We start from the raw sequence: 56650 nt of genomic DNA on the forward strand, positions 1-56650 counted from the left end.
CGAGCGGGAGTCAGCCCGTACCTACTTACCGGGGTGCTGCCGAACATGCCGTCGGCCCGGATCGCGATCCGGCACGGCATCCGAGGATACAGCTCCTCGGTCGGCACCGCCTGCGCCTCCGGTGTCCAGGCGGTCGCCGACGCGGTGCGGCTGATCCAGGCCGGCGAGGCCGACGTGGTGCTCTGCGGAGCCAGCGAGGCACCGCTCTTCCCCACCTTCGCCGACACCTTCGGTAACGCCCGGGCTCTTGCCCGCGGGTGGGCCGACCCGACCGCGGCCAGCCGACCGTTCGACCTCCGCCGGAACGGTTTCGTGCTCGCCGAAGGAGCGGTGTTGTTGGTGCTGGAGAGCGCCGCACACGCCGCGGCCCGGGGCGCTACCGGGTACGCGGAGATCGCCGGGTACGGCGTAACGACCGATGCCTACCATCCGACCGCACCCCGGCCCGACGGTAGCGGCGCGGCGGAGTCTATCCGGCGGGCGCTCACCGGCCGCCGCATGCCGGTGCCGGTGGCCGAAGTCGGCTACGTCAACGCGCACGGCACCGGGACCAAACTCGGCGACATCGCCGAGACCACGGCACTCACCGAGGTCTTCGGCGCGAATGGGGTACCGGTCAGCTCCACCAAGGCGCTCACCGGCCACCTGCTCGGGGCCTCCGGAGTGCTGGAGACGGCGGCGACCGCCCTGGCACTCGGGCGGGGCCTGCTTCCACCGACCTGGAACCTCGACGACCCGGACCCGGCATGCCCGGCTGATCACATCCGGAAGGAGCCCCGGGCGACCGAGACCGGCTATGCGCTGACCAACTCCTTTGGTTTCGGGGGGCAGAACGTGAGCCTGCTGCTCGCGCGAGCCACCCGGCCGCGGACTTGACGGTGCCACCTTTCGCGGGCGGAGCGCCCGCGCGACCAGCACGGGGGATCTGTGGGAAGGGCTGAGACATGGACATCCGTGGAATAGATCACATCGAACTCTATGTAGACGATGCCCACCAGGCCGCCGCGTACTTCGGCAACGCGGTGGGGCTGCGGCCGTGCAGCCAGGGTGGCCCGGAGACCGGGCTGACCGGGCAGCGGTCGCTGCTGCTCCGGCACGCCGACATCCGGTTGCTGCTCACCTCCGGGCTGACCGCCGAGCATCCGGCGGCGGAGTATGTGCGGCGGCACGGCGACGGTATCGCCGTGGTCGCGCTGGCGGTTGACGACGCCGCCGAGGCGTACGCCGAACTGCTGGCCCGGGGCGCGGTTGGTGAGCTGCCGCCGACCACCATCACCAGCGCGGACGCCGAGGTCGTCATCGCCGAGGTGGCGGGTTTCGCCGATGTGCGGCACCGGTTGGTCGAGCGCCGTCGAGGCGGCGGTGACTTCCTGCCGGGCCTGGCGGAGCTACCGCCGGTCGGTGCCGCCGAGAACCTGCTCGTCGAGATCGACCATCTGGCGGTGTGCGTGCCGCCCGGGCAGCTCGCCGAGACGGTCCGCGGCTACCGAGAGGTCTTCGGCTTCGACGAAATCTTCCACGAGTACGTGGAGGTAGACGGCCAGGCGGTGAACTCCACCGTGGTGCAGAGCCGGTCTGGTCGCGCGACGTTGGTGCTGCTCGAACCGGACACCCGCCGGCGGGCTGGGCAGATCGACGCCTTTCTCGCCGAGCACTCCGGTGCGGGCGTGCAACACATCGGGTTGCGGACCGACGACATCATTGCGGCGATCCGCGCGCTGCGCCAGCGCGGGGTGCGATTCGCGCACACCCCGGCGGCCTACTACGACGACCTGGAGAGCCGGGTCGGCCAGATCAACGGGTCTGTGGACCAGTTGCGGGAATTCGAGGTGCTGGTTGACCGGGACCACGACGGTCAACTGCTGCAGATCTTCACGGAGTCGATGCACGTACGCCGCACGTTCTTCCTGGAGCTGATCGAGCGGCGTGGGGCGCGGACCTTCGGTAGCGGCAACATCAAGGCGCTCTATGAGGCCAAGGAGCGGGAATTGGCGGTGGCCTCCCCCGGAGGTTTTGCCGTCACTCAGGAGGTGACAGGATGACCATTACTGATTTCGACGCAGGTTTGACCGACGAGGAGAAGGCGCTGCTCCCGTCCGACGAGGACGTGGCGTTCTATGCCGAGCACGGCTGGTATCTGTCGAAGAAGTTGCTCACCGACGACGAGGTGGATGCCCTCGCCGCGGCTACCGACCGGTACTACGCCGGTGAACGGCACCGCCAGCTACCGGTACGGCCCCCGAAGCTCGCCTACTGGGAGCCGGCCAAGGGCGCGGTGCAGCGGCACAACGACTACGTCCACCACGAGCACGACGGGCTCGGGGCGATCCTGCGCAAGCGGCTGATCGGGGCGGTCGCCGCCCGGCTCGCACAGGCCGACGAGATTCGGATCTTCCAGTCCACGCTGATCCTCAAGCCACCGATCGACGGGGAGCCGTCGAACATCGTGCCCTGGCACTTCGACAAGCACTACTGGGCCTCCTCCTCGTCGGAGCGGATGCTGACCGCCTTCATCCCGTTCCATGACTGCGGGGAGGAGTTGGGCACCATTGTCATGGTCGACGGCTCACACCGGTGGGCCGAGGTCGGTTCCGACGACACCGTGGTGCGGCACTTCGCCGACCGCGACCGCGACCAACTCGACGACATGCTGGCCCGCAACGCGGGACACAACAACGCCGAAATTCGGAAGATCCCGATGGTGATCCCGAAGGGGCACATGAGCTTCCACCACTGCCGGACCTACCACGGCAGCGGTGCGAACGTCAGCACACGGCCCCGCCAGGCGATCTCACTGCACCTGCAGGACGGCGACAACAGCTGGCGGGCGTATCCGCTCTCCACCGGCGACAACGCCGCGTACAACCACGACGTGCTGGTTCGCCGTACCGACGACGGACGGCCGGACTACGCGGACCCCGAATATTGCCCGGTCATCTGGCGTCACCACGCCAAGCAGGGAGGCTGAGTCATGTCACGGTACGACTGGGGAAAGACGCACCCTGGGATCGAGCGGCTGGAAAAGGCGGTGACGGCCAGCCGGGACCGGGTGGTCCAGCACCCGCTGTACGCCAGCCTCGACAACCACGCGGCGCTGGTCACCTTCATGGAGCACCACGTCTTCGCGGTCTGGGACTTCATGTCCCTGCTCAAGTCGCTGCAACGGCAGCTCACCTGCGTGACGGTGCCCTGGATCCCGACCGGGCCGACCGGCAGCCGCCGCCTGATCAACGACATCGTGATGGTGGAGGAGAGTGACGAGCTGGGCGCCGGCTACCTCAGCCACTTCGAGCTGTACGTGCAGGGCATGACCGAGGCCGGCGCCGACACCAAGCCGGTGGAGACGTTGATCGAGTCGCTCCGTGCCGGCCACCCGGTAACCGAGTCGTTGGCTGCGGCCGGGGTGCCCGCCCCGTCCGCGGCGTTCGCCGGCACCACCTGGCGGATCATCGAAGACACCCCGGTGCACTGCCAGGCGGCCGCGTTCGCGTTCGGTCGGGAGGATCTGATCCCGGAGATGTTCACCCAGGTTGTCGCCGTCAACCACCAGTCCGGACGACTGACCCGGTTCGTTGACTACCTGGAGCGACACATCGAGGTCGATGGCGAGCAGCACACGCCCATGGCCATGCAGATGCTCGCCGACCTCTGTGGCGACGACGACACCAAGTGGCAGGAGTGCGCGGATGTCGTCAACACCGCGCTCACCGCCCGCGCCCGGTTGTGGGACGACATCCTCGCCGCGGTCAAGGGGGCCCCGGCAACGGCATCGGGGCGCGGGTGAGCGGAGCCGACCCGATCCGGCTCTACCGGACGGTGCGGCTGATCCGCCGGTTCGAGGAGCGGGCGATCGAACTCGTCCGCTCCGGCCACATCGTCGGCGGCATTCATCCGTACCTGGGCCAGGAGGGGATCGCGGCCGGGGTGTGCGCGGCGCTGCGCCCCGACGACGTGGTCGCCGGCACCCACCGGGGGCACGGGCACGTGCTCGCGAAGGGCGCTGACCCGGGCCAGATGATGGCGGAGCTGTGCGGTCGGGTGACGGGTCTGAACCGAGGCCGGGGTGGGTCGATGCACGCCGCGGACTTCGCCGTCGGAGTTCTCGGCGCCAACGCCATCGTCGGCGCCGGTGGCGCGATTGTCACCGGCGCCGTCTGGGCTCGGCGTCGGCGCGGCGAGGACCTGGTGGGGGTCAGCTTCCTTGGCGACGGCGCGGTCAACGAGGGGATGCTGCTGGAGGCGTTCAACCTGGCCGCGCTCTGGCGGGTGCCGGTGCTGTTCGTCTGTGAGAACAACGGCTACGCCACCACCATGCCGGTGGCCGACGCGGTGGCGGGCAGCATCGTGGCGCGAGCGGAGGCGTTCGGCATCCGGGCGAGCACGGTGGACGGTCAGGACCCGGCCGCCGTGCACGCCGCCACCGCTGCCGCCCTCGCCCGGATGCGCGCCGATGGTGCGCCCGAGTTCCTGGAGGCCCGCACGTTCCGGTTTGACGCCCACCACACCTTCGAACACGCGGTCCGTCTCGACTATCGCTCACCGGAGGAGGTCGCGCGGGGGCGTTCCCGGGACCCGGTGCGAATCGCCGGCTCCCGGCTGTCGGCCGTCGAGCGGACGGCGGTCGACGCCGACGTGGAGGCGGTGCTCGAGGCGGCGGTGGCGCAGGCGCTCGCCGCCGCCGAGCCCGACCCCGCCACCGCGCTGGACTACCTGTACGCCAGTGGGCTGACCGCCCGCACCGGAGGTGGATAGATGCCGCGGCTGTCGTACCGCAAGGCGCTCAACCGGGCGCTCGCCGACGAGTTGGCCCGCGACGAGGAGGTGTTCCTGCTCGGAGAGGACATCCGGGTTGCCGCGTCGGCGGTCACCGCTGGGCTACTGAAGCGGTTCGGCCCCGAGCGGGTACGCGACACCCCGCTCTCGGAGCAGGCGTTCACCAGCTTCGCCACCGGTGCGGCGCTGGTCGGGGCTCGGCCGGTGGTGGAGTTTCAGATCCCCGCACTGCTGTTCCTGGTCTTCGAACAGATCGTCAACCACGCGCACAAGTTTCCGTTGATGACCGGCGGCCAGTGCGCGGTCCCGGTCACCTACCTGGTGCCCGGCTCCGGCTCGCGTACCGGGTGGGCGGGGCAGCACTCCGACCATCCGTACAGCCTCTTCGCCCATGCCGGGGTGACCACTGTGGTGCCGGCCACCCCGGCGGACGCGTACGGACTGCTGGTGTCGGCGATCCGCTGCGACGACCCGGTGGTGGTGTTCGCCCCGGCCGCGGCGATGGAGCTCCGCGCCGAGGTCAGTGACCCGGTGCCGGTGCCGTTGGGGCGGGGGCGGGTGCATCGATCCGGAGATGATGTGACGGTGGTCGCCGTTGGGCATCTGGTGCACGACGCGCTTGCCGTGGCCGACGAGCTGGCCGGCGAGGTCTCGGTGGAGGTCTTCGACCCACGCACCCTGTACCCGTTCGACTGGGAGGGCCTGCTCAGCTCGGTGGCCCGGACCGGGCGGCTGGTGGTGGTGGACGACTCCAACCGTTCCTGCGGCATCGCCGGCGAGGTCATCGCCACCGTGGTCGAACAGGTACGACTGCATGCTCCGCCGCGTCGGGTTACCCGCCCGGACGGCGCGGTGCTGCCGTTCGCCCCGGCCCTGGACCGAGCCGTACAACCGGGCCGTGAGCTGCTGCGGCAGGCCATCGCCCACGTCAGCAAGGATGGATGAGCACATGACCGACGTTGACTACCGCTGGCCGTCCGCCGCACAGGCCTGGCTGGATCTGCCCGCTGACCTCCGTGCCGACCTGGTCGCCGCCGGGGTGGAGTCCTGGCGCGAGATCTTCGACGAACGGGCTTCGTACAACCAGCAGTGGCGGTTGGCTCGACCACCGGTGATGGACAGAACTTCGCTGCGGGTGCTCAACTCCGTCTGTGACCGGCTCGCCCAGCTGATCTTCGAGTCGTGCCGGCGGCGGGCCAGGACGGCGGGGGAGCTACGCCACCTGCTCGGGATGCCGGCGGGGCAGAACCGGCTGCTCGACGAGGCCGAGCCGCTCACGGAGGCGTTGCTCGCCGGGTTCCGCCCGGACGTGCTGCTGAGTGACGGAGTACCGCGGGTGGTGGAGTACAACATCGACAGTAGTCTCGGTGGGGCGCTCGACTCGGACACGACAATACGACGTTTTGTTGATCTCTATCGGCGGCGTGGCCTCGATCGGGTCCGGATGGAACCGGCGCCTTCGGCGGTGGACATGCGGTTCGCGGCGATTCGGGACGGCCTTGGCTTGGCGGCCGGGGCGCGGCTCGCACTGTTGATCGACTTTGCGGCCGAGTACCCGGGGCTGGACGACCCGGAGCGCTTCTACCGGAAGCTGGCACCGGTGGTTGACCGCGCCGCCGTTGCCGGCCTGGATCTGGTCGTCGCACCGGTTGCGGAGGCCACCCAGGACACCGAGGGGCGGCTGGTCATCCGGGGTGCCCCGGTTGACGGGCTGTTCCGGCTCTTCGTGCCGAACCGGGTCACGCCGAGCGCCGGGGTGGACGCCCTGGAAGCGGCGGTACGGGCAGGATCCGTGCCGATGTGGGTGTCGGCGGCCGCGTGGCTACTCGGGAACAAGCAGGTGTTCGCCTGGCTCTGGGCGGACGCTGACACGTTGCCGACGGCCGACCGGGATCTGATTCACCGGTATGTGCCGCAGACCTGGCTGTTCACTCCGGACCTGGTCGAGCAGGCGGTGGCTGACCGGCACGACCTGGTGGTCAAGCCGTCTGGTGGATCCGCCGGGGTGGACGTGCTGATCGGCCGGGAAACCGACGCGGACGTCTGGCGGGAGGCGGTGGGCCGGTTCGCCCGGCAGGGCGGCTTCATCCTGCAACGCTACGTGCACGCCGACAGCGTGCCGGTGGAGTTCGTGCACATGGAAACCGGGGACATGACCACCGCGGAGGTGCCGTACAGCGTCGCTCCGTATCTCTTCGGCCGCCAGCCGGCGGGCGCCTGTGTTCGCATCGGCTTCCCCGGTAGCGAGGGAGTGCTCAACCTGGCCCGTGGGGTGCTCATCTCCGGCCTGCTGGTGACGGACCCGCCGCCGTCCTGACCGGTCGTGCGGGGCCGTTCCCACCGTGATCCGACCCGTCGGCCCCGTCAGCGGAGGACGCTCCGGTCAGCGCTCGTCGCGTCGAGATGGTGCGCGAGGCGACGGAGCGTCTCCGCCGCGGCGATGGCGTCGCTGCGGGCACTTCCGTGGCGGCCGTCGCTGCTGTAGATCGAAGGGTCGGCGGTCAGCGGGTGGTCGGTCAGGTGTACGTGGACCGTGCCCAGACGGTTGGCCACCGCACGGGTGTGTTCGGCCAGCCGGCGCAGGCGCAGACCGAGCCCGGCGCGCCGCGCCTCGGGCACGGCGGGGCTGTGCGACACGTCGAACATTCCCACCGTGATGACCGTTGCCCCGGCCTGTTGCAGCGCCTCGATCATCCGGGCGATCTCGGCGTCCACCGCGGCGGCGTCGAAACTGGGCCGGAACGCGTCGTTGCCGCCGCAGACGACCAGGGCAAGATCCGGCTTGAACTCCAGTGCCGGGCCGAGCTGGCTGGCCCGGACCTGGTACGCCCGCAGCCCACGCAACCCGAGATTGCGGTAGGCGAGTTCTGGCGCCCGGGCGCGCAGCTCGGCGGCGATCCGGTCGGCCAACTGCACATCCGGGTAGCCGTCAACCGGCTCACAGAGCCCTTCCGCGACGCTGTCGCCCAGCACCACGAAGCGTCGCCACGGATGCCCCTGGAGCAGGGCGTGGCTCTCCTGCTCCCGCAGGCAGTAGGGGTCGGTGGCTTCACTCCGCGTCGCTGCCATGCTCGGACGTTAGCGCAGGAGACGCCGGGGCGCTAAGCGGAAATCCGTCCTTGGTCCGCGGTATCGACCAACGGTGTCTCCGTCCGCGTCCGGCGTAGGACGGCGGCCAGGGGAACAGCGGTGGCGGTGAAGATGAACAGGGCCGCGGCCAGTAGTGCGGACTTGAGGCCGAGCGTGGTGACGGACGCGCCACCGAGCAGGGCACCCAGGGGTAGGCCGGCGAAGGCAAGCGCACCGGCCAGCCCAATCACCCGGGCCTGAAGTTCGACCGGGGGACGCTCGTAGAGCGCGACCCCGAGCAGTGGGTTGACCACGGCGATGCCGATTCCAGAAACGAAGGTAACCACGAGCACCACCGTGAGGTTGTCGGTGAGGGCCAGGACCAGAAGTCGGGGTGGGCCACTGACCGCGGCGCCGATCGCGAAGGTCAGGTCCCGGCGAAGCCGCGAGCCGAAGCTGGTGAACAGCACGTTGCCCAGCAGGGACCCGGCGGTGAAGGCACCGAGCACCAGCCCCAGCCCGGCCGGGTTACCGAACACGTCGGCCACCCAGAGTGGGATGTAGACCGCGATACTCGCGTTTACCACCATGTTCAGTGCGGAGATCACCAGCAGCATGGTGAGCACCGTCCGGTCCTGCCGGAGATACCGGAGGCCGCCGGCGAGTGCCCGCGAATAGCGTTCCGGCGTCGAACTGGTCGGCCTACCGGTGCTACGACGCACCAGAGTGGAAATCAGTAGCGCGCAGACCGCGAAGGTCGCCGCGTCAACGAGAATCGCCAGGGTAGCTCCGAGCCACCAGATGAGCAGGCCGCCAACGCTCGCCCCGAGTAGGGTTGTCAGCCGGGACAGCCCGTCGTAGATCGAGGTGAGCCGGATCAACCGGACCCCGGCAGCTTCCGCGGCCGGGCGGAACATCACGTGCTTGACCCGGTCGCCGACTCCGCGCAGCGTGCCCACCAGGGCCACCAGGATCAGCAGCGCGCCGAAGCCGAGCCACGGGGTGAGCGCCACCGCCACCATCAGCGCGGCGCTACCCAGGTCGCCGAGGATCGAGGTGCGGCGTAGCCCGATCCGGTCGGCCAGCGGGGGGCCGAGCCCGCTGGAGAGCAGGTAAGGCAGGGTCTCGGCGGCGGCGACCAGCCCCATCTTCGCCGGGCTGCCGGTGGTCTCCAGCACCAGCCAGGGAATGGCGAGGATCGAGATTCGGCTACCGAGGTTGGACAGCAGGTCGGCGCCGACGAGTGCGACCAGTTCTCGCCGTGGGGTCACGCGCGACGGCCGATCGATGCCTCCGGGTACTCCGCGGCCGACGGGTGGCTCGTCGCGTACCGTGCCCGCAGGGCACGTTTGTCGACCTTGTTGGCGCGGTTCAGGGGCAGTGCGGCGACGAACTCCACCCCGCCGGGTGCCCAGGTGTCGCTGAGCGCGGCGGTCACCACGTCGATCAGCTCCGCGCTGGTCACCGCCGCACCGGGCCTCGGCACCACGTAGGCGTACGGCAGTTCGCCCGCCACCTCGTCAGGCACGCCGATCACCGCCGCCGCCCGGACGTCGGGATGCCCCGCCAGCGCGTCCTCAATCGGCCGGGAGTAGATCGGCCAGCTACGCCGGCGGGTGAGGATCCGGTCCTGCAACCGGTCGACCAGGTACAGGTAGCCATCCACGTCGAGGTGGCCAACATCTCGGGTGCGGACCCAACCATCCGCCAGGGTCTCTGCCGTCAGATCAGGGTTGCCGTAGTAGCCGGCGAAGCGCAGCGCCGTCTGTACCCAGACCTCACCGTCCACATCCGGCGGAAGGACAGCCCCGTCCGCTCCGCGGATCTCGATTCGCACGTCGCCGTACGGCTGTCCACAGGAGCGCAGACGCTCCGGGTGCGCCGGGTCCTCGGTCAGGCCCGGTTGCGCGGTGACCACCACCGCCTCACTGAGCCCGTACACGATGCGCAGCACCGGACCGAACCGAGTGATCGCCTGGCGCAGCCGGGCGGGTGCGGCGGGCCCGGCGCCCACGTTGAACATGAACATCGAGGAGAAGTCGACCCCGGGTAGGGCGGGGTGATCGAGCACCTCGTAGAGCATCGGCGGGGTCAGAAAGGTGGAGGTGATCCGCTCGGCCGGCACGGTCTGGATGAACTCCGTCGCGTCCCAGCCCTCTCGGGGAAAGAGCACGCCGCCGGTGAAGAGATTGAACAGGGTGGTGATCTGACCACTGGCCAGCCACATGGGGGAGTAGGACAGGTGCCGCAGCAGCGGCATCCCGGCGGCGCGGAAGCCGGTGGCCAGGGCGAGAACCTGGGCATAGAAGCTCTCCTGGTGCCGCACCAGCTTCGGGGTGCCGGTGGTGCCGGAGGTCTGCAGGAGGGAGTCCGCTGCCGGCACCGGGGTGGGTAGGTCAACAGCGGCCGGCGCGGGGACCAGGTCCACGCCGAGGCGGAGCACCGGCCGGTCACCCATCCCCGCCGCCAGCTCTGCACCGACGTTGGCCGGGTCGCGAGCGTCGTAGAGCAGGGCGTCCGGCTGGGCGAGTGCGACGAATTCCGTGATCTCCCGGCGGGAGGTCACCGGAGCGATCCACATAGTTCGGCAGCCAAGCAGGTGCAGTGCGAGCTGTAGCAGCGGGCCCTCCACCGGATTTCCGAGCGACAACAGCACCGCGGCACCGGGTCGAACCCCGTGGCGGAGCAGCGTCGTGGCGAATCCGCATACCTGGGCGCGCACGTCGGTATAGGTCAGCCGTCGTGCGCCGTCGACGATTGCCTCGCGGTCACCGAACTCGGCGAAGAGTGCCAATGCCTGGTGCACGTAGCCCGGCTGCGGTCGGTCGGCCATCCGGACGCCCCCATCCATGGCAGCGGTGTACCCGGGGTTGCCCGGGCACGGTGCGGGCCGCGGGCGACCGCGCCACCACCTGTGAGCCTAGGGCAGACAACGGAAATGAACACGAGCCGAAGGTGGCCCTCGGCCAGGCCAGCAGGACAGTTGATCACGTCGATCAGGTTGATTGACGCCCCCGCACGGCGACGGTTACGTTCCGCAGCACGCCCAGGTGAGCGCCGGCAGTGGCCGGGACGGAGGCTGGGCTGCCTACAATGGAGGTTCAATGTCGACCCCGAAGAGATGGCATATCGTGGCGGGTGCCGCAGCGCTACTCATGCTGGGTACTCCCAGCGTGGTGGCGACCGCGGATCCGTCGGCCGAGGTGTCAAGGCATCGCAAGACAACCTGGGCCGCGAGTTGGGCGACCGCGGTGGCCGGGGGCAATGCGAGCGGCCCGACCAACGCGGGCTTTGAGAACCAGACGATCCGGAACATCGTGCACACCACCGTGGGTGGGTCGGTGCTGCGGGTCCGACTCAGCAACATGTACGGCGAGCAGGACATCCAGGTCGGTCGGGCGACGATCGCCCGACCGGACGAGACGACCCCCGACGATCTGTCCGACATTGACCCGAGTACGCTGCGGAAGCTGACGTTCGGTGGGTCAACCTCGGCGACGATGAACCAGGGCGCCGAGCTGATCAGCGACCCGGTCGATTTCCCGATCGGTGACCAGCAGGACCTGGTGGTCACGGTCTACTACCCGGCCCCGACCGGCCTGGTGACCTTCCACGGCATGTCCCGCCAGACGAGCTTCATCGGCGATGGTGATCTCGCCTCGGATGCCGGTGCCGGCCTGGGAAGGCTCTCGGACTGCTGCTGGTTGTTCCTGTCCGGCATCGATGTGCAGCGCCATAAGAGCCCCGGCTCGGTGGTGGTGTTCGGTGACTCGATCGCCGAGGGTAGCGGCAGCACGCTCAACGCCAACAAGCGCTGGCCGGATCTGCTGGCCGACCGGTACATCGATGCCCGTCCGGATTCTCGGACCCCGGCCGTGCTCAACATGAGTCTCGCCGGGAACCGGCTCAACCACGAGGGTACGGAGCCGGGGGCAGGCGGCTTTCCCGGCTACAACGAGTTGGGGCCGAACGCGCTCGCCCGGCTCGACGAGGACATCTTCGCCCAGAACGGTGCCCGGGCCGTGATCACACACCTGGGTATCAACGACATCTGGATGTCCGACGACTCCGCCGAGGCGATCATTACCTCGCTCCGGCAGGTCAACCAGCAGGTCAAGGCACGTGGTCTGCGCAGCCTGGTGGGCACGTTGACGCCGTACGAGGGTCACGGCGAGCCGGGTGTGTGGACGCCGGAGAAGGAGGCGACCCGGCAGGCGGTGAACGAGTATCTGCGCACCAGTAAGGAGTTCGACGGAGTCGTCGACTTCGATCGGGTGCTGCGCGACCCGGAGCAGCCCAGCCGCTTGTTGCCGGCATACGACTCGGGGGATCACCTTCACCCGAACGACGCCGGCAGCGAGGCAATGGCCGGCGCGGTGTCGTTGCGCCTGCTCGGTCTGTGACATCGGTTCGGGCGGCGGAGGATCCCGCCGCCCGAACCGCCCTATCGTGGGAGGTACCGTGCTGGACGTCGAAGGGCTGCTAGCCCGTCTCTACAGTGCGCAGGGCCGGCAGGAGCCCTATCCCGTCTACGCCGACCTTCATGCGCAGGGAGCGATCGCTGCCCTGGCGTCGCGGCCGGAGCGTCAGCGGGTCGCCGCGGTGGCGGTCGGCTATGACCTGGTCGCTTCGGTGCTGCGGGACCCGGAGTGGTTCAAGCAGCCGCCGCCGGACTGGACGGAGCAGGAGATCCTCCGGACCCTCCAGTCGTCGATGATGTTTATCAATCCTCCCGATCATGGTCGAATGCGGCACGTGTTCGCCGGCACCTTCACACCGCGTCGGCTCGGCGCCCTGGAACCGGTGATCAGCCGCGTGACCGACGAACTGCTGGACCGAATGGCCGACGCTGGGCCGGGTGAGGTGGACTTCGTCGCCGAATTCGCGTATCCGCTGCCAGCTCGGGTGATGGCCGAGTTCATTGGTATCCCCGCGGCGGAGCTGGCCTGGTATCGGGAGCGGGTGGATCGGATCGACGCGTTCCTGGATGTGGCCGGCAAGACACCAGAGCGGCTGGCAGCGGCGAACGTCGCCGGGGCCGAACTGCGAGCCTTCTACGGGGAACTGCTCGCGCATCGCCGCCGGACTCCGGGCGAGGACCTGATCAGTGGGCTGGTGCAGGCGGTCGACTCGGGCGGTGTCGAGTTGACCGAGGACGAGTTGATCAGCAACCTGATCGTGCTCTTCAACGCCAGCTTCGTCACCACCGTCTACCTGCTCAGCAACGGCTTACCGGTGCTGCTGGCGCATCCGGAGGTGGCCGCTGCGATGGCCGACGACCCGGAGTTGGCCGCTGGTGCCGTTGACGAGATTCTGCGGCTGCAGACGCCGGTGCACCTGCTGGCCCGCGCCGCGCCCCGGGACACGGTGCTCGGCGGGGTGTCGATCCCGCAGGGCCAGAGTGTTCTGCTGCTGATCGCCGCCGCCAACCGGGATCCGGCCCACTTTCCAGACCCGGACCGGTTCGACCCCCGGCGGTCGGGTCCGCCGTCGCTGGCGTTCGGCCTCGGCCTGCACTACTGCCTCGGCGCCGCGGTCTCCCGGTTGGAGGGCCGGCTGGCGCTGCCCCGGCTGCTGTCCCGTTTCCCGCGGCTGCGCATCCTGGAGCAGCCGGTGTACAGCGGCAGCCTCTTCCTACGTGGAATCGACAAACTCTCGGTCAGCCCGGGGGGAAGGGAGCATCCGTGAGTAAGCGACCAATCGGCACGGGGTGGTGGCGTGACCCTGCATCCTGAGGCTGAGGCGTACCGGGCGAGCCGTGCGGCGGCCGGCACCCCACCGCTGTACACGCAGACCCTCGCCGAGGCCCGTGCGGCCGACCTCGCCGCGATCCTGGCCGGCTCCGGCCCGGTCGAGCCGGTCCACGAGGTACGCGACACCTGTGTCCCCGGCCCAGCCGGTGACATTCCGGTCCGGGTGTACCGTCCGGCCGCAACCGGGCCGCTGCCGACACTGCTCTACTTCTTCGGCGGTGGGTGGACGCTGGGTAGCATCGACACCGCGGACGGGGTCTGCCGGCGACTGGCCAATGCGGTGCCCTGCCAGGTGATCACTGTCGGCTATCGGCTTGCTCCCGAGCACCCGTTCCCCGCGGCCGTGCACGACTGCCACGCTGCCCTGCGCCATGTCGCGGTGCATCCAGCGGAGTTCGGCGCAGATCCGGAGCGGCTCGCGGTGGCCGGGGACAGCGCGGGTGGCAACCTGGCCGCAGCGGTCACGTTGCTGGCGCAGCAGGACGGTCCCCGGCTGGCTGCGCAGCTGTTGGTCTATCCGAACACCGACCAGACGATCGAGCCGCCCGGTGACGAGGACCCGCTGCTGTTCAACCGCCGCTCGGTCGCCTGGTACCGGTCCCACTACCTGGCCGACCCGACCGACGCCCAACACCCACTCGCGTCGCCGCTACTCGCCGACGACCTGACCGGTCTGCCGCCGGCGTTCGTGGTTACCGCCGAGTTCGACCCGCTCTGTGCCGAGGGCGAACGATACGCCGACCGGCTTCGCCTCGCCGGCGTACAGACGATCCTCACCCGGTACGCGGGCATGGTCCACGGCTTCTTCACCATGCCCGGCATCTTCGATGCGGGCCGGCAGGCTCAGGCAGCGGCCGCGACCTTCCTGCGCCGCCGCCTCCGTCGGACCGCGGCCGACGATGACTGAGCCCCCGGTCGCGCTGCCCGGCGGGCCGCCGGTGGCACTGGCCGACTTCGCCGACCTCGCCCGCGCGGTACTACCGCCGGAGGTGTGGGACTTCGTGGCCGGTGGCAGCGGCGCCGAGACGACGCTGGCAGAGAATCGGCGGGCCCTGGACCGGACCGGCGTGCTGCCCCGCGTGCTGTGCGGTTCGCCGACGCCGCCGACCGACGCCCGGCTGTTGGGGGCCGCCCATGCGCTGCCGGTGGCGGTCGCGCCGATGGCGTATCAGCGGCTGTTGCACCCCGACGGGGAGGTGGCCCTCGCCGCGGCGGCGGGCGCGGCCGGCATCCCGTATGTGGCCAGCACGCTCGGCAGCATCCCGATCGAACAGGTCGCGCGAGCCGGCGGCGACGTGTGGTTCCAGCTCTACTGGCTGCGGGACCGAGGGCTCGTCGCCGATCTGCTGGACCGAGCCGAAGCGGCGGGCTGCACCGCGTTGATGCTCACCGTGGACGTGCCAATTCTCGGCCGTCGGCTGCGGGACGTGCGCAACTCGTTCGCCATTCCCGCGGATGTGGTCGCCGCGAACCTACCCACCGGCCGGGACAGTCTCGCCCATAGGGCGACCCCGGGCGTGTCCGCGGTCGCCGCACACACCGGTGCGGTCTTCGCGCCGGCCGTGAGCTGGGACGACCTGGAGTGGCTGCGGGAGCGGACAGCGGTCCCGCTGGTCGTCAAAGGGGTGCTCGATCCGGATGATGCCGCCCGCGCGGTGGCGGTCGGAGCAGACGCGGTGGTGGTCTCCAACCACGGGGGACGCCAGCTTGACGGCGCACCGGCCACCGCGACCGCGCTGCCCGCGGTCGTTGACGCGGTGGGTGACAACGGTGAGGTGTTGTTGGACAGCGGTGTCCGCGGTGGAGTGGACGTGCTGCGGGCCCTTGCCCTCGGCGCGCAGGGCGTCCTGGTGGGCCGCCCGCTGCTCTGGGCGTTGGCGGCCGGTGGCCGGGCCGGTGCCGAGACAGCCCTGTCGCTGCTGGCCGCAGAGTTTCAGGACGCGCTCACGTTGGCGGGGTGCGCCGACGTGGCGGCGGCACGGCACCTGCGGACGACGACGGTGCAGTGATCGTGAAAATACAGCTTGCCGACCTGCATCCGGCGCTCGAGGATCCGGCCCTGAACTCGATGAACTTCCTCAACGAAGTGGCGCAGGAATACCCGGACGCGGTGTCGCTCGCCGCCGGCCGGCCGTACGAGGAGTTCTTCGAGTTCTCCGCGCTGCACCGATACCTGGACATCTTTCGGCAGCACCTGGTCGATGATCTCGGGCAGGACCCGGTGCAGGTGAATCGCACCCTGTTCCAGTACGGGCGGACCAAGGGGATCGTGCACCACCTGGTCGCCCGGAACCTCGAGGTGGACGAGGGGATAGCGGTCGACCCGGAGGCGATCGTGGTGACCGTCGGGTGCCAGGAGGCGATGTTCCTGGTGCTGCGGGCGCTGCGCGCCGGTCCCCGGGATGTCCTGCTCGCGGCGGCGCCGACCTATGTGGGGCTCACCGGCGCAGCACGGCTGCTGGACTTCCCGGTCCGCCCGGTGGCGACGACGGACTCCGGGGTGGACCTGGCGGACCTGCGTGATCAGGTGCATCGGGCTCGGGCCGAGGGGCTGCGCCCGCGTGCCTGCTATCTGATGCCGGACTTTGCCAATCCGTCGGGTACCAGCATGTCGTTGGCCGACCGGCGGACCCTGCTGGACCTGGCCGCCGAGGAGGAGTTGCTGCTGATCGAGGACAACCCGTACGGACTCTTCCCGGCCACGGAGAGTCGGCGGCTGCCCACGTTGAAGGCCTTGGACACCAACAGTCACGTGGTCTACCTGGGGTCGTTCGCGAAGACGGTGCTGCCCGGCGCACGGGTTGGCTATGTGGTGGCCGACCAGTCGGTGGCGGATGCCGGTGGGGGGAGAGGTCTCCTCGCCGACCAGCTGGCCAAGGTCAAGAGCATGGTCTCGGTGAACACCTCGCCGGTGGCCCAGGCGGTGGTCGGCGGTGTGTTACTCGCCCACGACTGCAGCCTGGTGGCGGCCACGGTCCGACAGCGCACCGTCTACGCCGACAACCTGCGTTACCTGGTGCACGGCTTGGCTCGTCGGTTCCCGGCCGGCTCGTCGGTACGGTGGACGGTGCCCGCCGGCGGGTTCTTCGTGGTGGTCACCCTGCCGTTTCCGGTGGACGACGCGCTGCTGCACCGCTCCGCCCGGGAATACGGGGTGCTGTGGACCCCGATGGCGCATTTCTACGGCGACGGTGTGCCGGTGCACGCGCTGCGGTTGTCGGTCAGCGCGGTCACCCGGGACGACATCGACCGCGGGCTGGGTCGGCTCGCCGCGTTCGTCGCCGGCGAGGTGGCGCGGCGGGAACCGGGACCGGGGGTGCGCTGACTCTTCGCGTTCAGTGAATGGCAAAGAGCGACCACCCCCTTATGTGTGGTCCTCGATGGACGCCCATAATGGAGACTATGGTCGCTTGGGAATACGCACTGTTGGTCCGCCGCTACCAAGGGCAGGGTCGCAACTTTCACGTCAGCTTCGTCTGGTATGGCCCAGACGGATCCCGCCGAGATGTCACCACCTACGGCGACACCGCGATCGCCCACCTCAACCGGGTCGGGCGCGAGGGGTGGGAGCTGGTCGCCGCGGCCGAGGACGTGAACAACGTCCAGGGCAGCACCGAGGTGCACCGCTATCACCTCAAGCGGCCGTTGACCTGAGACCAGGCACGGGCAGTGCGCCCCGCCTTTCGACGGCGGTCGTGGTGTCCGTGTCCGGTTTGCTGATCTTTGTTGGCTAGGATCCCGGACGTGAGAAATCGGCTACTGGCCGCTGCCTCCAGCGTCCTGCTGCTCCCCGTCGTGGTGCCCGGGTCGGCCGCCGTCGCCGCACCCACGCCGACGGCGGTGCCGTGCCCGCAGGCCAGCGTGCCGGCGTCGACGCCGTCCCGGCCGCCCCGCCCCTCCCCGCCACCGGCGGTGGCGCGGGACCAGGTGGTCGGCGGGGCGGCGCTGGCCACCCCCGGCCTGGTGGTCCCGGCGCGGGGAGCCCAGCCGCCCGAGGTGACCGCGACCTCGTGGCTGGTCGCGGACCTTGACACCGGTGAGGTGCTGGGTGCGTGTGGCCCGCACGAGTACGCCACCCCGGCGAGCGTGCAGAAGTTGCTGCTGACCGCCGCCCTGCTGCCGGACCTCGACCCGCAGCAGGTGGTCACGGTGACGAAGGAGGATCTGGACATCGAGCCCGGCTCGTCGGCGGTCGGCCTGCTCGTCGGCGGGCAGTATCCGGTGGAGACACTCTGGCTTGGTCTGCTGCTGCAATCCGGCAACGACGCGGCGAATGTCCTCGCCCGACTCGGCGGCGGCGCCGAGGGTCGGGCCGGGGGCGTCCGCGCGATGAACGAACTCGCCGAGCAGCTAGGAGCTCGGCAGACGCACGCGGTCACACCATCCGGGTTGGATGGGCCGGGCCAGTTCACGAGTGCGTACGACCTCGCGCTGATCGCCCGGGCCTGCTTCGCCGAGCCGGACTTCCAGCGGTACGCGCTGACCGAAACCCACCAGATCCCCGACCAGCCGGCGCTCGGCAGGAAGGGGTTCCAGATCCAGAACGGCAACTCCCTCATCGACCGCTATCCGGGGGCTCTCGGTGGCAAGACCGGCTTCACCACGGTGGCCCGGCACACGTACGTCGGCGCAGCCGAGCGTGAGGGCCGGCGCCTGGTGGCCACGTTGCTGGGCGCCGAGGCACGGCCGTTGCGTGGCTGGGAGCAGGGCGCCGCTCTGCTCGACTGGGGCTTCGCGCTGCCTCGGGACGCGTCGGTCGGCCGACTCGTCGAGCCGGGTGAGCTGACCGCCTCGCCGTCCGCCCCGCCCACGGCCGCCGATGCCCGGCCCGCCGCCGACGATTCACTCCCGGACGGCCTGACCGGCCCCGGGCCGCTGCTGGTCGCGGCCGTGGTCGGGGTCGGTGGGCTGCTGGTGCTGATCGTGCGCCTGGCTCGTCGCCCCCGTCGTGAGCCGGGGCGGCGGCGTCGTGGCCAGGGGCGGCGCCGGGCCTGACCAGGCCCGACGCATGGCCGGGGCGGTCGCCGCCCCGGCTCGCTTGAGGTGCTCGTATTCTTTCGGGCGACACGTCGTCGGGGGCGTCGCCGTCCGCCGACGATCCGGGCATGCGACGAAAGGACACGGCGTGAGTAGCGAGACGTTGGAGTTCCAGGCTGAGGCACGCCAGCTGCTTCAGCTGATGGTTCACTCGATCTACTCGAACAAGGATGTCTTCCTGCGCGAGTTGATCTCGAACGCCTCCGACGCGTTGGACAAGCTGCGCCTGGCGTCGCTGCGGGACAAGGACCTCGACGTCGACACCGCCGACCTGCACATCGCGATCGAGGTCGACCCGGAGGCGCGGACGCTGACCGTCCGGGACAACGGGATCGGGATGTCCCGGGACGAGGTCGTTCAGGTGATCGGCACGATCGCCAAGTCCGGCACCGCCGAGCTGCTCCGGAAGCTGCGCGAGTCAGCCGACGCGGAGGCGTCGCAGGAGCTGATCGGCCAGTTCGGTGTGGGTTTCTACGCGGCGTTCATGGTCGCCGACCGGGTTGTCCTGGTCACCCGGGAGGCGGGGGCGACCGACGGCACCCGCTGGGAGTCGAGCGGGGAGGGCACGTACACGATCGCCTCGGCCACGGACGTTCCGCAGGGAACGGCGGTCACGCTGCACCTGAAGCCGGCCGACTCCGAGGACAACCTGCACGACTACGCCGCCGAGTGGACAGTTCGGCAGATCGTCAAGCGGTACTCCGACTTCATCGCCCACCCGATCCGGATGGCGGTTGAGCGGCCCGGCACCGACGGGGGTGAGCCGACCACCGAGGTGCAGACGCTCAACTCGATGAAGGCGCTCTGGGCGCGGTCCCGCGACGAGGTGGAGCCGGCCGAGTACCACGAGTTCTACAAGCACGTCAGCCATGACTGGGCCGACCCACTCGAGGTCGTGCACATGCGGGGGGAGGGCACCTTCGAGTACGAGGCGCTGCTCTTCCTGCCCACGCACGCACCGCTGGACCTCTTCTCCCCGCAGGGGCGACGTGGTGTGCAGCTCTACGTCAAGCGCGTCTTCATCATGGATGACTGCGAGGCGCTGATGCCGGGGTATCTGCGCTTCGTCAAGGGCGTGGTGGACGCGCACGACCTGTCGCTCAACATCTCCCGCGAGCTACTCCAGCAGGACCGGCAGATTCAGGTGGTCCGCCGCCGTCTGGTCAAGAAGATCCTCGCCACCGTCAAGGACCTCAAGGCCAACCAGCCGGAGAAGTACCGCACGTTCTGGACCGAGTTCGGCGCGGTCGTCAAGGAGGGGCTGATCGACGACACCGAGAACCGGGACTCGCTCCTGGAACTCCTCTCCGTCGCCTCCACCCACGATCCGGCCGAGTCGACCGACCTCGCCGGCTACGTCACGCGGATGAAGGACGGCCAGACCGACATCTACTACGCCACCGGCGAGAACCGCAGCACCATCGAGAACTCGCCGCACATGGAGGCGTTCCGGGCCAAGGGCCTCGAGGTGCTGTTGCTCACCGACCCGGTTGACGAGGTGTGGGTGGAGCGGGTCGGCGAGTACGAGGGCAAGACGCTGCGTTCGGTCGCCAAGGGCCAGGTTGACCTGGACACCGAGGAGGAGCGCTCGGCGGCCGAGGCCGAGCGGGAGCGCCAGCGCACCGAGTACGCCGACCTGCTTACCTGGCTGGGCGGTACCCTCGCCGACCAGGTCCGGGAGGTCCGCCTCTCCGCCCGGCTGACCACCTCACCGGCCTGCGTGGTCGGTGACGCGCAGGACATCACGCCGACGCTGGAGAAGATGTACCGGGCCATGGGGCACGAGGTGCCGCAGGTCAAGCGGATTCTCGAGCTGAACCCGACGCACCCGCTGGTCAGCGGGTTGCGTAAGGCCCGCGAACAGGGTGTTGCCGAAGAGTCACTGAAAGAAACCGCCGAACTGCTGTACGGAATGGCGTTGCTCGCCGAGGGGGGCGAACTGGCCGACCCGTCCCGCTTCACTCGGATCCTCGCCGAGCGTCTCGCTCGTACCCTCTGATCCGCTTGGGGGCGTCGGCGTTGCCGGCGCCCCCGGTGGCGGTGATCGAGGTGGCGGCCGCCGCGTCGGGCGACCGGTGCTCAGGCGGCGACGTCGCGGTGGCGCTGCTGCTCCGGCGTGGCGGGACGCGGCGGGCCGGCGGGGGAGGTGCTCCGCTCGTCCGTCCGCCCTCGCGACGGTTCGGCGAGCCGCTGCCCGGGTGGTGTCTGGGCCAACCGAAGTGCGCGTTGGGCGGACTGCCAGGCGGTGCAGGGCCAGACCTGGCCGGCGCAGAGCAGGTTCCCACATCCGGATCCGGCAGCGTCCGGCTGGTGTGCGTCCGCCACGTTGAGGGCCAGCCCCCACAGCAGTGGGTCGCTCACCTGGTCCGGACGGCCGACGCCGGGTGCGGGCCGATGGTGGGTAGTGTCGGACATGTCGGGCCCCCCTTCTGAGCTGCTGCGATACTACCTCCACCCGGTGTCGCTTTGGCTGAACGGGCACGTCAGGGCGGGGGTGGTGGGAACTGGCGCGACCACAACCACGATGATGGTCGGGTGCGAATCCTGTCTATCCAGTCGTCGGTCGCCTACGGCCACGTCGGTAACTCAGCCGCCGTCTTTCCGCTGCAACGCCTCGGGCACGAGGTGTGGCCGGTACTGACGGTCCACTTCTCCAACCACACCGGCTACGGCGCATGGCGCGGGCCGCTGCTGGCACCTGCGGATGTGGCCGAGGTCATCGCGGGCATCGCCGACCGTGGAGTGCTTGCCCAGGCCGATGCGGTGCTCTCCGGATATCAGGGCGACCCGGCGATGGGCGAAGTGATCATCGACGCGGTCCGCCGGGTGAAAGCGGCAAACCCGGCCGCCGTCTACTGCTGCGATCCGGTGATGGGGGACGTGGGGCGGGGAATGTTCGCTCGTCCCGGCATCCCGGAGTACCTGCGGGACGCGGTCGTACCGAACGCGGACATCATCACCCCCAACCAGTTCGAGCTGGAGTATCTCGCCGGCGGTCGGACCGAGACGCTGGCGGAGCTACTCGCGGCGGTCGACAAGGTGCGGGCGACCGGGCCACGACACGTACTGGTCACCAGCGTCCTCCACCGGGACCTGCCGGCGGAGCAGCTGGAGCTGGTAGCTGTTTCCGAGGAGGGTGCCTGGGCGGTGACCACACCGATGCTGCCGATCAGCCCGAACGGTGGCGGTGACGTCACGGCCGCGCTCTACCTCGCGCACCTGTGGAGCACTGACTCGCCCGCGACCGCGCTGGAGCGCACCAGCGCAAGTATCTTCCGGATCTTCGAGGCCACGTTGGCGGCGGGTACCCGGGAGCTCCAGTTGGTCGCGGCCCAGGAGTCGATCGCCAGCCCGCCGCCGGGCTTCACCGCCCGCCGGCTGCGCTGATCCGGAGCTGTTCGACACGTCTGGCGATGCCTGTGCCGTTCCCGGCACATGCCCGCCCTGCTTCGACCAGAGTTGGTGGTGTCCGGACCGCCCAGCGTCGGACGGTCCGGACACCCGTGGAGGAGGCGACATGACCGGTCTCCACACCGATCTCTACGAGCTTCGGATGGCCGTCAGCTACCTGCGCCAGGACCTGACCGCACCAGCCACCTTCAGCCTCTTCTCCCGCCGGCTGCCGGATCGCCGTGGCTTTCTGGTGGCCGCCGGACTCGACGAGGCGTTGACGTTTCTGGAGACCTTCTCGTTCGCTGACGACGAGCTGGCGTACCTGCGGGATGTCCATGGATTCGACGAGTCGGCCCTGGCGGCGCTGGCCCCGCTCCGGTTCACCGGAGACGTGCGGGCGGTGCCGGAGGGCCGGGTCGTCTTCGCCGACGAGCCGCTGCTCGAGGTCACGGCGCCGCTCGCCGAGGCGCAGCTGGTCGAGACCGGTCTGCTGAACCTGATCACGTTCCAGACCACGATCGCCAGCAAGGCGGCCCGGTGTCGGCTGGCCGCCGGAGGTGCGGAACTGATCGACTTTTCGTTCCGCCGTACCCATGGGCTGGCGGCAGGTGCCGGCGTGGCCCGGGCATCCGCGATCGTCGGGTTCGCCGCGACCAGTCACGTGGAGGCAGCTCGACGGTACGGGCTGCAACCGTCCGGCACGATGGCCCACTCGTACGTGGAGGCGTTCCCGGATGAGCGGGCCGCCTTCCGCGCCTTCGCGAGCGACTTCCCGGACAACCCGATCTTCCTGGTGGACACCTACGACACGCCCACCGGCGTACGGGCCGCTGTTGATGTCCTCACCGAGCTGGGCCGGAGCGGCCCGGCGGGGGTCCGGCTGGACTCCGGGGACCTGGTCGCGCTGGCCCGGCAGGCCCGCGAGATCCTCGACACGGCGGGCCTGACCGAGGTCAAGATCATGGCCAGCGGGGGCCTCGATGAGGAGGTCATCGCAGGGCTGGTCGCGGCCGGTGCCCCGATCGACGGGTACGGCATCGGTACCAGGATGGGGGTCTCGGCGGACGCGCCGTCCCTGGACAGCGCGTACAAACTGGTCAGCTACGGCGACCGACCAGTGGTGAAGCTGTCGGCGGGCAAGGTCACCCTGCCCGGCGCGAAGCAGGTCTTCCGGGACCCCACCGGCGCCGACGGCGACCTCCTCGGGCTGCACACCGAAGCGTCGCCACCAGGCCGGGAGTCGCTGCTCGTGCCGGTCATGCGCGCCGGACGGCGGCTCGACACCGTTGCTACGGCCGAGGCGGTACGGGCCGCGCGGGACCGGTTCGAGGCGGACCTGGCATGGCTGCCCGAGCCAGCCCGACGGCTGACCGAGCCGGTGTCGCCCGCCGTCACGGTCAGCCCCGAGCTGGCCGGTCTGCACGAGCGGGTGGCAGCGGCTGCCCGCTCGGGTCGTGCGGGCGGCTACTAGGCTCGGCCCATGGCGAGGTACTACGACGTGCACCCGGACAACCCCCAGCCCCGGACCCTGCGGCAGGTCGTCGGGCTGGTCCGGAACGGTGGCCTGGTCGCCTACCCCACGGATTCCTGCTTCGCGCTCGGCTGTCAGCTGGGCGACCGCCACGGGCTGGAGCGAATCCGTGACATTCGCCAGCTCAACGATCGGCACCACTTCACGTTGGTCTGTCGGGACTTCGCGCAGCTGGGACAGTTCGTGCAGATCAGCAACGCGGTGTTCCGGTTGGTCAAGTCCTGCATCCCGGGTGGCTACACCTTCATTCTGCCGGCCACCCGCGAGGTGCCGCGCCGGATGCTGCACCCGCGGAAGCGCACCGTTGGGGTGCGGGTGCCCGACCACGCCGTCGCCCAGGCGTTGCTGGCCGAGCTTGGTGAGCCGTTGGTCTCCAGCACCCTGATCCTGCCCGGGGAGGAGGATCCGTTGACCCAGGGGTGGGAGATCAAGGAACGGTTGGACCACGTGCTCGACGGCGTGGTGGACGCAGGCGACTGTGGCAAGGACCCAACGACCGTGGTTGACCTGTCGGGCGATGAGCCGGAGGTGCTACGTCATGGCGCGGGGGACCCGTCCCGCTTCGAGTAGCGGGGTTGCCGGATGGGCGGGTCTCATCTGGCCATGAGCAGCCCTGTTGCGACCTCGCCCTAACATCGCACCCGTGACTCGGAGGGGAGCGCACCGTGGACGTGCCCCTGATCGGATCGCTCGTCGTCCTGGCCCTGGTCGACAGCACCAGCTTCGGAACGCTGCTCATCCCGATCTGGATGATGCTGGCGCCGGGTCGGCTACGCCCGACCCGGCTGCTGGTCTTCCTTGCCACGGTCGCCGCCTGCTATCTCGTGCTCGGCGTGGCGTTGCTCGTCGGTGCGGCGGCGTTGCTCGACGAGGTGCGTCCCGTGCTGGAAACCACGCCGTTCCGGGTGGCGCAACTCGTGGTGGGGATCGGCCTGCTCGGCGTCGGCCTGGTCATCGGCCGGAAGCGCGCGTCGGGTGACCCCCAGCCGGGCCGCCTGCTGCGCTGGCGCGAGCGGGCCATGACCGGAGGCGAATCCACCTCGGCGTTGGTCGGGCTGGCCCTGGCCGCCGTGACGTTGGAAGCCACCACCATGCTTCCCTACCTGGCGGCTATCGGGCTGCTCGGTGCCTCCGCGCTGACGCTTCCCGCGAGCGTCGCCGTGCTCGCCGGCTACTGCGTCGTCATGGTGCTGCCCGCGCTCGTGTTGCTCGTGGCGCGACTGGTCGCGGCTGGGCTGGTGCAGCCGGTGCTTGCCGGGGTCAACCGGTGGATGGTCCGCAACGCAGCCGAGACCACCGGCTGGATCGTGGGCATCATCGGCTTTCTCTGTGCGCGGGATGCCGCCGTTCACCTGGAGCTCTTCGAAGCGCTGTCGAGGGTGACCTGAGCCTCGCCCCGCCTGCCGCACGGCTATCCGAGGCGAGCCGTGCTCCTGTCGTTGATCACGGGGCGCTCCTGCTGGCCGTTGGCGGGGACGGTTCGGCGCCCCACGTTCGTGGGTATCCGGCCCCCAGCGGCGCGGCGTGGCTGGCGCGGTCTCCTGCCCAGCGCCCACTCCACCACGGCAACGTTGATCAGCCAGCCAGCGAGCATCAGCAAGGCCCGGGGGTTCCCGGTCGATTCGCCGGTCAGCAGAATCCAGGGCGCGTTGGTCAGGGCCTGGGTGCCCGCCCCGAGGCCGATCGCGTAGGCGCGTGCCATCCAGGCGCGGTGACGGGTGATCTTCCGCTGTCGGATACTGGTGACACCGAGGATGAGGCACCCGATCATGGTTGCCCCGGCGACGAGTCGGATGCCGGTGAGGAGCTCGTTGTCCTGGGCCGGGCGGTCATAGAAGATCGTCATCCATAGGCCGGACAGTGCCGAGGTGAGCCCGAGCGGGACAAGTAGGCGCCCGGCCGAGCGGTGCCAGTCGGGCCTGCGGCGGCGGAAGCCACGGGCGAACTGAAGCGCGCCGAACAGACAGTAGAGGGTGGAGCTGACGATGTGGACCAGCACCGGCGTTGGTGCGGCGAAGAATCGGGCGTTGTCTGGTGTTACTGCGGTATCGCTGGTCAGCTCGGTGACTCGGAAGGCACCGGCGATCGCCGGGATGGCGCTGAGCGCGATCAGCCCGGCCGGTACGAGCCACTCTCGCTTGGGTGATGCAGGCACGGCATGCCCCTGTTCGTTCTGGACGTTGTGATCCGCCCGGCTCAGACGGATTCACGTGTACGGCGTACACCTTGATCTCGAAGATAAGGTGTACGCCGTACACTGTCAAGCGGGGTGAGTTGTCGCCGCCGCTCAGCCGACCATGCGTCGACTGGCCCGCCGCCATCCGGCGAACACGCCAACCAGGACGGTCCCCAGGGCGGCCACGGTGCCGACCACGACCGACACCACCGACGGGGAGTGGGTGCCCGTCTCGGTGCCCTTGTCACCGGCGACGACTACCCGCTCGTCCTTCTCCTGTTTCGGCTGAACCGGGGTGACCAGGTGGCCAACCGCTTCGTCGGGGGCGAGGGTGAAGCCCCAGTCGAGCAACGCCGTCGCCTCGCCCAGGCTGCCCAGTGGCGCGTTCTCCGCACCGAGCAGGGTCACCGCGAGCGTGCGGCCGTCGCGTTCGGCCACGCCGACGTAGGTCTGCCGGGCCAGGTCGGTGAAACCCGTCTTGCCGCCGAGCATTCCCGGGTAGCTGCCCAGCAGGGTGTTGTCACCGGTGAGGGCGAGTGCGGAGCGGCCCGGTGCGGACGGCAGGCTCGCCGTACGGGTGGCAACATACCGGCGGAAGTCGTCGCGTGCGAAGGCGGCCCGCGCGATCAGCGCCAGGTCATAGGCGCTGGTGTACTGGTCGGTGCCGTCCAGACCGGATGGTGTCACCGCGTGGGTTTGGTGGGCCCGCAGCCGCGCTGCCTCCTCGTTCATCACCTGCACCCCGCCGGGTCGGCCGGCGGCACCGCCACCGAGCCGCGCCAGTACGTTGGCCGCGTCGTTACCGGACTCCAGGAGCAGCCCCAGCCACAGCTCCTCCACCGTGTACCGGCCGCCCGCGACCACCCCCATCAGCGAGCTCGCCGGGTCGAGGTCGTGCAGGTCGTCGCGGGTCACCTCGACGACCGTCGTCGGGTCGAGCCGGGGTAGCAGGGCCGCGGCTAGCAGGAGCTTCTGCACACTCGCGGGGGTACGGTGCTCGTGTGGCCCGCAGCCCCCCAGGACCTGGCCGCTACCCAGGTCGGCGACGATCCAGGAGGTCGCGGTGACCGCCGGTGCCGTCGGGGCTCCGGCCGGCACGGTCAGCCCGGTGGTGGCCAGCGCGGCACCGCCGACGGCCGCTTCGGCGGGGCCGACCGGAGGCGGCGAGGGCGTGCCGGCCGGTCGGGTGCGCACCTCCACAGTGGGGCATGGCTGTGCTCCCGTGCCGGCTGCCCTGTTCTGGGCCGTCCTGTTCTGGGCCGTGACTGGTGCGGCGGGCGACACAACGATGGCGCCCACCGCCACGACGACGGCTGGCACCGTGATTCGACGGATAGTCACATCAGGCACGGTAGTGGGGACACGGCGGGCCCGCGGTGGTTGGGAGAAGCGCGGCGTATCGGCGCCGGGGAGAACGGTGTGTGCCGGGGCACCCGCCTGTTCAGCATTCACGTCGGACGTGCCGTTTCTCCACTCCGGGAGCGTCGGGGCAGCATTTCGACCGGAACCAGACCTGTTGCCTGTCCGATTTGCGGCCCGATTTGCGGTACCCCACCCGCTCCACGTCTGATCGACTCATCCGGACGACCTGTGAAGGAGAGCTCCCGAATGGCCGATTTCGTTGCCGCGGTGGATCAGGGCACTACCAGCACCCGTTTCATGATTTTTGACCACGGTGGTAACGACATGGGTCGCCACCAGCTCGAACACCAGCAGATCCTGCCGCGGCCCGGCTGGGTCGAACACAACCCGGTGGAGATTTGGGAGCGCACCCAGACGGTCATCCGGACCGTGCTGTACGAGCACCGCCTCACCGTCACCGACCTCGCCGCACTCGGGATCACCAACCAACGGGAGACCACCGTGGTGTGGAATCGCCGGACCGGTCGGCCCTACTACAACGCCATCGTGTGGCAGGACACCCGGACCGACCGGATCGCCTCCGCACTGGAACGTTCGGGTAAGGGGGAGGTGATCCGTCGTAAGGCCGGCCTGCCCCCGGCGACCTACTTCTCCGGCGGAAAGATCCAGTGGATTCTGGAGAACGTGGACGGGGTTCGGGAGGCGGCCGAGCGCGGGGAGGCCGTCTTCGGCAACACCGACACCTGGCTGTTGTGGAATCTGACCGGCGGCACCGCGGGCGGCGTGCATGTTACCGATCCGACCAACGCCAGTCGCACCATGCTGATGAACCTGGCGACGCTGGACTGGGACGACGAGCTGTTGTCCTTCTTCGGCATCCCGCGGGCGATGCTGCCGCGGATCCGACCGTCGTCTGACCCGGACTCCTACGGTGTCACCGCCGCCCATGGCCCGTTCACCGGCGCGGTCCCGCTCACCGGGGATCTCGGCGACCAGCAGGCGGCCACCGTTGGCCAGGTCTGTTTCGCCCCGGGAGAGGCCAAGAACACCTACGGTACGGGCAATTTTATGCTGCTCAACACCGGTACGGAGCTGGTCCGCTCCCAGGCCGGCCTCCTCACCACGGTCTGCTACCAGTTCGGCGACCAGCCGCCGGTGTACGCGCTGGAGGGCTCGATCGCCGTCACCGGGTCGGCCGTGCAGTGGCTGCGTGACCAGTTGAAAATCATCAACTCTGCGGCGCAGAGTGAGGTCCTGGCCCGCCAGGTGGACGACAGCGGCGGGGTGTACTTCGTGCCCGCGTTCTCCGGCCTCTTCGCCCCGTACTGGCGCTCCGACGCCCGTGGCGTGATCGTTGGCCTGTCCCGGTTCAACACCGACGCCCACATCGCACGCGCCACTCTCGAGTCGATCTGCTACCAGAGTAGGGACGTTGCCGAGGCCATGGCGAAGGACTCCGGCGTAGCGCTGGGGCGGCTCAAGGTTGACGGGGGTGTCACGGAGAATGACCTGTGCATGCAGTTGCAGGCCGACATCCTTGGTGTCCCGGTGAGCCGCCCGACGGTCGCCGAGACCACCGCGCTCGGCGCCGCGTACGCGGCGGGCCTGGCGGTTGGCTTCTGGCGTAGTACCGACGAACTGCGCGAGAACTGGAACGAGAGCCGGTGTTGGCAGCCCACCTGGCCGTCGGAGCAGCGCGAGGCCGGGTATCACCGCTGGAAGCGGGCCGTGCAGCGTACCTTCGACTGGGTTGATCTCGACTGATCATCCCACAGTAATCTTGTTGGGTGTTTCTGGGGAGGCTGAGCGGGAACCGGGGTGGCCGGGTACTCCCGCCTCCCGTTCCCCCACAACACTCGGCAAACCGGCCACGTGTTGCACCCGACGGTCCAGGGTGCGTTCTGGTCCGGTGAATATCGTATTGTCGTCGGAAAGGGGGTGGGGTCATGCGTAGTCGTTACCGTTGCGGCCCTGGTCGGTGAACGTCACCGACCAGGGCCGCCTCGCCGTTGTCGTCTCCCTGGGGTCGGGGTGGCAGCAGCCGTTGGGTCTCGGCCCGGAGATCGTCCGGGACGATCCACGGCTGCTGCTCACCCCTTCCCACTGGTCGGATCAGGTTGCTGAGGCTCAGTTCTGCTTCATTGAGATCGCGCCGTAGTCAGCGCCAGAGACCTGGTTCCAGACGAAGGTGTCGACCTTGTCGCTGTAGAGCGCCGCTTCCTTACGCCAGAACATCGGGATGACCGGCATCTCCTCACCAAGGATGTCCTCGGCCTGCTGGTAGAAGGCGATGGCCTCCTCCAGGGTCGGGGCGGAGTCACCCTGCTTCAGCAGGTTGTCGAACTCGGCGTTGCTGAAGGTGCTGTTGTTGCTGTCGTTGCCGGAGGCGTAGAGCGGAGTCAGGTAGGTCTCCAGGAACGGGTAGTCCGGGCCCCAGCCGAGCCGGAACGGTCCGGTGAACTCTCGGTTGTCCGCAACCTCCAGGTACTCGGCGAACTGCAGGTTGACCTTCAGCTCGTAGTCGATGCCCAGCGCGTTCTTGATCTGGTCGCCGACCGCCTGCAGCCAGTCCTCGTGGCCGGAACCCGCGTTGGCCCAGAGGGTCAGCTTCTTCCCCTCCGGCCAGCCGCCGGCCGCCGCGAGCAGTTCCTTGGCCTTGTCGACGTCCTGCTTGCAGTAGGTGCAGACACCCGGGCGAGCGCCGTCGAAGATCGGTGCCACGAAGCCGGTGGCGGGGGTGTACCGGCCGTCGAAGACCGCGTCCACGATCGACTGCCGGTCGATCGCCATCGAGAACGCCTGACGGATCCGCTTGTCCGTGAAGGCGTCGTTGTACAGCGGCAGGCCGACGTAGTTGAGGCTGTCGCCCTCCTGCTCGTACAGGCGGTCGCCGTAGCTGGCCTTGGCGTCCTTGAAGCGCGCTGGCGGGATCGTGTACATCACGTCCAGCTCGCCGGCCTGGAAGGCGGCGTAGCCGCTGTCCACGTCCGCGAAGATCCGGTAGTAGATCTCGTCGGACGTGCCCGGCTCACCCTTCCAGGTCTCGCTCCGGACCAGGTTGATCTCGACCTCGTGCTCCCAGGTGCCGTCGATCTTGTAGGGGCCGTTGCCGATCGGGGTCTCGTTGCAGGCATCCGCGTCGTCGATGCAGGCCTGGGCCATCGGGAAGAAGCCCGAGTACCCGACAATGGTTGGGAAGCCGCTGAAGGGCGCCTTGAGCTCGACGGTGAAGGTCAGGTCGTCGACCTTCTTCAGGCCGGACATCGTCTCGGCCGTCGGCGCCGGCGCCTCCGCCGGGCCCTCGCCGTCCGGGTCCTTGGGCTGGACCGTGTCGATGCCCGCGATCCGTTTCATGAAGTAGCCGTTGTTCTGGGCGTTCGGCGCGTAGGCGGCGTAGTTCCACGAGCGGATGAAGGAGTCGGCGTCGACCGGCTCACCGTTGTCGAAGGTGTAGCCGTCCTTCAGCTTGACCGTCCAGAGCTTCTGGTCCTCCGACTCGATCGACTCGGCCAGATCCATCTCCGGTTCGCCGGTCTCGGCGTTGTACTTGACCAGCCCACGGTAGAGCTGACGAATCACGTAGATCGACGGCTCGTCGTCACCGTTGGAGGGCAGTAGGAACGCCGGCTCCGTGGCGTAAACCCGCAGCTGACCGCCGGACTGGCCGGCAGTGTCCTCCGAGTCGTCGCTGCTACCGCCACAGGCGGTGGCCAACATGGCGGTGGCGGTCGCTGCGACCGCCACCTTCAGGAATTTCCCGCGCATATGGAGTGCCTCCTCAGGGCGCTCGGCTCACGAGGGGGTGTGAGGTGCCTGTCACTGTGACACCAGACACGCGATGGCGAGAAGACGTGTTATCAACCCGATACCCGGCCGGGACGGTGTGTACATCAGCCCAGAGCGATTTGCCCGAAGCTACGGCCGGGGTTGCGCGCCGGCGCGTGGCCGGGGTGGCAGCAGCCGTTGGGCCTCGGCCCGGAGATCGTCCGGGACGATCCACGGCTGCTGCTCACCCCTGCCACGCTGGCTGGATCAGGTTGCTGAGGCTCAGTTCTGCTTCATTGAGATCGCGCCGTAGTCAGCGCCAGAGACCTTGTTCCAGACGAAGGTGTCGACCTTGTCGCTGTAGACCGCCGTCTCCTTACGCCAGTACATCGGGATGACCGGCATCTCCTCGGCAAGGATGTCCTCGGCCTGCTGGTAGAAGGCGATGGCCTCCTCCAGGGTCGGGGCGGAGTCACCCTGCGCCAGTAGTTTGTCGAACTCGGCGTTGCTGAAGGTGGTGTTGTTGCTGTCGGAGTCGGTGCCGTAGAGCGGAGTCAGGTAGGTCTCCAGGAACGGGTAGTCCGGGCCCCAGCCGAGCCGGAACGGCCCGGTGAACTCTCGGTTGTCCGCCTTGTCCAGGTACTCGGGGAACTGCAGGTTGACCCTCAGTTCGTAGTCGATGCCCAGCGCGTTCGTGATCTGGTCGCCGACCGCCTGTAGCCAGGCCTCGTGGTTGTTACCCGCGTTGGCCCAGAAGGTCAGCTTCTTCCCCTCCGGCCAGCCGCCGGCCGCCGCGAGCAGTTCCTTGGCCTTGTCGACGTCCTGCTCGCAGTAGGTGCAGACACCCGGGCGAGCACCGTCGAAGATCGGTGCGATGAAACCGGTGGCGGCAACGTTCCGGCCGTCGAAGACGGCGTCAATGATGGATTGCCGGTCGATCGCCATCGAGAACGCCTGGCGGATTCGTTTGTCCGTGAAGGCGTCGTCGTACAGCGGCAGGCCGACGTAGTTGATGACGTCGCCCTCCTGCTCGTACAGACGGTCGCCGTAGTTGGCCTTGGCGTCCTTGAAGCGCGCCGACGGAATCGTGTACATCACGTCCAGCTCGCCGGCCTGGAAGGCGGCGTAGGCGCTGTCCACGTCCGCGAAGATCCGGTAGTAGATGTTGTCGGGCTTGCCCGGCTCACCCTTCCAGGTGTCACTCCGGACCAGATTGATCTCGACGCCCGGCTCCCACTTTCCGTCGATCTTGTAGGGGCCGTTGCCGATCGGCGTCTCGTTGCAGGCATCCGCGTCGTCGAGGCAGGCCTGGGCCATCGGGAAGAAGCCCGAGTACCCGACAATGGTCGGGAAGCCGCTGAAGGGCGCCTTGAGCTCGACGGTGAAGGTCAGGTCGTCGACCTTCTTCAGGCCGGACATCGTCTCGGCCGTCGGTGCCGGCGCCTCCTGCGGGCCCTCGCCGTCCGGGTCCTTGGGCAGGACCGCGTCGATGCCGGCGATCCGGTTCATGAAGTAGCCGTTGTTCTCGGCGTTCGGCGCGTAGGCGGCGTAGTTCCACGAACGGATGAAGGAGTCGGCGTCGACCGGCTCACCGTTGTCGAAGGTGTAGCCGTCCTTCAGCTTGACCGTCCAGAGTTTTTGGTCCTCCGAGGTGATCGAATCGGCGAGATCCATTTCCGGTTCGCCGGTCTCGGCGTGGTACTTGACCAGACCACGGTAGAGCTGACGAATCACGTGGATCGCTGGCTGATCATCTGCGGCGGAGGGCCGTAGATACGCCGGTTCTGAGGCGTAGACCCGTAGTGTGCCGCCGGATTGATCGTCTACTTCCCCTGGATCGTCGCCGCTGCCGGTGCAGGCGGTCGCCAGCATGGCGGCAGCGGTCGCCGTTACTACCACTTTCAGGAGTTTCCCGCGCATAGGAGTGCCTCCTCAGGGCGCTCGGCTCACGAGGGTGTTGAAGTGTCTGCCACTCTGACACCACAATCACGATGGTGAACAGTCGTGTTATCAACCCGGTACCTGGCCGGAACTGTCCGTACACCCGTCCTGGAACTAACTCGCCAAACGCGACGAGCGTCTTCTGGGGACTATGGAGTCGCCCATTGGACAATCAGTTGTCCCACGTCGCCGATCAGTTGGCGCTACTCGCCGATCAGTTTAAGCCTGGGGCGGGGTGACTCGGGTAAGTAGATGATCGGAGATGTAAATGCGACTATGTTCATACTTTACCTGTATCGATTGGCCAGTTCATGGAATTCGGCAGGATGGGGGTAAGGTCCAGATCTGGTGCCCGGGTCCAGGATCATGGCCCGGATTCGGGCCCATACCCCTGCCCTTCATCGACCGGTGAGCAGGCCTGATCACGCAATGACGGAAGAGAACAGCCTGGAGTGGCGGCGCTGCCGGGTCATGAGTCGGCGGGGGAGGGGATTTCCGCGGATGGCGCGGATGGCGCCGGGGGCGGTGTTGCCCCAGCGGTCGCGGTGGGGCAGCGCGGATCCCACTCCGGCGCACGGAGCAGCGCTGGGGAACTCGTTCCCTCCCGGCTGGCCGTGGTCGCAGACGCCAGTCCGTCGATGCGGATCCGTGCCACGTTCGGGACGTAGTCGGCGCTCCACAGAGGATGGGCCAGAGGCCCGTGACTCGGCATGTCATCCTGATGCCATCGTGCGACCATCGCACATGACCGTGGACGGGTTCACCATCTTGGCGCTCGGGCTGCTGCCCTCGTAGGCCGTCGGAACGGGCGGCGAGCAGCGCGAGTGATGAGGAGTCTCAATGACGAGCAGTACGCACTCGAACTCGATCGTCGAGGTGTTCGAGCAGGCCGCCTCCAGCTATGACCGCACCGCAGTGTCCTACTTCGAACCGTTTGGCGCGGCCCTTGTCGGCTGTGCCGGCATTCGGCCGGGGGAGCAGGTTCTTGACGTTGGCTGTGGCCGCGGTGCTGTTCTCCTTCCCGCCGCTGCGGCCACCGGACCGACCGGCCGCGTCACTGGCATCGATCTCGCGCCGACGATGGTGAAGCTCACCGCCGACGACGCCACCCGCGCCGGCCTGACCCAGGTCGAGGTCCGGGTCGGCGACGCCCAACAGCCGGGTTTCCCGCCCCACAGCTTCGACGTGGTGCTGGCCGGGATGGTCGTCTTCCTGCTGCCGGAGCCGGAGCAGGCCCTGCGGGCGTACGCGCGATTGCTACGCCCCACGGGACGGCTGGTGGTGAGCACCCCCGGCGCGTACGATCCGGCCTTTGTTGCCGCGATGGACGCCCTGGCCGCGCACCTACCGGCGGAGCAGCCGCTTCCCGCGCCGACCGCCGGCCCGTTCGAGGATGAACAGACGATCACGGCGACGATGGCGGCGGCCGGACTCGACGTCGCCGCGATCACAGAACACCGGGTCGAGAGCAGGTTCCAGGACGTGGACCACTGGATGCGGTGGATGTGGTCGCACGGCGGGCGGGCGCTGCTACAACACCTGCCGGCCGATCGGCTCGACGCGGCGACCGCCGACGCGGCGCGGGTACTGGAATCCGTCCGTGCACCCGAGGGCGACCTGTCCCTGACCACCGTGGGGCGCATCACCATCGCGGTGCCTCGACCCCGCTCAGCGGGGCGCGCCGCGGACCGTCCGGACCCGACCCATGGATCCGCACCCGCGGCTAGCGGAGCTGAGCCCTCCTGTATAGATGATCGAAAATGATTCGATCGACTGGGGCGACTCGGTGGCGGTCGGTGTGGGTGAGCCAGACGATCTCCTCGATCTCGTTGCTGGGCCGCAGGAGGCCCTGGTAGTCGGCGGTGTAGCAGGTCATCCGGACCGCTGTTCCGTCCGGGTGTCCGTGGGCCTGGGCGCGGAAGGTTCCGACATACGCGGCAGTGTCGGGGGCGATGGTCACGCTGAGTTCTTCCTGAATTTCGCGGACGAGCGTGTCAATGTCGCCTTCGCCGGGTTCGCGTTTGCCGCCCGGGATGTAGAAAACGTCCTTCCCGCGCGATCGGGAGCTCAGGATTGCGCCGTTCTCGAGGTGAATCCAGGCGACCTTGTCGATGGTGGTCATGTGACACTCCGGAGTGGCCAGCTTTGTTCGTCCGTGCGGTCGTGACGCGCAGCCCGAGCGAGACTAGCCAGGGTCGCGGTGATGGAGGCAATCTATCGGCCGCAGCACGGGTGACTGACCGGTCGGTGCCGGTCGAGCGAGACGTGCGGTGGAAGGGCAGGCGGTATGTCGGTCCGGAGGCCTTCTTCGTGGCGTACTTCGCTGTGGACCGGCCCTCGCTGACCCGGACCGGTCTTCTCCTGGACGAGCAGGTCGAGTTGCATTCGCATGCGTGGGTGTTGACCTGTGCGAGTTGGGCGTCCGCCTCGGCCATGAGTGCCGCCAGGTAGAGGCGGAGCGCGACGCGGTTGTCGCGATACTCGGTCAGGAGGGCGACTCGGTCCGACGGGCATGGCCACTCGGCCCGACAGGTCTCGCAGCCCCACAGCGGGCGCATCGGCAGATGTGCCCGGTCGGTCACCGGAATGCCCCGATCACGATGGCGGTGACGATGATTACCACGATCAGCGCGGTGACCAGCTTCTGCCGGGCGGTGGGTGGGTTGATGTCCGGCGGATACTCCGGGTGCACTCGGTCACCGTCCGGCAATCGGGGTGGGCCGAACGGGTCACGGCGGGGACGCAACTCCTCGGGTCTGCTGTGGTCGGCCATCACTGACGGGGGCGCTCTACCTCGACAAGCCCGGCGAGACCGAAACGTACGATGCAGTGTGGGCAGACCTAGCGAAAAAGGCTCTTGACCCGGACGAGACAGACAGGTTTGTAACCACACTGATCGAGGAGATGAATAACCGTGAGTAACCTAGCCGGCGCCGTCTGGCGCAAGTCCACCCACAGCGGTGCGAATGGCGACTGCGTCGAAATTGCGGACAACCTTCCTGACCTCGTGGGTGTTCGGGACTCCAAGGACCCGATCGGGCCGGCCCTGGTGTTCGGTCCGGCGGCGTGGCGGGTCTTCGTGCGCCACGTCAAGCAGCACTGACCAGCCGCAGGAAGCCCGGCTTCCGGGGATCTGGACGGCAGCAGAAGGCCCGGCCCACTGGGGCCGGGCCTTCGTGTTGTGCTGGGCGGCGTCCGGGTTCGGTCGATCCCGGGCGCCGCCGAGCTGGTTGCGGTCAGCCGGCCGCGATCCGCCAGGCCGCGGCGAGCTTCCCCGTCGCGGTGGTCGGCTTGCCGGTCAGGAGCGCGTGCTCCGCGTCCGCGGTCAGGGTGGAGGTCCGCGTCGCCGAGGGGGCGCTGACACCCTCCCGTGCGATCGCTGCCTGCGCGACATCTCGGAGCGCCGACACCAGCAGCTCGTGCTGCGCCGCGGTGTCCCGGCTGCTGAGGGCCAGCAGAGTGGAGATCACCGTCAGCTCGGTGACCACCCGCCGCTCCTCGCGGACCGAGCCGTCGTCATGCCAGGAGCGCTCGTTGCGCAGCGAGCGGTCCAGCACCTTCACCGCGGTCCGGGTCCAGCCGTCCTGCTCGATCTCGGCCAGCTCGGCCCGCAGCTCGTGCAGCCGGTCTCGGGTCGCGTCGGTGCGCAGGCCCCAGCCGTACGGGTAGAGCGGGTCGTAGCTGGCGTCACCGACGTTGATCGGCTCCTGGTCCAACGAACGCGGCCAGGAGACCGGCAGTTGACCGGTGAAGGGCTGCTCGCCGAAGAGCACGTCGGCGACGCCGGCTCCCTCGGTGCCGGGCAGCCAGGAGGCCACCACGGCATCGGCGGGGGCGAGTGCGTCGTCGAGCACGAGCGGACGACCGGAGACCACCAGTACCACGCAGTCGTCCACCGCTGAGCAGACCGTGTTGACCGTGTCCTGTTCGGCGGCGCTCAACGTCATGGTGAAGCCGTTGTTACCGACGTCGCCCATACCTTCCGCGTACGGCTGCTCGCCCACCACGACGACTGCCCGATCATGCCCGTCCAGCGGGGCGGAGGCGTCGGCGCTGTAGGTGACCTCGGCCTCCGGCGCGACCTGTTGGATGCCGTCGAGGATGCTGGTGCCGGGGGTGATGTCGCCGTTGCCGCCCTGCCAGGTGATGGTCCAGCCGCCGGCCTGCGCGCCGATGTCGTCGGCGATGCTGCCGGCGACGTAGAGCTTGCCGGTGTTGGTCAGCGGCAGCACCTGATCGGTGTTCCGGAGCAGCACCTGGGACTTCGCGGCGGCCTCGCGGGCCACCGCCCGGTTCTCGGGCGAGCCCACGTCGGCCAGGTTGGTCCGGTCGGTGAACGGCTGCTCGAAGAGTCCGAGGTGGAACTTCTGGGTCAGGATTCGGCTGACGGCGTCGTCGATGCGGGACATCGGTATGTTCCCGGCCTCGATCTCGCCGAGCAGCGTCTGCTCGAAGCGCTGGTACTCGTTCGGCACCATGATCATGTCCAGTCCAGCGTTGATCGAGATGCGTACGTCGCTGTCGTAGTCCCCGGGGATCTGGTCGATCGCGGCGTAGTCGCTGATCAGGAAGCCGTCGAAGCCGATCTCCTGCTTCAGGACGTCGGTGAGCAGCTCCTTGTGGGCGTGCATCTTGACCGGGTTGCCGACCCCGTCCTCAGTGAAGTCGACGCTGGAGTACGACGGCATGATCGTTCCCGCGTTGTGCTGGCGCACCGCCGGAATGTACGGCTCCAGGTGGACCCGGTCGAACTCTTCCCGGCTCATGACAACGACGCCCTGGTCGATCGGGTACCCGCCGTTGCCCGGCCGGTACTCGGTGCCGCCGTCGCCGGCGTAGTGCTTCACCGAGGCGAGCACCCGGTCGGCGTCCTTCCGGTCGGCCAGCGCGTGGCCCTGAAGCCCGTCGATCACCGTCTCGTTGGCGATCACCAGCGCCGGGTCCTCCCCGTACGCCTCGTAGGTGCGCCCCCACCGGTCGTCGCGGGCCACGCAGGCGCAGGGTGCGAACGACCACTGCGGCCCGGTCGCCCGGGTCTCCTCGGCGGTGACGTGCCCGACCCGTTCGACCAGCTCCGGGTCCCGAGCCGCGCCGAGCCCGATGTTGTGCGGGAAGATCGTGGTGCCCTGGACATTGCTGTGGCCGTGCACCGCGTCAACGCCGTAGAGCAGCGGGATCTGCAGTCGAGTCTGCAACGTGTACGTCTGGTAGCCGTCGACCATGTCCGCCCAGGACTCCGGGGTGTTCGGGGTGGGCGTCGAGCCGCCACCGGAGAGCAGCGAGCCGAGTCGCCAGGTGGCCAGGTCGTTCGGCGAGTCGAGGGCGTTCCGCTCGGCCTGGGTCATCTGGCCGACCTTCTCCTCGACCGCCATCCGCCCGAGCAGGTCGGCGACCCGCTCCTCGACCGGCCGGGAGGCGTCCAGGTACGGCAGGCCGTGCGCGTTGAGCACGATGTTCGGTGCGCTTTCGGGGACGGCGATGCCGGTGCCGGAGAGGGTCAGCGGGATGGTCTCCGCCACCTCAGCCTGCTCGTCGGAGCGGGTCTGGACGGTGATCTGCCGGGTGGTTCCGGAGGCGGTGCCGACGGGGAAGACGAACTCTCCCTCGACCGGCTCGTAGTCCTCGCCGGCGGTGGCCGTGCCGGCGCCGGTGGCGTACCGCAGGGTCACCTCGTCATCCAGCGGCGCGTCATCGGTGTTGGTGAGCCGGATCGTGACGGTGGTCGACTCACCCTCGTCGACGAGGCTGACCGCTGGGTCGGCTGTCACCCGCACCGTCGGCCCGACCTGCGGGACGCCGTAGACCTCCACGTCGTCGATGCGGAAGGTGTCGGCGTACCCGGAGCGGGGCTGCATCGCGTAGCCCCAGATCTGGTCGAGGTCCAGCTCCTGGTTGATGCCGCCGATGGGTTGATAGTCGGTGCGGTATTTGAACTGCGAGAACGGGAGCTCGACCAGGCGCCAGCCGACCCAGTCCTCGGTGAAGCTGGTGATCCAGAGCTCACTGTGGTCGACGTCCACCCCGCCGTCCTTGATCTCCACGTCGATGCGGCGCCCGGCGCCGGGCGCGGCCGGTGGCACGGTCAGCGGGCTGAAGTACCAGAACCGGAACCCGCCGAAGCTGCTCCAGTCCTGCGGTTCGGTGTTGAAGCTCAGGTTCTGCCCGAAGCCGGCCCAGCTGGTGGTGGTGTCGATGGCCACGGAGAGGGCCTGGTTGCCGGCGGGCGTGCCGTCGCGGAGGGCGTCAACGTAGCTCAGCTGCGGGATGCGGGAGTCGTCCCCGCTGAAGGTGATGATGCCGGGCTGTCCACCGGGCGGGTTGAGCTGCGGCTGCGGGGCCTCGAAGTCGGCGACCGTCGCCACGTTGGTGAAGAGCTCCACCTGGTCGAAGTGCAGTTCGCCGGCGCCCTGCGGCAGGTTGACCGCGAACCCCCACATCCGGTCGAGTTGCAGCTCCTTGTCCTTGGGGCCGTCCGCTGGCTGGTAGCTGGTGCGCCAGGCGAAGTCGGGGAAGATGGTCCGGACCTGCTTCCAGCCGGTGGAGTCGTCGATGAAGAACGACTCCCACAGCTCTGACGCCTCACCGTGCTCGCCGCCGTCCTTGATCTCGAACTGGACCTGCCGGCCGCTGCCGTCCCCCTTCACCCAGAACGAGAACCCGTCGTACGCCCGCCAGTCCTGGTGGCCGTCGGGCGCGATGAAGTTGTGGGTGAAGCCACCCCAGCCGTCGATGTCGTACCGGACGGAGAAGGCGTCGTTGTCGCCGCCTGCGCCAGGTCGGTCGCCGCTCGCGACGGTGTCCACTTCGGGCCGCTCGGGATCGCTGGAGGCGAAGAGCAGGACCTCGGGGGGTACGCCGTCCTCGTAGTCCTCGACGGTCTGCACAGTGTCGGCCGGCGATGGCGCAACGGCGGTGTCGGCGGCTAGGGCCGGGTCGGGCAGGGTCTGCGTGGCCCCGGGCAGGACCAGCAGGGATGCGGTGAGGGTGAGGGTGAGCAGGGCGGCGGTGCGGGCACGTAAGCCGCCCCGCCTGCGATCAGATTCTGGATGCACAGTGCCTCCTGTGGATGGGTCGGGAACGCTCCCATCGATTGTTGTAAGCTACAACATATTGGCTCTTGCCGTTGTGAGGAAGTAACAGGTGGGTAACGAGTGGCGGCAAGGTGGACGCCCCGGCGTACCGGCTGTAGCCCGGGTTGCTGCGCGACCAGCGAAGCACACCGGCGCTGTCGGCTAAGGTGTTAGCTAACCTTGGAGGTGGTGGTGTTGACCGAGGCTGCGCACTACAACATGCATGACGCCAAGACCCACCTGTCCCGCATCATCGAGCGGGTGGAAGGCGGTGAGGAGGTCTTCATCGACCGGGCGGGCACCCCCGTGGCGAAAGTCGTGCCCTTGGTGCGGCGGGTCAACCGCACCGCGATCGGCTCCCTCAGCGGGCAACTGGACCTCTCCGGTGATTGGGACTCCACCCACACCAACGACGAGATCGCCGGTGACTTCGGCATCAGCGCATGAGCCTGTTACTGGATACCCACGTCGCGCTCTGGGCCATCACCGGCGATGCAAACCTGGAACCGGCATTTCTTGACCGGCTTCGTCATGACCCGGACATCTTTCTTTCTCCGGTCACCCTCTGGGAGATCACCATCAAGCAGAGGGCGGGGAAGCTCGCTGGACCGCCCGACCTCGCCGAGCGGGTCCGGGGCATGGGTTTTCGCGAACTGGCGGTGACGCATGCCCACGCGATCGCCGCCGGTCGCCTCCCACCGCATCACCGCGATCCCTTCGACCGGATGCTGGTGGCGCAGGCAACCGTGGAAGGCATGACGTTGGCCTCGCGTGACGGGTCGATCGCGCGGTACGACGTGGACCTCCTCAAGGTCTGACCCGCCCCTGTCGCCAGCGGATGCTCAGCCGCGGGCGGAGATGCGGTCGGCGCGGTACAACAGCGCGGCGGCGACGAGGCCGCCAACCAGGACGGCCACCGCCCCCACCGTCTGGCCGGTGCGCACCGCGTCGGCGAAGGCGGCGGTGACCGCCTCCCGGTCCGGGCCCGCCGCGGCCAGGGCCGCGGGGAACGAGCCGGCGCCGGCCAGCGCGGCGGGCAACAGCGCGGCGAAGCGGGCGTTGAGCACCGCGCCCAGCACGGCGATGCCGAGACTGCTGCCAACCTCGGTCATGGTGCCGTCAATGCCGGCCCCGGCGCCCGCCTTGTCCGTGGGGATCGCGCTCATCACCGCCTCAACGATCGCCGGGTTCGCCAGTGCGCAGCCCGTACCCATGATGAGCAACCCGGCCAGCAGCGTGCCGTAGCCCTCGGTGGGAACGTGCGTAACCAGCGCCAGCCCGCCGGCGAGCAGGGTCATCCCGGTGGCGATGGCGGCGGGTAGCCCGAGCCGGCGGATCATCAGCGTGGCGATACCGCCAACGTTGAGCACCACGATGGAGAGCGCGAACGGCACCATCCTCAGCCCGGCCTCCCAGGCCGGGTAGCCGCGGACAAACTGCAGGTGCTGGGTGAGGAGGAAGAGCGCGCCGGTGGCGCCGAACGTGATCAGCACCACGCCGCAGACCGCGCCGACGAAGCGGCGGTTCCGGAAGAACTGCATGTCCAGCATCGGGTGGGCGACCCACTGCTCCCAGCGGACGAAGAGCACCAGCGACAGCACGCCGGCGACGCCCGCGCCGAGTACCTTCGTCGAGGCCCAGCCGAGCTCCGGACCGGAGATGATCGCCCAGACGATCGCGGTCAGGCCGATGGTGGAGAGCGCCACTCCGACCAGGTCGAGGCGTCCGTTGGCGGGACCTCGTGACTCCGGGATCAGCGCCCGCCCGGCGAGCACACAGACCAGTACGATCGGGATGTTCATCAAGAAGATCGCGCCCCAGGGCAGGTGGGCGAGGACGATCCCACCGATCGGTGGCCCGGCGGCGAACCCCAGCGCGCTGGTCGCCGCCCAGATGCCGATGGCCCGCGACCGCTCGGCGGAGTCGAAGACCTGCATGGCGATGGCGAGGGTGGCGGTGACCAGCAGCGCACCTCCCACGCCCATCCCGGCCCGCGCGGCGATCAACTGCTCGGAGGTACGGGCGAGGCCGGCCGCCAGCGAGCCCACGCCGAACAGCACCAGCCCGACCAGCAGCATCCGCCGCCGTCCGTACCGGTCCACGGCGCTGCCCGCGCTGAGCAGCAGCCCGGACAGCACCAACGCGTACGCGTTGATCATCCACTGCACGTCGGCGGTGCCCGCGCCGAGCTCCACCGTGAGTACCGGAACCGCCACCGTCAACACGGTGTTGTCCAGCACCACGACGAGTTGGGTCAGGCAGAGGATCGCGAGAATCAGCCAGCGGTGCGGCACCTTGCTGCCGGCGACGGGGAGGTCGACCGGCGCCGGCGCGGTCGCTGAAGCGCCGCTCATCGCGCCGCGGTTTCGTCGTTCATGGTCCGGCTGCCGAGGCCCATCAGGCGCCCCGCCAGTAGCCGAGGGAGGTGAGCTGGTGTTTGCCGATGCCGAGCGTCCGTCGCACGTGCCGGGTGATGCGGCGGGTGCTGGCCGCCTCACACGCCACCCAGTAGTGTGCGGTCTCGCCGGACGGTAGCGCGGCGCAGACGGTGTCGACCAGATGCTGCCCATCGTCGCGGCGCGGCACCCACGTCACGTCGTGGTGCGCCCGGGCGCGCGGAGTCAACGCCTTCTCGTCTTCATGGGCGAACTCCAGCCACACCGTTGCGGGGATGTCGGCGCCAGCGTCGAGGAGGCTGTTGACCGCCGGTAGGGACGCCGCGTCCCCGACCAGGTAGAGGTGTTCCGGCGCCGGGTCGGGCAGATGGAAGGCGCTGCCCTGAACGGTCGCGTCGATGGTGTCACCGACCTCCGCGGTGGTGGCCCAGCGGGCGGCGCAGCCGTCGTGAATGGCGAACTCCAGGGTGAATCGCCCGGTTGCCGGATCTGGGTCGACCAGCGTGTACGCCCGCTGGTGTGCCCGGCCGTTGGCGTCGAACCAGAGCCGGATCCACATCGTCGGGTGCACGCCGCACGCCGCCAGGAGCCCGCCGTCGTCGAGGAGTAGGCGCTGGTAGCGCCCGGCAACCGACTCGGTGTTCAACACGGTGAGCCGGAAGTCCCGGCCGCCCATGGCCCGGAGGACCAGGCCTTCCCAGTTCCGTTTCACGAAGCCTCCAGCTAAGGTCAGCCTAAGTTAGGAGAGGTTAACCTAAGCGGAGGCTCTGATGGTACCGCTCCCCGCCCACCGGGCCCCAAGCTGCTGACCCGATTCCCGCCCGGCCGCCGAATGAAAGGCGAGATTACGTGATTTATCATGACCAGATCCCCGACCTCGGTGAACTGACGCTGGAGCCGGTCTGCCCCGACCGGCACGCCGCACTGCTGCACGGTTGGGTGACCCTGCCTCGGAACGAGTTCTGGGGCATGGGGTCGCACACGCTCGACCAGGTGCGTGAGATCTATACGTTCCTCGACGGGTTGGACACCCACCACGCGTACCTGATTGTGCTGAACGGCGAGCCGGTCGGACTGTTCCAGACCTACCAGCCGGAGGCGGACCCGGTGGGGGAGCGCTATGTGGTGCAGGCGGGGGACATGGGGATGCACCTGTTGCTCAACCCGCCCCGGCACTACCTCCGTGGCCTCACCACGGCGGTCGGCCCCGCGCTGGTCCGGTTCCTGCTGCAAGACCCGGCCACCCACCGCATCGTGGTGGAGCCGGATGTGCGCAACGAGGCCGCGCTGCGCCGGCTGCGGATCGAAGGGTTCACCTTCGCCGCGGAGATCGACATGCCCGACAAGCGGGCCCAATTGGCTTTTCTGACCCGAGCCCGGTTTGAAGCCGACCATCCGACTGCGGTGGGATAGGGATCTCCGCTGTAACGGATCTCCAACGCACCCCGACGGGACTGTGGCCCGACCGGGATGAGGGCGAACTTTCGGTCAACCAGGGTCATCTGAATCGGCGCTTCGGACATCACCCGACTCTCCTCGCCCTGTTCCGCCATCAGCTCGGCGTATGCCCGGGACCCGGCATCGTCCAGCGTGCTCTCCTGGTATTTGTGACGGATCGTCACCCCTCGGGAGAGGGCGATCCGGGTCAGGGTCTCGATGGTTCCTGGTGGCATCGCCCGGCCGGTGGTCAGCGTCATGATGCTCTCGGATGCGGTGCAGGCGTGCTCGGTCAGGCGTTCCCACACGGTGTCGGCACCTTCCAGCCGCACGATCTCCTCCCGCCCGCGGTGGGTGTCGTGGCTGGCCGCCTGGGCGAGCACCGAGGCGCGGGCCGCCAGGAGCTTCGCCTGCTGTGTGATCATCTGCTGCTCGGCCTGGTGCAGCAGGGCGAGCCGCAGGCTCACCGAGCGCAGACCGCCTTCCTGGTCGGGTCGTCGCGGGAACGATCTCGTTCGCGCACATGGGCCGAATGTCGGCGGGTGTCCGCGCCTGTTCCGGACCGGAGCTGATGATGCGGCCGGCCCGTCGGCGGCGGTGAGTTTCGACTCGCCGGGACCTACCGGACCACCTGCCGACCGCGAGACATCGATTATGTGAGCCTTCCAACCTGATCCTGCAGGTCGGCGCGGTCGGGAGGGGCGTTGATCGATGAGGGCGAGGCTCCGGGTAGGACAGCGAATCGACCACAACCCGATGCCCCGACCGGGAGCCTCGCCATGCTGTCCTTCCCTGCCACGGTTTTCTTGTGTCCGTGTCCTGCCGGCCGCGGATACTGCTTCAGGCAGCCCACACTCGACGGCAGCCGCCGTCGACGAGGCGGTACGCTCGTCTCATGCCACAGCTCAACGGCCGCGACGCGGTCAGCACCGACCTGCACGACCCGGTCTTGTGGTGGCACCGCTCCGACCGGCGTCTGCCAGAGCTCGTCGTCGGAGCCCTCGCGTGAGGGACTTCGCCGCCCTCCACCGCACCGGCGATCCACTGGTGCTGCCGAACGTGTGGGACACAGCCTCCGCCCGTGGCCTGGTCGAGGCGGGATTTCCCGCGCTCGGCACGACCAGCCTCGGTGTTGCGGCGGCAGCTGGCCTGCCCGACGGTACCGATGCCACCCTCGAGGAGACGCTGCGCCTCACGCGGAGCCTGGCGGCGCTGCCCGTCCACCTCACCGTCGACATCGAGACTGGTTCGGTCGACACCGCGGCCGCCGTGGCCGACGCCGGCGCGGTGGGCGTGAACATGGAAGACGCCCTGTGCCCGGCCGAGACGCACGCGGCGCTCATCCGAGCTGTGAAGCGCGAGGTTCCCCGCCTGTTCGTCAACGCCAGGACCGACACCTATTGGCAGCGCTCTGGTGAGTTGGCCGAAACGCTGCGCCGGGTGCGGCTCTACGCCGACGCCGGCGCCGACGGAGTGTTCGTCCCGGGGTTGGCGGGGCCTGCCGACATCGCCGCTGTCGTGGCGGCGGTCGAGGTGCCGGTCAACGTTCTGTTTCTGCCCGGCCAACACACCGTCGCCACCCTGGCTGACCTGGGTGTCGGACGGATCAGCACCGGCTCGCTACTCTTTCGCGCCGCCCTGGCCGCATCAGTGGAGACCGCCGTAGCCGTCCGCGACGGCCGCACCGTGCGACGGGACCTACCGTCCTACGAGAAGATCAATGCCTGGTCGTAGGACGTCGGGCCACCCCCTCGGGGCGGCCCGACGTCGTACTGCTGTTGCTCAGGCCGAGCAACTGGTGGTGGAGGTGGTGCTGCTGCAGGTCGAGGTGGTGGCCGACGAGGAGCAGGAGGCGAGGATCGCCTCGGACGCGTCGGCGTAGTCGGAGATCGCGAAGGTCTCCGACTCCAGCTCCATGATCTCCTCGGCGAGGGCGTTGAGGTCGGTGTCATGCTCCATGATGGCTCCTCCCGGGTCGGCGTCCGGCCGGCGTGTCCGGTCGGCCCACCGCAAGCACACCCCAGGGCGCTTACCGATCGCGTGGTGCCGGCATCACACACCGCTGTCGCCCGATGTCAGTGACCTGACAGTGGCGTCGGCTTGGCTGACCTCATGGTGTTCGTAGCTGCCGATGCCGCCGACTCGGCCGGCCCGCCGGTTGGTCGGAAGATCGTTGCCGCCGCGGCCCGGCGCTACCGCGACCTGCAACAGCGGAGTGTCCGCCGTGAAGGCCCCCGCCAGTCGACCACGGCAGCGGCTACCCGACGGCGGCTACGTCATGCCAGTGAGCTCAGCTCGCTGCTCCGACACATCGTTCCCAGTCCTGCCGCCACCGCCGTTCATCCGGTTCGCCGGCGGCAGCGACCAGCGCCTCCAGCGCGTCGATCAGCCCGACGTCAGGTGCCGTGCCGGTCACCGCGACCAGCCGTCGGATCTCGGCGCTACAGCGTCGAACGACCTCGCCGACCAGGTCCCGGCCCGTGACGGTCAGGCTGAGCCAGGACACCCGGCGGTCGCTCTCGCCGGTCCGTCGGGCCACCAGCCCCCGTCGGGCCAGACGGTCACAGGCGCGGGTGACGGTCGAGGGGTGGACGCGCAGTGTCGCGGCGAGGTCAACGACCCGGGCCGGCCCCTGGGAGACGAGGAGGACCAGGATTCGGTACTGCGACATCGTGAGGTCGACATCGAGGGCATCGAGCGTGCGGACGGTGACGCCGACCAGCGAGCGGCCCAGCGCTGCCAGCGCATCTACCAGGGGTTCATCCACCTGAGGCTCGTCCACCGCCGTCGACGACCCCGTTGGCTCCACGTAGAGTCGCATCGGCCCATAGTTGCACGGATACTCGCACCACGGTCGGGGGTGATCATGGGAAACACCGGCTCCATCAGCCGGCGGGAGCAGCGGGTCGCGAGCTGGGAGCGCCTGACTGCGCTGCCGTTGACCGTTTTCTCTTTGGTGTTCCTGGCCGCATATGCTGCGCCGATCCTGGATCCACAGCTCAGCTCGGCATGGATCACGGTCTGCCAGGTGACCACGTTCACCACCTGGCTGGTGTTCTGGCTCGACATGGCTGTCCGGTTCATCCTGCATACGCAGCGGCGACGCTTCCTCCGGGAGCACCTGTTCGACCTCGCCGTGTTGCTTCTGCCGATGCTCCGTCCGCTGCGGGCGCTGCGGTTGGTGACGGTGGTGCTCTCGCTCAGCCGGCGGACTGAGGCATGGGTTCGCGGCCGGCTCGGCATCTACGTGGCCGCGACCACCGTGTTGCTGGTGGGGGTCGCCTCCCTGGCGGTCCTTGACGCCGAGCGGGCGGCGCCCGACTCGTCTATCACCAACTACTCCGATGCCCTCTGGTGGGCGGCCGTGACCATCACGACCGTCGGCTACGGCGACTTCTATCCGGTCACCCCGGAGGGGCGGCTGGTGGCGGTCGGCCTGATGATCGGTGGCATCGGGCTGATCGGTTTCGTGACCGGCTCGCTCGCCACGTGGATCGTTGACCGGGTGTCCGGCCGGGACCGGCACCCGGCAGCGACCGCCGAGGACATCGCGGCGTTGCGCCAGGAGATCGCGGCGTTGCGCCAGCAGCTCGACCCGTCGGCCGGCGCCGTCCCCGCCGATCCGGTGGCCCCGCCGGTGCAGCCGGCCCACACGACCCACACCTGACGGGTGACCGGCGGCGGATGACACCGCCGCGCGGCGGCGGATTGGCCGACGGCGACGCGATCGGGTGCCGTCCCGGCATGCTGGTGCTCGTGGCGACGTCGAGCCGCTGGTATGGATGACATGTCCGACCAGCATTGGATGTTGGAGGCGGTGGACCTCCTGGTAAGGGTGGTCGAGGCCGCCGGAATCCTCATCATCTTCGTCGGTGCGATGATGGCGTTCGTTCGGTTCGTGGTCGTGGGACTGCGGCAGCGGCAGAGCCGGGCGTTCGTGCCGATCCGGCTGACTCTCGGGCGGTTCCTGACCCTCGGGCTGGAGTTTCAACTCGCCTCGGACATCATGCGTACCGCCGTCGCGCCAACCCTGCTGGACATCGCCGAGCTGGCTGCGGTGGCGGCGATCCGGACCGCGCTGAACTTCTTCCTCGCCCGTGAGATCAAGCAGGAGCGCCGCGAGATCGCCGAGCTCGGCTCGCCCGGGACCGGCGACGCGAACCGGGCGGGTCCGGAGCCGGCCTCGTGAGTGCCTTGGTCGAGTACGCCGTACTGGCCTGCATGGCCGCGGGCATCGGGTCGGCCGCGGTGGTTCTGCTGGTGTCCCGGAACGGAGTCTTGGCCCTACGCGTCGGCCTTGACCTGTGGTTGGCCGCCAGCCTGCTGCGAATCGCGGAGCCGCCGGTGGGGGAGCACCTGCTCTACGTGGTGGCGATTCTGGTGATCCGTCAGCTGATCCGCGTGGTCCTGGTCACCGGTTGGAGTCAGCGGCGGCCAGCGGATCCGGGGTTGTCGCAGCGCCCGTCCGCCCGCTAGCGCCACTACAGCGTTGACGATGTCGTAGCACGTGGGCGCGGCACCCGGGTCAGTTTGCTGGTTGTTCCGTCGCCGGTACCGCCGCAGGTCGCACGATGGGTGGTACGAGCGCCGGCACGCCAGGTGCCGGTGGTGACGCTACCGGGGGTAGCAAGGTGCAGGAGGTCGTGGTCTCGCCGGTGGAGGAGATCGGTGGGGTGCTGCCGGGGCTGGCCGAGCAGGTGTGGACCAACGCCCGGGAGGACCCGGAGGCGGTGCAGTTCGTCCGGCCCGCGCCGGTGTCCCGCGCCTGGCCCGCGCGCCGGTCGGTGCGCGGTGGGGACGTGCCGGTGACGTGCGCCCAGTTCCGGGACGACGTACTCAGCCTCGCCCGCGGCTTCCTCGCGGCCGGAGTGGGGCACGGTGACCGGATCGGGCTGGTCAGCCGCACCCGGTACGAGTGGACCCTGGTCGACTACGCCCTCTGGGCTATCGGGGCGGTGTCGGTGCCGGCTTTCGAGACGGCCAGCGCGGACCAACTTGGGTGGATCCTGTCGGACGCGGGCGTGGTGGGCTGCGTGGTGGAGACGTCTGATCAGGCCGAGTTGGTCGCCAGTCGGCGTTCGGATCTGCCGGCGCTGCGCGAGGTGTGGCAGATCGACGCCGGCGATCTAACCAATCTGGCCGGCCAGGGGCGTGCGGTTGACGACGCGGTGGTTGACGGCCGGCGCCGCCGGGTGACCGGTGGTGACATGGCCACGATCGTCTACACCAGCGGCACGACCGGTCGGCCAAAGGGCTGTGTGCTGACCCACCGATCCGTCCACTGTGACGTGACTGCCGCCGTCTCGGTGCTGCCGCAGCTGCTACACGCCGGGGCTACCACGGTGTTGTTCCTGCCCCTGGCCCACGCGTTCGCCCGGATGATCCAGGTTGGGGTGGTGCAGACCCGGACCACCATGGTGCACAGCGCCGATATCGCGGGCGTGCTGGAGCAGCTACGCCGGCACCGGCCGACGTTCGTCCTGGCGGTGCCCCGGGTCTTCGAGAAGCTGCACAGTCGGGCCCGGCAGAAGGCCGAGGACAGCCACCGGGGCTGGCTGTTTCGGCTCGCCGAGCGGGTGGCGGTGCGGTACAGCCACGGCCTCGATCGTTCCTGGGGCCCGAATCCCCTGCTTCGGCTGGCCCGAGGCGGGTTCGACCTGCTGGTGTACCGGAAGCTGCGGGCCGCACTGGGCGGTCGGTGCTCCGCGGCTATTGTCGGCGGTGCGCCGCTCGGTGAGTGGCTGGGGCACTTCTTCCGTGGCGCGGGCCTGCTGGTGTTGGAGGGGTACGGGCTCACCGAGGCCTCCCCGGCGTTGACGGCGAACACGCCGACAACCCAGCGGATCGGCACGGTAGGTCGACCCCTGCCCGGTGTCAAGATCCAGATCGCCGACGATGGTGAGATCCTCGCCCGCGGCGACCCGGTCTTCCCCGGGTACTGGAACAACGCGGAGGCGACCCGGGCCGTGTTCACCCAGGACGGGTGGATGCGGACCGGCGACCTCGGCGAACTCGACTCGGACGGGTTCCTGCGGATCACCGGGCGGCAGAAGGAGATCATCGTTACCGCCTCGGGGCAGAACCTCGCGCCCGCGCCGCTCGAGGAGGCGATTCGCGCGCACCCGTTGGTCAGCCAGTGCATGCTGATCGGTGACGATCGCCCGTACGTCGCCGCGCTGGTCACCATCGACCCGTCCGCCTGGGAACGCTGGCGCTCCGAGCACGGCCGCTCGGACGACGCGACCGTGGCCGAGCTGCGGGACGACCCGGAGCTGTGCGGCGAGATCCAGTCGGCCGTTGACCGCGCGAACGCGACCGTCTCCCGCGCCGAGCAGGTCAAGACCTTCCGCATCCTGCCCCGGGATCTCACCGAGGCCGACGGTGAACTCACCCCCATTCTCAAGATCAAGAAAAGTGTGGTCGAGGAACACTTCAGCGAGGATGTCGACGCCCTGTACCAGGGCCACTGAACCGGGCGGGGGAGCTGGCGTTCGTGCTCTGAAGCAGGGCCGCTGAACCGGGTGGGCGCTGGCGTCCGTTCCGCCTCGAGCGGAGCTGGTGTCCGTCAGGACGATGCCGCGACGGGGGAGCCGTGGCGGCGTACCGGAAGGGGTGCCATGGCAGCCGGCGTCATCGGCGTGGTGATCGTGCTGGTCGTTCTGGCGCTGCTCGGCGCCCTGAGCCTCCGGATCGTGCAGCAGTACGAGCGCGGGGTGGTCTTCCGATTCGGACGGGTGTTGCTCCCCGTCCGGGAACCCGGCCTGCGGCTGATCATTCCAATCGTGGACCGCATGGTCCGGGTGAGCATGCAGACCACGGTGATCGACGTGCCGGCGCAGGGGGCGATCACGCGGGACAACGTGACCCTCAAGGTTGACGCGGTGGTCTACTTCCGGGTCGTGGACCCGGTGAAGGCCCTGGTGAACGTGGAGAAGTATCCGGCGGCGGTGCTGCAGATCTCGCAGACCGCGCTGCGCTCGGTGATCGGCAAGGTGGACCTGGACACCCTCCTCGCCGACCGGGACAAGGTCAACGCCGATCTCAAGTCGGTGATCGACGATCCGACCGAGGAGCCGTGGGGGCTGAACATCGAGCGGGTCGAGGTCAAGGACGTCTCGTTGCCGGAGGGAATGAAGCGGTCGATGTCTCGGCAGGCCGAGGCCGAGCGGGACCGGCGGGCCCGGGTCATCGCCGCCGACGGCGAGTACCAGGCGTCCCAGCGGCTCGCCGACGCCTCCCAGACGATGGCGGACACCCCGGGCGCGTACCAGCTACGGCTGCTCCAGACCGTGTCGGATGTGGCGGCGGAGAAGAACAGCACCCTGGTGATGCCCTTCCCGGTGGAGCTGCTGCGCTTCTTCGACAAGTACGCGCGGGGCGCCCCGACCGACCAGGACGAGGCGGTGGCGGAGCAGGCAGCCGCGGTGGCCGGTGACGGGCACCGCCGCGACGGCGGGCCACGTCCGGCCCGGTGAACGGCTACCATCGGCCGCATGACCTGGCGACATTGATCCACCGCTGAGTGCCCTTCCCGTGGGCCACCGTGGTCGCCGTACCTCCGGCGTCCGTACTCACCCCACGGGAAGAAACGATGACCTTCGACACGACCCCACTGCGAGGTGGCCCGCACCCGGGCCCGACCGCCGCGCCCGACCGCCGCGCCCGACCGCCGCGCCCGACCGCCGCGCCCGACCGCCGCGGCCGACCGGCGGGTCCGGTCACTCGCGGCAGCCCTCTACGGGTACGCGTTCCTGCGCGACCTCGTCCTGCTCTACCCCGTCTACCCGCTGCTGTTCACCGACACCGGTCTGACGGTGTGGCAGATCTCGACCCTGTTCGTCATCTGGTCGGCCAGTTCGATCGTGCTGGAGGTCCCCTCCGGGGCGTTGGCCGACGCCGTCTCCCGACGGCTGCTGCTCTGCCTCGCGCCGCTGGTGACCGCCGCCGGCTTCGCGCTCTGGACACTCGTGCCCTCGTACCCGGCCTTCGCGGTGGGTTTCCTGCTCTGGGGAGTCGGCGGCGCGCTCGCCTCCGGTGCGTTGGAGGCCCTGGTCTACACCGGCCTGGACCGGCTTGGCGCGGCCAGCCGGTACGCCCGTGTCATCGGCCGGGCCCGCACCGCGGAAACCCTCGGCGTGTTGGCCTCCCTCGTGTTGGCGGCGCCGGTACTCGCCCTCGGCGGCTACCCCGCTCTCGGCGTGGCGAGCGTCCTGGCCTGCCTGGCGGCCGCCGCCGTCGCCACCCGCCTACCTGAGCACCGCGAGCCGGCCGCCGGGCCGAGCGCCGACCGCGACGACGGTGAACACGGCTGGTGGGCCTCCCTGCGGGGCGGGCTGGCCGAGGCGCACGCCGATCGGACGGTGCGCGCGGCGGTGCTGCTGGTCGCCGCCGTCGCCGCCGGATGGGGGGCGCTCGACGAGTACCTTCCGCTGTTGGCCCGAGACGTCGGGGCGAGCGGGCCGGCCGTGCCGTTGCTGCTCGTACTCACCTGGGTTGGTGTCGCCGTCGGCGGCCTGCTCGCCCCGGCGGGGGAGCGGCTGGGTCGTCGCGGGTACGCCGGCCTGATTGGTGGGTCTGCCGGGGCGCTCGCCGCCGGCGCGCTGATCGGTCATCCGGTCGGGTTCCTGCTGGTGGGCGTCGCCTTCTGCGGCTTCCAACTGGCCACTGTGCTCGCCGACGTCCGGCTCCAGACGCGGATCGTCGGCCCGGCCCGCGCCACCGTCACCTCGCTCGCCGGGATGGCGACCGACACGACGATCATCGCGTGCTATGTCGGGTACGGCCTGCTCGCCACCGTCGCCGGCAACCGGGTCGCGTTCGCGGTGGCGGTGGCGCCCTACCTTGTCGTGGCGCTGCTGGTGGCCGTCGTACGACCGGTCCGCCGATGATCTGGGTCATGGATGTGGCAGCGTGTACGGGTGCCCACCGTCGATGTTGACCTCGCCCTGGTCGGTGGTGGCGGCGCGGGCTCCCTCGTGCTCGCCGCCCTGGATCGGTGCGGCGTGCGTGGTCTGCGGGTGGCGGTGATCGATCCGGTGCGTCGTCGTGGACAGGACCGGACCTGGGCGTTCTGGGGCCGTCCCGACGACGGGCTCGAGCCGCTGTTGACGGCGAGCTGGTCACAGGTGGAGGTGACGACCCCCGGGCGGCACCGCGTGCTCGACCTCACCCCGCTGCGGTACGCGATGCTGCGCTCGGCCGCGGTCTACGACCGGGCCGCCACCGCCGAGCGGCGGCTCGGTGCGGTCCGCGTCGTCGCCCCGGCCGAGGCGGTCGAGGACGACGGCGACCGGGTCACGGTCCACGCCGGCGGATCGACGCTGCGGGCATCCTGGGTCCTCGACTCCCGGCCGCGCCCGCCCCGGCGGGCCGGGCGGACCAACTGGCTCCAGCACTTCCGCGGCTGGTGGCTCGAGGCTGACCGGCCGCTCTTCGACCCGGCTCGGGCGGTGTTGATGGACTTCCGCACCCCGCAGCCGGATCGGGGGGTCTCGTTCGGGTACGTGCTGCCGGTCAGTGACCGGTACGCGTTGGTCGAGTACACCGAGTTCACCCCCGGCCTGCTCACCGACGCCGGCTACGACGCGGCGCTGGCCGGATACCGGGACCGGCTCGGGCTGGACCCGGCCCGGCTGCGAGTGCGGGAGGTGGAGAACGGGGTGATCCCGATGACCGACGGCCCGTTCGACCCGCGGCCCTCGCCCCGGGTGATCCGTCTCGGCACCGGCGGTGGCGCCACCCGCCCCTCCACCGGCTTCACGTTCGCCGCCATGCACCGACAGGCGGGGCAGATCGCCGAGGCGCTCGCCGACGGGCGGGCACCGGTGCCGGCACCCGCGTACCCCTGCCGGCACCGGTGGCTGGACGCGGTCGCGCTGCGGGCGCTGGACCGCGGTGGGGTGGGCGGTCCCGACTTCTTCGACCGGCTCTTCGACCGCAACCCGGCCGAACGGGTGCTGCGCTTCCTCGACGGGACCACCAGCCCGGCCGAGGAGGTCGCGCTGATGGGCACCACCCGGTTGGCGCCGATGCTCGCCGCCACCGCCGGTGACGCCGCCGCCCGGCTGCGGGACCGGCTTGTGCCGTGGCGGCGTCCCACCACCTGGCAGATACCGTCGCCGGTCACCGGCGCGGGGCGGCGCTCCCAGCCGGGGGAGTGACCTGCCCGCTGGACGAGTGCCGCGGTAACCGGATCACTCCCGGTTCGGGTCGACGGCCCCGGAAACGTCAGCCACGTCATAACCGGCCCGACTGATCTCCCGCGCCGAACGCTGGTCTTCGGCGGGAAGGTCCGCGAAGTCGTCACCGACATCCTCGGTCTGCGGCAGCGACTCGCCCGGCGGCCGAAGCGACGCCTCCAGCGCCGTCGCGCCGTCCGGTTCGTCCGTGTCGGCCAGGTCGAAGCGGTGTTGCTCGGTCATGGCGCACTCCCGCCCATTGGCTCGCGGTGACCGCACCTGCCGCGGCGACCGAAGGTGGCTTACCCGGGCTCACCTACCCGGACGCCGCCCGGAGAAACGCGTAGCCCCGCCGCGGGCGCGCGGCGGGGCTGCCCAGTGCGCGGGCCGGCTGCGCCGCGGCGGAAGAGCGGTGGCCCGGTCACCGCGGGCGGCATCCAGCTGTGACTGGTGCACGAAGAGAGCACCCGACAGGTCCGCGCCGCATAGGTCGGCCCCGCGTAGGTCCGCGCCCGTGAGGTCCGCGCCGGTCAGGTCGACTCCGCGTAGGTCGGCACCGACCAGCTGGGCGCCGCGCAGACTTGCTCGACGCAGGTCGACTTGACGCAGGTCGGCGCCGAGTAGGGCGGCGCCGCGTCGGTCAACGCCGGGCCGGCCACCCCGGGCCCGGGCATGGTCACCGGCGTGGGCCAGCAGCGGAACGACTCTGCTCCGGTGCGCGTCAACGGCCAGCGACCGCAGCGACTCCGGGTCGCCGCCGGCCAGCCGGTCGGTGGCGGCGAGCGCCTCGGCCAGCGCGGCCCGCAGTGGTGCGGGCAGCTCCATCGTCAGCGCCTCGGTCAGATGCCAGAGCAGCTCGTGGAGCGGCCGAACCACGGTGAAGGTGTCGAACATCGCTTGGGCGGTGGGCTGGTCGTCCCGCCAGTCCCGCCCCCCGAAGGTCACCTGGGTCACCCGCTGACCGGCGCCGAAGCAGTCGAAGACGGTGCAGCCGGGGAAGCCGCGGCTCCGCAACTTGGTGTGGATTCCGCAGCGGAGGTCCGGGCCCAGGTTCGGACAGGGACGCCCGGCCGGCTTGTCGATCGCGAAGTCGGCCGAGGCGGCGAAGGCGGGCGCCACGCAGCAGATCCCTACACATCGGGAGCAGTCGGCGCGCAGCTCCTTCGGACCGACCGCTGTCATGTTGACTGATCCTCCTGCCGTGGCGCTCGATGCGAACCTCCGATTTTGCCACGGCGTCGGAGGTGCACCGGTTTGCGGTGACTGCGTGGTGGAAGTTCATCCACAAACATCGACTTAGTTGAGGCAGGGGATTGTGCCCCCCGCACCTCCTCTGCCATCCTCCTGGATGGACGCTGCCAGTGACGGTTGCCAATCCCGGAGGCCGCGCTGCGGCGACGCCTTCTTCGGGAGGAACCTTGTGAAGCGCAGACGTCGCCAGCTACTCGCCGGACTAGCGGTCGTCGCCCTCGCCGCGACGACGGGTGTTGCCGGAATCCACCTCGCCGGCACCGAAGTGCCGGCCGCCGCCGCGGCGACCGGGGACGGTGAGCTACCGAACGCCCTCGGGGCCCACCTGGAGCAGATGCGTCGGTCGATACCGGGCAACGACGGCATGTCGTTGGACGGCCCGGGCGGTGCCGCGCAGCAGGAGTTCCTCAAGCGGGCCTACCCGGCCAACGAGGTAAGCCTCGCCGAGGTCGACCGCTCGAAGGCGGCGTTCGCGGCGGCGGAGCGCCGGGGCCGGGACGGCCAACGGTGGACCAACGTCGGGCCGAGCGAGGCCGTGTACCCGTTCACCGAGTACCGCAACGCCTTCAACTACGTTCCCAACGAGTACGTCGCCGGTGGCCGGGTGACCTCCCTCGACATCAGCCCCGACTGCAACCGGTGGCTCTGCCGGGCGTACGCCACGCCCTCCGGTGGTGGCGTCTGGGGCACGCTCAACATCCTCGCCGCCGAGCCGAAGTGGTATTACCTGGGTGGGCCGCTCGGCATCAACGCGGCCGGCTCGGTCACGATCGACCGCAACGACCGGACCGGGCTCACCATCTACGTCGGTACCGGTGAGGCGAACATCTGTGGCTCCGGATGTGTCGCCGGGGTCGGTCTCTACCGCTCCACCAACGGCGGTCTGACCTGGCAGGGCCCGCTCGGCAAGGAGGTGCTCGCCGGCAAGGGCATCGCCGAGATCACCATCGAGCCGGACGACCCGAAGACCATCTACGTCGCCACCACCACCGCGCTGCGCGGTATGTCCAGCGCCTGCTGCACCGGCGTGACGCGGCCGGTGCCCGACGCCGAGAAGTGGGGTCTCTACAAGACCACCGACGGTGGCAAGAACTGGAACTTCATCCACAACGGTTCGGCCGCCGCCACCGACTGCACCGGCGACGCCGAGGAGTTCGGCAACAACGCGGTCTGCTCGCCGCGCGGCGTCCGCTACGTCAAGCTCGACCCGAACAACTCCGACATCGTGTACGCGTCGTCGTACGGCCGTGGTGTCTGGCGCTCCCCGGACGCCGGAGCCAGCTGGACGCAGATCAAGCCGTCGCTCAACCCGGAGCTGTTCCAGACCCGGGCCGCCATCGACGTCACCGCGCTGCCCGACGGCAAGACCCGGATGTACGTCTACGAGGGCAACTTCGGCAACCCATACTCGCGGTTGCTGCGCAGCGACGACGTGGCCGGCGGAACCCCCACGTTCACCGATCTGACCAGCTCGAACCCGGCAGACCCGGGGTACGCCACCTACAACCAGTGCACCGG

General features: G+C 69.5%; 51 protein-coding genes and 5 pseudogenes (2 of these 56 only partly in view). 37 read left to right on the forward strand and 19 right to left on the reverse strand.

Annotation, left to right across the window (positions count from 1 at the left end):
* The 7 genes from SALPAC6_RS0123225 to SALPAC6_RS0123255 all read left to right on the forward strand — a co-directional run.
* Nucleotides 1-876, forward strand: the 3' portion of a protein-coding gene (locus SALPAC6_RS0123225) for a beta-ketoacyl-[acyl-carrier-protein] synthase family protein (RefSeq protein ID WP_018255708.1). 369 nt of this gene lie to the left of the window's left edge; 876 of the gene's 1245 nt are visible here — the last part of the coding sequence; its start codon lies off the left edge, out of view; it ends in the stop codon at nucleotides 874-876.
* 68 nt (nucleotides 877-944) lie between these two features.
* The gene (gene hppD, locus SALPAC6_RS0123230) at nucleotides 945-2042 is read left to right on the forward strand and encodes a 4-hydroxyphenylpyruvate dioxygenase (protein ID WP_018255709.1); all 1098 of its coding nucleotides are present in this window, start codon (nucleotides 945-947) and stop codon (nucleotides 2040-2042) included.
* On the forward strand, nucleotides 2039-2968 hold the full coding sequence (locus SALPAC6_RS0123235) for a phytanoyl-CoA dioxygenase family protein (protein ID WP_018255710.1): 930 nt from the start codon (nucleotides 2039-2041) through the stop codon (nucleotides 2966-2968). The genes hppD and SALPAC6_RS0123235 overlap by 4 nt, the downstream gene beginning before the upstream one ends.
* A 3-nt stretch (nucleotides 2969-2971) precedes the next feature.
* Entirely contained in the window at nucleotides 2972-3784 is an 813-nt protein-coding gene (locus tag SALPAC6_RS0123240; protein ID WP_018255711.1) for a DUF3050 domain-containing protein, read from the forward strand.
* Nucleotides 3781-4752, forward strand: a complete 972-nt coding sequence (locus SALPAC6_RS0123245; RefSeq protein ID WP_018255712.1) for a thiamine pyrophosphate-dependent dehydrogenase E1 component subunit alpha — start codon at nucleotides 3781-3783, stop codon at nucleotides 4750-4752. Before SALPAC6_RS0123240 ends, SALPAC6_RS0123245 begins: the two co-directional genes overlap by 4 nt.
* Nucleotides 4753-5718 carry an alpha-ketoacid dehydrogenase subunit beta gene (locus SALPAC6_RS0123250; RefSeq protein WP_018255713.1) on the forward strand — a complete coding sequence of 322 codons (966 nt, stop codon included), beginning with the start codon at nucleotides 4753-4755 and terminating at the stop codon, nucleotides 5716-5718.
* A gap of 4 nt (nucleotides 5719-5722) precedes the next feature.
* Complete coding sequence (locus SALPAC6_RS0123255; protein WP_018255714.1) at nucleotides 5723-7090, forward strand: ATP-grasp domain-containing protein; 1368 nt, start codon at nucleotides 5723-5725, stop codon at nucleotides 7088-7090.
* Between the two features lie 47 nt (nucleotides 7091-7137).
* On the opposite strand, the gene SALPAC6_RS0123260 is transcribed toward SALPAC6_RS0123255, so the two are convergent.
* Genes SALPAC6_RS0123260 through SALPAC6_RS0123270 form a run of 3 tightly spaced genes read right to left on the reverse strand, consistent with a single transcriptional unit; the run spans nucleotide 7138 to nucleotide 10675 of the window.
* Nucleotides 7138-7842 carry an SGNH/GDSL hydrolase family protein gene (locus SALPAC6_RS0123260; protein WP_018255715.1) on the reverse strand — a complete coding sequence of 235 codons (705 nt, stop codon included), beginning with the start codon at nucleotides 7840-7842 and terminating at the stop codon, nucleotides 7138-7140.
* A 32-nt stretch (nucleotides 7843-7874) separates the two neighbouring features.
* Nucleotides 7875-9113, reverse strand: coding sequence for an MFS transporter (locus tag SALPAC6_RS0123265; RefSeq protein ID WP_018255716.1), 1239 nt, complete (start codon nucleotides 9111-9113; stop codon nucleotides 7875-7877).
* Nucleotides 9110-10675, reverse strand: coding sequence for a class I adenylate-forming enzyme family protein (locus SALPAC6_RS0123270; protein ID WP_018255717.1), 1566 nt, complete (start codon nucleotides 10673-10675; stop codon nucleotides 9110-9112). Before SALPAC6_RS0123270 ends, SALPAC6_RS0123265 begins: the two co-directional genes overlap by 4 nt.
* Before the next feature lie 298 nt (nucleotides 10676-10973).
* Between SALPAC6_RS0123270 and SALPAC6_RS0123275 the strand changes: the two genes are divergently transcribed.
* The 8 genes from SALPAC6_RS0123275 to htpG all read left to right on the forward strand — a co-directional run bounded on the left by SALPAC6_RS0123275 (nucleotide 10974) and on the right by htpG (nucleotide 20631).
* Complete coding sequence (locus SALPAC6_RS0123275) at nucleotides 10974-12245, forward strand: SGNH/GDSL hydrolase family protein (RefSeq protein ID WP_018255718.1); 1272 nt, start codon at nucleotides 10974-10976, stop codon at nucleotides 12243-12245.
* Nucleotides 12246-12303: 58 nt separating this feature from the next.
* Nucleotides 12304-13530, forward strand: a complete 1227-nt coding sequence (locus tag SALPAC6_RS0123280; RefSeq protein ID WP_026190000.1) for a cytochrome P450 — start codon at nucleotides 12304-12306, stop codon at nucleotides 13528-13530.
* A gap of 30 nt (nucleotides 13531-13560) precedes the next feature.
* Entirely contained in the window at nucleotides 13561-14502 is a 942-nt protein-coding gene (locus tag SALPAC6_RS0123285) for an alpha/beta hydrolase (RefSeq protein ID WP_018255720.1), read from the forward strand.
* Nucleotides 14495-15604, forward strand: a complete 1110-nt coding sequence (locus tag SALPAC6_RS0123290; RefSeq protein ID WP_018255721.1) for an alpha-hydroxy acid oxidase — start codon at nucleotides 14495-14497, stop codon at nucleotides 15602-15604. The genes SALPAC6_RS0123285 and SALPAC6_RS0123290 overlap by 8 nt, the downstream gene beginning before the upstream one ends.
* Nucleotides 15553-16920, forward strand: a complete 1368-nt coding sequence (locus tag SALPAC6_RS0123295) for an aminotransferase-like domain-containing protein (RefSeq protein WP_018255722.1) — start codon at nucleotides 15553-15555, stop codon at nucleotides 16918-16920. Before SALPAC6_RS0123290 ends, SALPAC6_RS0123295 begins: the two co-directional genes overlap by 52 nt.
* A 68-nt stretch (nucleotides 16921-16988) precedes the next feature.
* Nucleotides 16989-17249 (forward strand): hypothetical protein, encoded by a 261-nt coding sequence (locus SALPAC6_RS0123300; protein ID WP_026190001.1) that lies wholly within the window; start codon nucleotides 16989-16991, stop codon nucleotides 17247-17249.
* 90 nt (nucleotides 17250-17339) lie between these two features.
* Complete coding sequence (locus tag SALPAC6_RS0123305; RefSeq protein ID WP_018255724.1) at nucleotides 17340-18590, forward strand: D-alanyl-D-alanine carboxypeptidase family protein; 1251 nt, start codon at nucleotides 17340-17342, stop codon at nucleotides 18588-18590.
* 130 nt (nucleotides 18591-18720) lie between these two features.
* The gene (htpG, locus tag SALPAC6_RS0123310) at nucleotides 18721-20631 is read left to right on the forward strand and encodes a molecular chaperone HtpG (protein WP_018255725.1); all 1911 of its coding nucleotides are present in this window, start codon (nucleotides 18721-18723) and stop codon (nucleotides 20629-20631) included.
* A gap of 80 nt (nucleotides 20632-20711) precedes the next feature.
* On the opposite strand, the gene SALPAC6_RS0123315 is transcribed toward htpG, so the two are convergent.
* A complete protein-coding gene (locus tag SALPAC6_RS0123315; protein ID WP_018255726.1) occupies nucleotides 20712-21047 on the reverse strand; it encodes a hypothetical protein in 336 nt (111 codons plus the stop codon).
* Between the two features lie 120 nt (nucleotides 21048-21167).
* Between SALPAC6_RS0123315 and pdxY the strand changes: the two genes are divergently transcribed.
* The 4 genes from pdxY (at nucleotide 21168) to SALPAC6_RS0123335 (ending at nucleotide 24944) form a co-directional block, all read left to right on the forward strand.
* A complete protein-coding gene (pdxY, locus tag SALPAC6_RS0123320) occupies nucleotides 21168-22019 on the forward strand; it encodes a pyridoxal kinase PdxY (RefSeq protein ID WP_018255727.1) in 852 nt (283 codons plus the stop codon).
* Between the two features lie 130 nt (nucleotides 22020-22149).
* On the forward strand, nucleotides 22150-23496 hold the full coding sequence (locus tag SALPAC6_RS0123325; RefSeq protein WP_018255728.1) for a nicotinate phosphoribosyltransferase: 1347 nt from the start codon (nucleotides 22150-22152) through the stop codon (nucleotides 23494-23496).
* Nucleotides 23497-23505: 9 nt separating this feature from the next.
* Nucleotides 23506-24126: an L-threonylcarbamoyladenylate synthase gene (locus SALPAC6_RS0123330; protein WP_018255729.1), complete on the forward strand. Its 621-nt coding sequence runs from the start codon at nucleotides 23506-23508 to the stop codon at nucleotides 24124-24126.
* Nucleotides 24127-24221: 95 nt separating this feature from the next.
* A complete protein-coding gene (locus SALPAC6_RS0123335; RefSeq protein ID WP_018255730.1) occupies nucleotides 24222-24944 on the forward strand; it encodes a GAP family protein in 723 nt (240 codons plus the stop codon).
* A gap of 23 nt (nucleotides 24945-24967) precedes the next feature.
* On the opposite strand, the gene SALPAC6_RS0123340 is transcribed toward SALPAC6_RS0123335, so the two are convergent.
* Nucleotides 24968-25711 carry a DUF2306 domain-containing protein gene (locus SALPAC6_RS0123340; RefSeq protein ID WP_018255731.1) on the reverse strand — a complete coding sequence of 248 codons (744 nt, stop codon included), beginning with the start codon at nucleotides 25709-25711 and terminating at the stop codon, nucleotides 24968-24970.
* A 132-nt stretch (nucleotides 25712-25843) separates the two neighbouring features.
* Nucleotides 25844-27073 (reverse strand): D-alanyl-D-alanine carboxypeptidase family protein, encoded by a 1230-nt coding sequence (locus SALPAC6_RS0123345; RefSeq protein WP_026190002.1) that lies wholly within the window; start codon nucleotides 27071-27073, stop codon nucleotides 25844-25846.
* 267 nt (nucleotides 27074-27340) lie between these two features.
* Between SALPAC6_RS0123345 and glpK the strand changes: the two genes are divergently transcribed.
* Together glpK and SALPAC6_RS0123355 are read left to right on the forward strand one after the other, a co-directional pair.
* Nucleotides 27341-28858 (forward strand): glycerol kinase GlpK, encoded by a 1518-nt coding sequence (gene glpK / locus SALPAC6_RS0123350; protein WP_018255733.1) that lies wholly within the window; start codon nucleotides 27341-27343, stop codon nucleotides 28856-28858.
* Between the two features lie 214 nt (nucleotides 28859-29072).
* Nucleotides 29073-29252, forward strand: a complete 180-nt coding sequence (locus tag SALPAC6_RS0123355; protein ID WP_026190003.1) for a hypothetical protein — start codon at nucleotides 29073-29075, stop codon at nucleotides 29250-29252.
* On the opposite strand, the gene SALPAC6_RS0123360 is transcribed toward SALPAC6_RS0123355, so the two are convergent.
* Together SALPAC6_RS0123360 and SALPAC6_RS0123365 are read right to left on the reverse strand one after the other, a co-directional pair.
* Nucleotides 29222-30859, reverse strand: coding sequence for a peptide ABC transporter substrate-binding protein (locus SALPAC6_RS0123360; RefSeq protein ID WP_018255734.1), 1638 nt, complete (start codon nucleotides 30857-30859; stop codon nucleotides 29222-29224). The two genes, SALPAC6_RS0123355 and SALPAC6_RS0123360, sit on opposite strands and share 31 nt — an antisense overlap.
* 282 nt (nucleotides 30860-31141) lie before the next feature.
* The gene (locus tag SALPAC6_RS0123365; RefSeq protein WP_018255735.1) at nucleotides 31142-32779 is read right to left on the reverse strand and encodes a peptide ABC transporter substrate-binding protein; all 1638 of its coding nucleotides are present in this window, start codon (nucleotides 32777-32779) and stop codon (nucleotides 31142-31144) included.
* An 861-nt stretch (nucleotides 32780-33640) separates the two neighbouring features.
* On the opposite strand from SALPAC6_RS0123365, the gene SALPAC6_RS26630 reads away from it, so the two are divergent.
* Nucleotides 33641-34564: a class I SAM-dependent methyltransferase gene (locus tag SALPAC6_RS26630; protein ID WP_018255736.1), complete on the forward strand. Its 924-nt coding sequence runs from the start codon at nucleotides 33641-33643 to the stop codon at nucleotides 34562-34564.
* Here SALPAC6_RS26630 and SALPAC6_RS0123375 read toward each other — a convergent pair.
* Nucleotides 34524-34922 carry an NUDIX hydrolase gene (locus SALPAC6_RS0123375; protein ID WP_018255737.1) on the reverse strand — a complete coding sequence of 133 codons (399 nt, stop codon included), beginning with the start codon at nucleotides 34920-34922 and terminating at the stop codon, nucleotides 34524-34526. The genes SALPAC6_RS26630 and SALPAC6_RS0123375 overlap by 41 nt on opposite strands.
* A 110-nt stretch (nucleotides 34923-35032) precedes the next feature.
* On the opposite strand from SALPAC6_RS0123375, the pseudogene SALPAC6_RS26635 reads away from it, so the two are divergent.
* Nucleotides 35033-35236, forward strand: a pseudogene (locus SALPAC6_RS26635) (NUDIX hydrolase); the annotation flags it as partial.
* Here the strand turns inward: SALPAC6_RS26635 and SALPAC6_RS30575 are convergent.
* Nucleotides 35200-35358: pseudogene (locus SALPAC6_RS30575) on the reverse strand (flavin reductase); the annotation flags it as partial. The pseudogenes SALPAC6_RS26635 and SALPAC6_RS30575 overlap by 37 nt on opposite strands.
* 20 nt (nucleotides 35359-35378) lie before the next feature.
* Entirely contained in the window at nucleotides 35379-35573 is a 195-nt protein-coding gene (locus SALPAC6_RS0123390) for a hypothetical protein (protein WP_018255739.1), read from the reverse strand.
* Between SALPAC6_RS0123390 and SALPAC6_RS28480 the strand changes: the two are divergent.
* Together SALPAC6_RS28480 and SALPAC6_RS0123395 are read left to right on the forward strand one after the other, a co-directional pair.
* Nucleotides 35573-35722 (forward strand): annotated as a pseudogene (locus tag SALPAC6_RS28480) (Scr1 family TA system antitoxin-like transcriptional regulator); the annotation flags it as partial. The gene SALPAC6_RS0123390 and the pseudogene SALPAC6_RS28480 overlap by 1 nt on opposite strands.
* Entirely contained in the window at nucleotides 35715-35903 is a 189-nt protein-coding gene (locus SALPAC6_RS0123395) for a DUF397 domain-containing protein (protein WP_018255740.1), read from the forward strand. The pseudogene SALPAC6_RS28480 and the gene SALPAC6_RS0123395, both read left to right, overlap by 8 nt.
* A 133-nt stretch (nucleotides 35904-36036) precedes the next feature.
* Here SALPAC6_RS0123395 and SALPAC6_RS0123400 read toward each other — a convergent pair whose 3' ends face one another.
* On the reverse strand, nucleotides 36037-39852 hold the full coding sequence (locus SALPAC6_RS0123400; protein ID WP_018255741.1) for a carbohydrate binding domain-containing protein: 3816 nt from the start codon (nucleotides 39850-39852) through the stop codon (nucleotides 36037-36039).
* A gap of 210 nt (nucleotides 39853-40062) precedes the next feature.
* Between SALPAC6_RS0123400 and SALPAC6_RS0123405 the strand changes: the two genes are divergently transcribed.
* Nucleotides 40063-40317, forward strand: a complete 255-nt coding sequence (locus SALPAC6_RS0123405; protein ID WP_018255742.1) for a type II toxin-antitoxin system Phd/YefM family antitoxin — start codon at nucleotides 40063-40065, stop codon at nucleotides 40315-40317.
* Nucleotides 40314-40688 carry a type II toxin-antitoxin system VapC family toxin gene (locus tag SALPAC6_RS0123410; protein WP_018255743.1) on the forward strand — a complete coding sequence of 125 codons (375 nt, stop codon included), beginning with the start codon at nucleotides 40314-40316 and terminating at the stop codon, nucleotides 40686-40688. The genes SALPAC6_RS0123405 and SALPAC6_RS0123410 overlap by 4 nt, the downstream gene beginning before the upstream one ends.
* Before the next feature lie 24 nt (nucleotides 40689-40712).
* On the opposite strand, the gene SALPAC6_RS0123415 is transcribed toward SALPAC6_RS0123410, so the two are convergent.
* On the reverse strand, nucleotides 40713-42224 hold the full coding sequence (locus tag SALPAC6_RS0123415) for an MFS transporter (protein ID WP_018255744.1): 1512 nt from the start codon (nucleotides 42222-42224) through the stop codon (nucleotides 40713-40715).
* A 43-nt stretch (nucleotides 42225-42267) separates the two neighbouring features.
* Nucleotides 42268-42978, reverse strand: a complete 711-nt coding sequence (locus SALPAC6_RS0123420) for a siderophore-interacting protein (protein ID WP_018255745.1) — start codon at nucleotides 42976-42978, stop codon at nucleotides 42268-42270.
* Nucleotides 42979-43115: 137 nt separating this feature from the next.
* On the opposite strand from SALPAC6_RS0123420, the gene SALPAC6_RS26640 reads away from it, so the two are divergent.
* The gene (locus SALPAC6_RS26640) at nucleotides 43116-43679 is read left to right on the forward strand and encodes a GNAT family N-acetyltransferase (protein WP_018255746.1); all 564 of its coding nucleotides are present in this window, start codon (nucleotides 43116-43118) and stop codon (nucleotides 43677-43679) included.
* Between the two features lie 8 nt (nucleotides 43680-43687).
* On the opposite strand, the pseudogene SALPAC6_RS28485 reads toward SALPAC6_RS26640, so the two are convergent.
* A pseudogene (locus SALPAC6_RS28485) lies at nucleotides 43688-44200 on the reverse strand (LuxR family transcriptional regulator); the annotation flags it as partial.
* Between the two features lie 508 nt (nucleotides 44201-44708).
* On the opposite strand from SALPAC6_RS28485, the gene SALPAC6_RS0123435 reads away from it, so the two are divergent.
* Entirely contained in the window at nucleotides 44709-45437 is a 729-nt protein-coding gene (locus SALPAC6_RS0123435; protein ID WP_018255749.1) for an isocitrate lyase/PEP mutase family protein, read from the forward strand.
* Between the two features lie 48 nt (nucleotides 45438-45485).
* Here SALPAC6_RS0123435 and SALPAC6_RS0123440 read toward each other — a convergent pair whose 3' ends face one another.
* Both SALPAC6_RS0123440 and SALPAC6_RS0123450 read right to left on the reverse strand, forming a co-directional pair.
* The gene (locus SALPAC6_RS0123440; protein WP_018215603.1) at nucleotides 45486-45662 is read right to left on the reverse strand and encodes a thiazolylpeptide-type bacteriocin; all 177 of its coding nucleotides are present in this window, start codon (nucleotides 45660-45662) and stop codon (nucleotides 45486-45488) included.
* 331 nt (nucleotides 45663-45993) lie between these two features.
* A complete protein-coding gene (locus tag SALPAC6_RS0123450; protein WP_018255751.1) occupies nucleotides 45994-46524 on the reverse strand; it encodes a MarR family winged helix-turn-helix transcriptional regulator in 531 nt (176 codons plus the stop codon).
* A gap of 39 nt (nucleotides 46525-46563) precedes the next feature.
* Between SALPAC6_RS0123450 and SALPAC6_RS0123455 the strand changes: the two genes are divergently transcribed.
* The 7 genes and pseudogenes from SALPAC6_RS0123455 (at nucleotide 46564) to SALPAC6_RS0123485 (ending at nucleotide 53863) form a co-directional block, all read left to right on the forward strand.
* Nucleotides 46564-47370: a potassium channel family protein gene (locus SALPAC6_RS0123455; RefSeq protein ID WP_018255752.1), complete on the forward strand. Its 807-nt coding sequence runs from the start codon at nucleotides 46564-46566 to the stop codon at nucleotides 47368-47370.
* 111 nt (nucleotides 47371-47481) lie between these two features.
* Nucleotides 47482-47892, forward strand: a complete 411-nt coding sequence (locus tag SALPAC6_RS0123460; RefSeq protein ID WP_018255753.1) for a DUF1622 domain-containing protein — start codon at nucleotides 47482-47484, stop codon at nucleotides 47890-47892.
* On the forward strand, nucleotides 47889-48179 hold the full coding sequence (locus SALPAC6_RS0123465; RefSeq protein ID WP_018255754.1) for a hypothetical protein: 291 nt from the start codon (nucleotides 47889-47891) through the stop codon (nucleotides 48177-48179). The genes SALPAC6_RS0123460 and SALPAC6_RS0123465 overlap by 4 nt, the downstream gene beginning before the upstream one ends.
* A gap of 95 nt (nucleotides 48180-48274) precedes the next feature.
* A complete protein-coding gene (locus SALPAC6_RS0123470) occupies nucleotides 48275-50173 on the forward strand; it encodes an AMP-dependent synthetase/ligase (protein ID WP_018255755.1) in 1899 nt (632 codons plus the stop codon).
* Nucleotides 50174-50320: 147 nt separating this feature from the next.
* Complete coding sequence (locus SALPAC6_RS0123475) at nucleotides 50321-51178, forward strand: slipin family protein (protein ID WP_018255756.1); 858 nt, start codon at nucleotides 50321-50323, stop codon at nucleotides 51176-51178.
* Between the two features lie 47 nt (nucleotides 51179-51225).
* Nucleotides 51226-52591: pseudogene (locus SALPAC6_RS26650) on the forward strand (MFS transporter).
* Nucleotides 52592-52603: 12 nt separating this feature from the next.
* Nucleotides 52604-53863 (forward strand): lycopene cyclase family protein, encoded by a 1260-nt coding sequence (locus SALPAC6_RS0123485; RefSeq protein ID WP_018255758.1) that lies wholly within the window; start codon nucleotides 52604-52606, stop codon nucleotides 53861-53863.
* A 33-nt stretch (nucleotides 53864-53896) separates the two neighbouring features.
* Here the strand turns inward: SALPAC6_RS0123485 and SALPAC6_RS0123490 are convergent, their stop codons facing one another.
* A complete protein-coding gene (locus SALPAC6_RS0123490) occupies nucleotides 53897-54124 on the reverse strand; it encodes a hypothetical protein (RefSeq protein ID WP_018255759.1) in 228 nt (75 codons plus the stop codon).
* Between the two features lie 69 nt (nucleotides 54125-54193).
* Complete coding sequence (locus SALPAC6_RS0123495) at nucleotides 54194-55063, reverse strand: pentapeptide repeat-containing protein (RefSeq protein ID WP_018255760.1); 870 nt, start codon at nucleotides 55061-55063, stop codon at nucleotides 54194-54196.
* Nucleotides 55064-55301: 238 nt separating this feature from the next.
* Between SALPAC6_RS0123495 and SALPAC6_RS0123500 the strand changes: the two genes are divergently transcribed.
* Nucleotides 55302-56650, forward strand: the beginning of a protein-coding gene (locus tag SALPAC6_RS0123500) for a beta propeller repeat protein (RefSeq protein WP_018255761.1). It continues 1447 nt past the right edge of the window; 1349 of the gene's 2796 nt are visible here — the first part of the coding sequence; the start codon lies at nucleotides 55302-55304; its stop codon lies off the right edge, out of view.

The sequence above is a fragment of the Salinispora mooreana genome, from assembly GCF_000379065.1.
GTDB lineage: Bacteria > Actinomycetota > Actinomycetes > Mycobacteriales > Micromonosporaceae > Micromonospora > Micromonospora mooreana.

Bases quoted from the DNA above. Each gene is read 5' to 3' on its own strand.
- hppD (WP_018255709.1), top strand. From the start codon at position 945: ATGGACATCCGTGGAATAGATCACATCGAACTCTATGTAGACGATGCC.
- SALPAC6_RS0123235 (WP_018255710.1), top strand. From the start codon at position 2,039: ATGACCATTACTGATTTCGACGCAGGTTTGACCGACGAGGAGAAGGCG.
- SALPAC6_RS0123240 (WP_018255711.1), top strand. From the start codon at position 2,972: ATGTCACGGTACGACTGGGGAAAGACGCACCCTGGGATCGAGCGGCTG.
- SALPAC6_RS0123250 (WP_018255713.1), top strand. From the start codon at position 4,753: ATGCCGCGGCTGTCGTACCGCAAGGCGCTCAACCGGGCGCTCGCCGAC.
- SALPAC6_RS0123255 (WP_018255714.1), top strand. From the start codon at position 5,723: ATGACCGACGTTGACTACCGCTGGCCGTCCGCCGCACAGGCCTGGCTG.
- SALPAC6_RS0123260 (WP_018255715.1), bottom strand. From the start codon at position 7,842: ATGGCAGCGACGCGGAGTGAAGCCACCGACCCCTACTGCCTGCGGGAG.
- SALPAC6_RS0123270 (WP_018255717.1), bottom strand. From the start codon at position 10,675: ATGGCCGACCGACCGCAGCCGGGCTACGTGCACCAGGCATTGGCACTC.
- SALPAC6_RS0123290 (WP_018255721.1), top strand. From the start codon at position 14,495: ATGACTGAGCCCCCGGTCGCGCTGCCCGGCGGGCCGCCGGTGGCACTG.
- SALPAC6_RS0123300 (WP_026190001.1), top strand. From the start codon at position 16,989: ATGGAGACTATGGTCGCTTGGGAATACGCACTGTTGGTCCGCCGCTAC.
- SALPAC6_RS0123315 (WP_018255726.1), bottom strand. From the start codon at position 21,047: ATGTCCGACACTACCCACCATCGGCCCGCACCCGGCGTCGGCCGTCCG.
- SALPAC6_RS0123325 (WP_018255728.1), top strand. From the start codon at position 22,150: ATGACCGGTCTCCACACCGATCTCTACGAGCTTCGGATGGCCGTCAGC.
- SALPAC6_RS0123330 (WP_018255729.1), top strand. From the start codon at position 23,506: ATGGCGAGGTACTACGACGTGCACCCGGACAACCCCCAGCCCCGGACC.
- glpK (WP_018255733.1), top strand. From the start codon at position 27,341: ATGGCCGATTTCGTTGCCGCGGTGGATCAGGGCACTACCAGCACCCGT.
- SALPAC6_RS0123360 (WP_018255734.1), bottom strand. From the start codon at position 30,859: ATGCGCGGGAAATTCCTGAAGGTGGCGGTCGCAGCGACCGCCACCGCC.
- SALPAC6_RS0123365 (WP_018255735.1), bottom strand. From the start codon at position 32,779: ATGCGCGGGAAACTCCTGAAAGTGGTAGTAACGGCGACCGCTGCCGCC.
- SALPAC6_RS26630 (WP_018255736.1), top strand. From the start codon at position 33,641: ATGACGAGCAGTACGCACTCGAACTCGATCGTCGAGGTGTTCGAGCAG.
- SALPAC6_RS0123375 (WP_018255737.1), bottom strand. From the start codon at position 34,922: ATGACCACCATCGACAAGGTCGCCTGGATTCACCTCGAGAACGGCGCA.
- SALPAC6_RS0123390 (WP_018255739.1), bottom strand. From the start codon at position 35,573: ATGGCCGACCACAGCAGACCCGAGGAGTTGCGTCCCCGCCGTGACCCG.
- SALPAC6_RS0123410 (WP_018255743.1), top strand. From the start codon at position 40,314: ATGAGCCTGTTACTGGATACCCACGTCGCGCTCTGGGCCATCACCGGC.
- SALPAC6_RS0123415 (WP_018255744.1), bottom strand. From the start codon at position 42,224: ATGAGCGGCGCTTCAGCGACCGCGCCGGCGCCGGTCGACCTCCCCGTC.
- SALPAC6_RS0123440 (WP_018215603.1), bottom strand. From the start codon at position 45,662: ATGGAGCATGACACCGACCTCAACGCCCTCGCCGAGGAGATCATGGAG.
- SALPAC6_RS0123450 (WP_018255751.1), bottom strand. From the start codon at position 46,524: ATGCGACTCTACGTGGAGCCAACGGGGTCGTCGACGGCGGTGGACGAG.
- SALPAC6_RS0123460 (WP_018255753.1), top strand. From the start codon at position 47,482: ATGGATGACATGTCCGACCAGCATTGGATGTTGGAGGCGGTGGACCTC.
- SALPAC6_RS0123470 (WP_018255755.1), top strand. From the start codon at position 48,275: ATGGGTGGTACGAGCGCCGGCACGCCAGGTGCCGGTGGTGACGCTACC.
- SALPAC6_RS0123475 (WP_018255756.1), top strand. From the start codon at position 50,321: ATGGCAGCCGGCGTCATCGGCGTGGTGATCGTGCTGGTCGTTCTGGCG.
- SALPAC6_RS0123485 (WP_018255758.1), top strand. From the start codon at position 52,604: ATGTGGCAGCGTGTACGGGTGCCCACCGTCGATGTTGACCTCGCCCTG.
- SALPAC6_RS0123490 (WP_018255759.1), bottom strand. From the start codon at position 54,124: ATGACCGAGCAACACCGCTTCGACCTGGCCGACACGGACGAACCGGAC.
- SALPAC6_RS0123495 (WP_018255760.1), bottom strand. From the start codon at position 55,063: ATGACAGCGGTCGGTCCGAAGGAGCTGCGCGCCGACTGCTCCCGATGT.